Origin of the sequence: Enterococcus sp. DIV1089c (genome assembly GCF_050530965.1) — a bacterium.
Classification (GTDB): Bacteria; Bacillota; Bacilli; order Lactobacillales; family Enterococcaceae; genus Enterococcus_B; species Enterococcus_B hirae.
Genome location: NZ_CP172888.1, coordinates 1,564,559 through 1,622,229, shown reverse-complemented (window position 1 = coordinate 1,622,229; position 57,671 = coordinate 1,564,559). Strand labels below are relative to the sequence as shown.

The 57,671-nt window shown below is 37.6% G+C and carries 46 protein-coding genes and 2 pseudogenes (2 of these 48 running past the window's edge); 41 read left to right on the top strand and 7 right to left on the bottom strand.

Annotated features, from left to right (window positions below; translation table 11 throughout):
- A protein-coding gene (locus IGL30_RS07570) for a family 20 glycosylhydrolase (RefSeq protein ID WP_249509695.1) crosses the window boundary here: on the top strand, positions 1-242 show its final stretch. The gene continues 817 nt to the left of window position 1, outside the view; the window shows 242 of its 1,059 coding nt (coding positions 818-1,059); its start codon lies beyond the left edge, outside the window; its stop codon occupies positions 240-242.
- A 175-nt stretch (positions 243-417) separates the two neighbouring features.
- On the opposite strand, the pseudogene IGL30_RS07565 reads toward IGL30_RS07570, so the two are convergent.
- Positions 418-794 (bottom strand): annotated as a pseudogene (locus IGL30_RS07565) (YccF domain-containing protein).
- Positions 795-1,068: 274 nt separating this feature from the next.
- On the opposite strand from IGL30_RS07565, the gene IGL30_RS07560 reads away from it, so the two are divergent.
- The 10 genes and pseudogenes from IGL30_RS07560 (at position 1,069) to dnaJ (ending at position 11,199) form a co-directional block, all read left to right on the top strand.
- Positions 1,069-1,599, top strand: a complete 531-nt coding sequence (locus tag IGL30_RS07560) for a PadR family transcriptional regulator (protein ID WP_010718914.1) — start codon at positions 1,069-1,071, stop codon at positions 1,597-1,599.
- Between the two features lie 163 nt (positions 1,600-1,762).
- Positions 1,763-3,178 (top strand): MFS transporter, encoded by a 1,416-nt coding sequence (locus IGL30_RS07555; protein ID WP_260221382.1) that lies wholly within the window; start codon positions 1,763-1,765, stop codon positions 3,176-3,178.
- Positions 3,179-3,236: 58 nt separating this feature from the next.
- Complete coding sequence (locus IGL30_RS07550; protein WP_010718931.1) at positions 3,237-3,479, top strand: hypothetical protein; 243 nt, start codon at positions 3,237-3,239, stop codon at positions 3,477-3,479.
- On the top strand, positions 3,479-3,880 hold the full coding sequence (locus IGL30_RS07545) for a type II toxin-antitoxin system death-on-curing family toxin (protein WP_053766865.1): 402 nt from the start codon (positions 3,479-3,481) through the stop codon (positions 3,878-3,880). The genes IGL30_RS07550 and IGL30_RS07545 overlap by 1 nt, the downstream gene beginning before the upstream one ends.
- A 158-nt stretch (positions 3,881-4,038) precedes the next feature.
- Positions 4,039-4,221: pseudogene (locus IGL30_RS07540) on the top strand (tyrosine-type recombinase/integrase); the annotation flags it as partial.
- A 209-nt stretch (positions 4,222-4,430) separates the two neighbouring features.
- Positions 4,431-5,597: a radical SAM family heme chaperone HemW gene (gene hemW / locus IGL30_RS07535; protein WP_088744909.1), complete on the top strand. Its 1,167-nt coding sequence runs from the start codon at positions 4,431-4,433 to the stop codon at positions 5,595-5,597.
- A gap of 246 nt (positions 5,598-5,843) precedes the next feature.
- Positions 5,844-6,887: a heat-inducible transcriptional repressor HrcA gene (gene hrcA / locus IGL30_RS07530; protein ID WP_010718939.1), complete on the top strand. Its 1,044-nt coding sequence runs from the start codon at positions 5,844-5,846 to the stop codon at positions 6,885-6,887.
- A 45-nt stretch (positions 6,888-6,932) separates the two neighbouring features.
- Positions 6,933-7,496 carry a nucleotide exchange factor GrpE gene (gene grpE, locus IGL30_RS07525; RefSeq protein WP_088744908.1) on the top strand — a complete coding sequence of 188 codons (564 nt, stop codon included), beginning with the start codon at positions 6,933-6,935 and terminating at the stop codon, positions 7,494-7,496.
- Between the two features lie 41 nt (positions 7,497-7,537).
- Positions 7,538-9,370: a molecular chaperone DnaK gene (dnaK, locus tag IGL30_RS07520; protein ID WP_010718941.1), complete on the top strand. Its 1,833-nt coding sequence runs from the start codon at positions 7,538-7,540 to the stop codon at positions 9,368-9,370.
- Positions 9,371-10,032: 662 nt separating this feature from the next.
- Positions 10,033-11,199 carry a molecular chaperone DnaJ gene (gene dnaJ / locus IGL30_RS07515; protein ID WP_010718942.1) on the top strand — a complete coding sequence of 389 codons (1,167 nt, stop codon included), beginning with the start codon at positions 10,033-10,035 and terminating at the stop codon, positions 11,197-11,199.
- Between the two features lie 268 nt (positions 11,200-11,467).
- Here dnaJ and IGL30_RS07510 read toward each other — a convergent pair whose 3' ends face one another.
- Positions 11,468-12,205, bottom strand: coding sequence for an amino acid ABC transporter ATP-binding protein (locus IGL30_RS07510; protein WP_010718943.1), 738 nt, complete (start codon positions 12,203-12,205; stop codon positions 11,468-11,470).
- A gap of 1 nt (position 12,206) precedes the next feature.
- Positions 12,207-13,703 (bottom strand): amino acid ABC transporter substrate-binding protein/permease, encoded by a 1,497-nt coding sequence (locus tag IGL30_RS07505; RefSeq protein WP_123874710.1) that lies wholly within the window; start codon positions 13,701-13,703, stop codon positions 12,207-12,209.
- A 387-nt stretch (positions 13,704-14,090) separates the two neighbouring features.
- Between IGL30_RS07505 and uvrB the strand changes: the two genes are divergently transcribed.
- From uvrB to IGL30_RS07460, 9 genes are all read left to right on the top strand, one after another.
- A complete protein-coding gene (gene uvrB / locus IGL30_RS07500) occupies positions 14,091-16,085 on the top strand; it encodes an excinuclease ABC subunit UvrB (RefSeq protein ID WP_034698271.1) in 1,995 nt (664 codons plus the stop codon).
- A gap of 9 nt (positions 16,086-16,094) precedes the next feature.
- A complete protein-coding gene (gene uvrA, locus IGL30_RS07495) occupies positions 16,095-18,932 on the top strand; it encodes an excinuclease ABC subunit UvrA (RefSeq protein ID WP_081127457.1) in 2,838 nt (945 codons plus the stop codon).
- A gap of 237 nt (positions 18,933-19,169) precedes the next feature.
- Entirely contained in the window at positions 19,170-20,435 is a 1,266-nt protein-coding gene (locus IGL30_RS07490; protein ID WP_010718947.1) for a D-aspartate ligase, read from the top strand.
- A 3-nt stretch (positions 20,436-20,438) separates the two neighbouring features.
- On the top strand, positions 20,439-21,158 hold the full coding sequence (locus IGL30_RS07485; RefSeq protein WP_010718948.1) for an amino acid racemase: 720 nt from the start codon (positions 20,439-20,441) through the stop codon (positions 21,156-21,158).
- Between the two features lie 153 nt (positions 21,159-21,311).
- On the top strand, positions 21,312-22,196 hold the full coding sequence (gene rapZ / locus IGL30_RS07480) for an RNase adapter RapZ (protein WP_010718949.1): 885 nt from the start codon (positions 21,312-21,314) through the stop codon (positions 22,194-22,196).
- Positions 22,193-23,191, top strand: a complete 999-nt coding sequence (locus tag IGL30_RS07475; RefSeq protein WP_088744906.1) for a gluconeogenesis factor YvcK family protein — start codon at positions 22,193-22,195, stop codon at positions 23,189-23,191. Before rapZ ends, IGL30_RS07475 begins: the two co-directional genes overlap by 4 nt.
- Before the next feature lie 34 nt (positions 23,192-23,225).
- Positions 23,226-24,161: a DNA-binding protein WhiA gene (whiA, locus tag IGL30_RS07470; RefSeq protein ID WP_010718951.1), complete on the top strand. Its 936-nt coding sequence runs from the start codon at positions 23,226-23,228 to the stop codon at positions 24,159-24,161.
- Between the two features lie 179 nt (positions 24,162-24,340).
- Positions 24,341-25,741, top strand: a complete 1,401-nt coding sequence (locus IGL30_RS07465) for a hypothetical protein (protein ID WP_123874711.1) — start codon at positions 24,341-24,343, stop codon at positions 25,739-25,741.
- A complete protein-coding gene (locus tag IGL30_RS07460; protein WP_375371653.1) occupies positions 25,741-27,192 on the top strand; it encodes a hypothetical protein in 1,452 nt (483 codons plus the stop codon). The genes IGL30_RS07465 and IGL30_RS07460 overlap by 1 nt, the downstream gene beginning before the upstream one ends.
- A gap of 193 nt (positions 27,193-27,385) precedes the next feature.
- On the opposite strand, the gene IGL30_RS07455 is transcribed toward IGL30_RS07460, so the two are convergent.
- A complete protein-coding gene (locus IGL30_RS07455; RefSeq protein WP_034698266.1) occupies positions 27,386-27,904 on the bottom strand; it encodes a thioredoxin domain-containing protein in 519 nt (172 codons plus the stop codon).
- Positions 27,905-28,079: 175 nt separating this feature from the next.
- Here IGL30_RS07455 and nifJ point away from each other — a divergent pair, with 175 nt between their 5' ends.
- The 5 genes from nifJ (at position 28,080) to IGL30_RS07430 (ending at position 37,890) form a co-directional block, all read left to right on the top strand.
- A complete protein-coding gene (gene nifJ, locus IGL30_RS07450; protein ID WP_430618131.1) occupies positions 28,080-31,748 on the top strand; it encodes a pyruvate:ferredoxin (flavodoxin) oxidoreductase in 3,669 nt (1,222 codons plus the stop codon).
- 187 nt (positions 31,749-31,935) lie between these two features.
- A complete protein-coding gene (gene cdaA / locus IGL30_RS07445; protein WP_010737735.1) occupies positions 31,936-32,823 on the top strand; it encodes a diadenylate cyclase CdaA in 888 nt (295 codons plus the stop codon).
- On the top strand, positions 32,820-33,977 hold the full coding sequence (locus IGL30_RS07440; RefSeq protein WP_010718959.1) for a CdaR family protein: 1,158 nt from the start codon (positions 32,820-32,822) through the stop codon (positions 33,975-33,977). Before cdaA ends, IGL30_RS07440 begins: the two co-directional genes overlap by 4 nt.
- A 23-nt stretch (positions 33,978-34,000) precedes the next feature.
- Positions 34,001-35,359: a phosphoglucosamine mutase gene (glmM, locus tag IGL30_RS07435; protein WP_123874715.1), complete on the top strand. Its 1,359-nt coding sequence runs from the start codon at positions 34,001-34,003 to the stop codon at positions 35,357-35,359.
- Between the two features lie 293 nt (positions 35,360-35,652).
- A complete protein-coding gene (locus IGL30_RS07430) occupies positions 35,653-37,890 on the top strand; it encodes a fibronectin type III domain-containing protein (protein WP_123874716.1) in 2,238 nt (745 codons plus the stop codon).
- 166 nt (positions 37,891-38,056) lie between these two features.
- Here IGL30_RS07430 and glmS read toward each other — a convergent pair whose 3' ends face one another.
- A complete protein-coding gene (gene glmS, locus IGL30_RS07425; protein ID WP_088744897.1) occupies positions 38,057-39,865 on the bottom strand; it encodes a glutamine--fructose-6-phosphate transaminase (isomerizing) in 1,809 nt (602 codons plus the stop codon).
- A 399-nt stretch (positions 39,866-40,264) separates the two neighbouring features.
- Between glmS and IGL30_RS07420 the strand changes: the two genes are divergently transcribed.
- From IGL30_RS07420 to yihA, 7 genes are all read left to right on the top strand, one after another.
- Positions 40,265-40,555, top strand: coding sequence for a hypothetical protein (locus tag IGL30_RS07420; protein ID WP_010737730.1), 291 nt, complete (start codon positions 40,265-40,267; stop codon positions 40,553-40,555).
- 12 nt (positions 40,556-40,567) lie between these two features.
- Positions 40,568-41,596, top strand: coding sequence for a signal peptide peptidase SppA (sppA, locus tag IGL30_RS07415; protein ID WP_081127466.1), 1,029 nt, complete (start codon positions 40,568-40,570; stop codon positions 41,594-41,596).
- 2 nt (positions 41,597-41,598) lie between these two features.
- Positions 41,599-42,252 (top strand): RDD family protein, encoded by a 654-nt coding sequence (locus IGL30_RS07410; protein ID WP_034698258.1) that lies wholly within the window; start codon positions 41,599-41,601, stop codon positions 42,250-42,252.
- Between the two features lie 114 nt (positions 42,253-42,366).
- A complete protein-coding gene (locus tag IGL30_RS07405) occupies positions 42,367-43,308 on the top strand; it encodes a hypothetical protein (protein ID WP_010718966.1) in 942 nt (313 codons plus the stop codon).
- 146 nt (positions 43,309-43,454) lie between these two features.
- Positions 43,455-44,741 carry a trigger factor gene (gene tig / locus IGL30_RS07400; protein WP_010718967.1) on the top strand — a complete coding sequence of 429 codons (1,287 nt, stop codon included), beginning with the start codon at positions 43,455-43,457 and terminating at the stop codon, positions 44,739-44,741.
- A gap of 179 nt (positions 44,742-44,920) precedes the next feature.
- On the top strand, positions 44,921-46,171 hold the full coding sequence (clpX, locus tag IGL30_RS07395) for an ATP-dependent Clp protease ATP-binding subunit ClpX (RefSeq protein WP_010718968.1): 1,251 nt from the start codon (positions 44,921-44,923) through the stop codon (positions 46,169-46,171).
- 436 nt (positions 46,172-46,607) lie between these two features.
- The gene (gene yihA, locus IGL30_RS07390; RefSeq protein WP_010718969.1) at positions 46,608-47,195 is read left to right on the top strand and encodes a ribosome biogenesis GTP-binding protein YihA/YsxC; all 588 of its coding nucleotides are present in this window, start codon (positions 46,608-46,610) and stop codon (positions 47,193-47,195) included.
- 60 nt (positions 47,196-47,255) lie between these two features.
- Here the strand turns inward: yihA and IGL30_RS07385 are convergent, their stop codons facing one another.
- Positions 47,256-47,405 carry an SPJ_0845 family protein gene (locus IGL30_RS07385; protein WP_010737727.1) on the bottom strand — a complete coding sequence of 50 codons (150 nt, stop codon included), beginning with the start codon at positions 47,403-47,405 and terminating at the stop codon, positions 47,256-47,258.
- 135 nt (positions 47,406-47,540) lie between these two features.
- Between IGL30_RS07385 and IGL30_RS07380 the strand changes: the two genes are divergently transcribed.
- From IGL30_RS07380 to IGL30_RS07340, 9 genes are all read left to right on the top strand, one after another.
- Positions 47,541-48,869: a hypothetical protein gene (locus IGL30_RS07380; RefSeq protein WP_185068144.1), complete on the top strand. Its 1,329-nt coding sequence runs from the start codon at positions 47,541-47,543 to the stop codon at positions 48,867-48,869.
- Positions 48,870-49,228: 359 nt separating this feature from the next.
- Complete coding sequence (locus IGL30_RS07375) at positions 49,229-49,984, top strand: DeoR/GlpR family DNA-binding transcription regulator (protein ID WP_010718973.1); 756 nt, start codon at positions 49,229-49,231, stop codon at positions 49,982-49,984.
- The gene (gene pfkB / locus IGL30_RS07370; protein ID WP_010718974.1) at positions 49,981-50,916 is read left to right on the top strand and encodes a 1-phosphofructokinase; all 936 of its coding nucleotides are present in this window, start codon (positions 49,981-49,983) and stop codon (positions 50,914-50,916) included. The genes IGL30_RS07375 and pfkB overlap by 4 nt, the downstream gene beginning before the upstream one ends.
- On the top strand, positions 50,913-52,844 hold the full coding sequence (locus IGL30_RS07365) for a PTS fructose transporter subunit IIABC (RefSeq protein WP_010737724.1): 1,932 nt from the start codon (positions 50,913-50,915) through the stop codon (positions 52,842-52,844). Before pfkB ends, IGL30_RS07365 begins: the two co-directional genes overlap by 4 nt.
- Positions 52,845-53,109: 265 nt before the next feature.
- Positions 53,110-54,564 (top strand): hypothetical protein, encoded by a 1,455-nt coding sequence (locus tag IGL30_RS07360; protein ID WP_430618130.1) that lies wholly within the window; start codon positions 53,110-53,112, stop codon positions 54,562-54,564.
- 197 nt (positions 54,565-54,761) lie between these two features.
- Positions 54,762-55,304, top strand: coding sequence for a hypothetical protein (locus IGL30_RS07355; RefSeq protein WP_123874718.1), 543 nt, complete (start codon positions 54,762-54,764; stop codon positions 55,302-55,304).
- Between the two features lie 12 nt (positions 55,305-55,316).
- Positions 55,317-55,841 (top strand): hypothetical protein, encoded by a 525-nt coding sequence (locus IGL30_RS07350; RefSeq protein ID WP_010718977.1) that lies wholly within the window; start codon positions 55,317-55,319, stop codon positions 55,839-55,841.
- Between the two features lie 22 nt (positions 55,842-55,863).
- A complete protein-coding gene (locus IGL30_RS07345; protein ID WP_010718978.1) occupies positions 55,864-56,472 on the top strand; it encodes a hypothetical protein in 609 nt (202 codons plus the stop codon).
- A gap of 28 nt (positions 56,473-56,500) precedes the next feature.
- On the top strand, positions 56,501-56,740 hold the full coding sequence (locus tag IGL30_RS07340; RefSeq protein WP_010718979.1) for a hypothetical protein: 240 nt from the start codon (positions 56,501-56,503) through the stop codon (positions 56,738-56,740).
- Positions 56,741-56,849: 109 nt separating this feature from the next.
- Here IGL30_RS07340 and IGL30_RS07335 read toward each other — a convergent pair whose 3' ends face one another.
- Positions 56,850-57,671, bottom strand: partial view of a ClC family H(+)/Cl(-) exchange transporter gene (locus tag IGL30_RS07335; protein WP_123874719.1) — the 3' portion only. The gene runs 738 nt beyond the window's last position; the window shows 822 of its 1,560 coding nt (coding positions 739-1,560); the start codon falls outside the window, past its right edge; it ends in the stop codon at positions 56,850-56,852.

Sequence of the window (57,671 nt, the reverse complement as noted above, 5' to 3'; positions counted from 1 at the left end):
TTGTTTTAGGAGAAGGTGCCAGTTATAAATATCCTACAGCTCAAAAGATTCAAGACCACTGGACGATTAATCAATTTCCTGAAAACCAACGATTAACAAACGAACAAATGAAAAAAGTACAAGGTGCCTATTTTGCTATCTGGAGTGACTACCCTGATGCTTTGACTGAAGAGGAAGTCTTAACAATGATTAAAGAACCATTAGCTGCACAACAGCAAATCATCTGGCACGAAACAATATGAACAATCAGTGATCAAAGAGGTGAATCTATAGTTGATGTTGTCTTCAATAATTGATCCTGGTGTTTCTTAAAAGTTGTCCAAACAAAAAAGCCGAAGATTTCAAAAATTATTTCTTTTTTGACATTCTTCGGCTTTTTTAGATCTAGAAATTGTTACCAGGTTCTTAACTATCTAATCAATAATAAGATCTGGTTAGAACGATTCTCGTACCAAAAGGCATCAACGCTAATTTAGCTAATTTAAACGACTGTTTACCAAATGGAATACCAATGATCGTAATATAGAGTATAGACCACTAATCACGTGGTCAATCGCTAATGGGAGTCCACTGATAATCAACCAGATGATATTGATAATTAAAGAAGTCCCACTATCGCTATAAATGACTTCTTTACCAAATGGGAAAAAGCTAAGAGTTGCCAGCTTAAAACATTGTAACCCGATTGGAATACCAATGATCGTTATACACCAAATGACTCCTGCTAAAAACCAACCAATCCCACCGATACAGCCTCCAAAAATAAACCAAATCAAGTTTCCTAACATTCTCATTTTAACACCTACTAAATTTTTTCCCATTATACCATGTAATGGTTCTTAGATTTCCTTTATTAAAGTTATTTAATTATGTGTTTTTTGTTTTGAATAAATGTTTTTTAATATTAATTATATATATAAATAGTTATTTAATGGTGAACTAAGAACAGAAAGAATGTGAATGGCAAAGTGGGTTTGCTTAATTACCTTAATAAAGAAAAGTGATTGACTTATGCATCTTTTAGATATATCATTCTTGTATCTAAAAGATAGATAAGGAGGAAGAAACATGATGAATGAACTGTTTGTTCTAGGAGAATTGATGGAATCACCACAAAATGGTTATCACTTAAGAAATGCAATGCAGGCTTCTTTAGGCAAAAATCGCAAAGTCAGTTTTGGTGTTTTATACCCATTGTTAGACAAGTTGGCAAAAAATGGCTTAATCACTATTACTGTTAATGAAGAAGGCCGTACACAAAAGACTGCCAGTATTACTGATAAAGGACGTCAACGATTTTTTGAATTAATGAAACAAGATGTTCCCAGTGGCGCTCATACAGAAGAAATTTATTTAATCAAACTCGATTCGATGCAACATCTCTCATTAGACGAGCAAAAAGAATTATTAATGGTCTACATACGTGAAAAACAAATCACGGTTGACGAAATCAAGGGCTATTTAAAAAAATTAGACGAAGTAAAAAAAATTGATCATTGGTATGCGACTAAAAAATTAGAATTATTACTTGGAAAAGCCCAGTTAGCAATCCAGTGGGCAGAAGATTTTTTATCAGAACTACCTTATAGGGAAGAATAGACTTGATCAATAGAACAAGACGTGACAGTCCTTATCAACGGAGCGCTTTTTAAAACGTCATAAAAAAGCAACGATACTGTAACTTTTTATTAGTTACAGTCTCTTTTATACAAAAAAATATATATCTAAAAGATATATTAAGGATGATATTTGGAGGAAGAACATGTCTCAACAAATCAAAATTGCCTTAGTAATGGCAATGAGTTTATTTATGGAAATATTAGATGGTACGATTGTTACAACAGCTTTACCCAAAATGGCGACCACTTTTTCAACAAGTATGTCACAAATCTCACTTTTAATCAGTGCGTATTTAGTCACAGTGGCGATTTTTATCCCAATGAGTGGTTGGTTAGCCAATTATTTTGGTAAGAAAAAAATCTGGCTTCTGGCTGTTTTCCTATTCACCATTAGTTCATTAGGGAGCGCCCTTGCGCCTAGTTTTGGGGTTCTTTTAGGAATGCGAATGTTACAAGGTTTCTCTGGAGCGTTGATGACACCTACTGCACGATTGATCGTTTTTGAAAAAACGCCAGTCGACCAACTATTAAAAATGACGAGTTATCTTGTTTGGCCAGCATTAATCGCACCTGCGATCGCTCCTATAATGGGTGGAGCAATCATTACCTATTTAAGTTGGCATTGGATTTTTTTGATCAATTTGCCAATCGGTATGTCGATCTTGATTCTAGGATATTCATTGATTCCGTCAGACCATGACCTGATTAAAAATAAATTTGATTGGCTCGGTTTTGTGGAAATGGCAATGGCATCCACCTTACTTGTAGTCGGTGCAGAATTATCTTCACGAGACGGTCTTTCATTTGAGATAGCAGGAATTGTGTGTATCGTGAGTGGAATAATATTTCTTTTGTTCACATATCAACATTTAAATAAAGTCGAACAACCCTTATTTTCATTAAAAGCCCTATCAAAAACTTCTTTTAGAATCGGCCAAACCAGTGGGGCAATCCTTTGGTTATCTGTCGGAGCGATGCCATACTTGTTGACGATCTATTTACAAAATATTTTTCATTGGTCAGCAGTCGTTGCAGGAAGTTATGTTATTTTCATTTTTATTGGAAATATTGGGATCAAACCCTTCACGACATCGATTATTCGCTCACTTAACTACAAAGGGGCACTGATTGCGTCATTTCTCATGATTTTGAGTAGTTCTTTCTGTTTGTTTTTCATTGAATCAACCACGTTTCCAGCGACTATTATGTTACTAGCTTTTGCTTCAGGAATCGGACGCTCGCTTGCACTCACAGCGTTTATGGGATTAAGTGAGAAAGAGGCGAAAGAGGAGTTTGATGAACCACAGAATCCTGAAGAGATGGATAATCTAAATGTGACCGTGGATAACTTGGAAGAACTTGCATTAACCCAAGCAGGAAAAGCTTATTTTGATCAAGAACAAGATCAAGAATTACTAACGAAGTATGTGCTACCTATGAATCGAATGGAACAATTAGAACCAGATTTTAGAAGTTTGGAAGAATCAGAAGAACTTTTATTTAGTTCAATCGCAGAACAAGAAAATGAGAAAGAGAACACAAAAAATTCCTTCAATTGATATACGCCCTGGTTTAAGCTATACTGTATATACGGTATAACTTAAGGAGGCATTTAAGATGGAAATCAAGGAAAGAAAAATTAGAAAAAGTGGAAATTCAATCGTTTTGACTTTGTCAAAAGAAGTATTGGAAAAAATTGGTGTAAAAGAAAATGATTTTGTTTATGTAGATGAAGAAAAGTTAATTGAAGCCATCAGTAAAAAAGAGCCAAAATCTTCACACGACTTAAAAATAGACCAATTGATTAATGATTCATTTCATGACTATGAACAGATGTACAAGGAGTTGGCAAACCATTGATCAACTACCTGACAGAAAAAGATATCATTAAAATGAATGTCCACTTAATCAGCTGGCAAACACCAGGTGAAATGACCGGTGTAAGAGATGCAAGTGCATTAGCTATGGCTGTAAACCAGCCGCGTCAGGAAATATTTGGTCAAGAGTTGTACGAAACGATTGAAGAAAAAGCAGCCATCTTAGGAATCAATCTTATAAAGAAACACCCCTTTCAAAATGCAAATAAACGTACCGCTTTTATGGCGATGGATGTCTTTTTACGGTTAAATCAGGTCAAAGTATCCTTTAAACAAAACGAAGCCATTGATTTTGTTGTCAAGATAGCTACGCATGATTCAGAAGATTTTGATCAATTAAAAAGAAGTGTTGTCGACACAATTAATGATCATATGATGAACTAAAAATTTATAATTAAGTGTTTTATAAAAAAGAAAGAAGATTGATGAGGAAATCAGCCTTCTTTTTTTGCGTAACAGAGGTGAAAAATGAAAAAAATTGCGTATTTAATTATAGCTACTTCTTTTCTCATGTTATCTCCATTTCAATTATTCTAATATATGTAACTACGCATACTTTTCGCTACACACATATTTCTTTCTTGGCAGAAGCAGGCGTTCCGATTAAAGCGATCATGGAGCGAGTGGGTCACTCCAACATGAAAACAACTTTAGAAATTTATAACCAAGTAACCAATACAACCAAAGAAAAACTAGTCCAAGAAGTCGATTCTTGGATTTTTTAGTGGATTTGTTTGGAAAATACGGTTAGTATGCGTATATGAGAGGTTGTGAAAGCGATGGTATGCTTCAAGAATTAAGAGCGAAAAATCGAAAATAGCTTTCCATATTTTTGAATTTTTTGAACTTAATTCCGTAGAAGCAATCGCTTGAACACCGTTTAAAGAAGGTCGAAAACAGGTACGACTTTTCGACGTAAGGAGAATTTAGTTGAATGAATGAAACAACCAATCCCGCAGAACAAAAGGTTTCTGCGTATATCCATATCCCGTTTTGTGAGCATATCTGTTATTACTGTGACTTTAATAAAGTATTTTTAGAAGGTCAACCCGTAGATGAATATGTCGAGATGCTTCTAAAAGAAATGGAAATCACACTTGAACAACATCCTGTAAAAGAATTAGAAACGCTGTATGTTGGTGGTGGGACACCTACGTCTTTGACTGCAGTGCAATTGGATCGTTTGTTAGCAGGCGCTAGGGAAATATTGCCTTTTAAAGAAGGAAAAGAATTTACGGTTGAAGCGAATCCTGGAGATCTAACGAAAGAAAAGCTTCAGGTCATGAAAAATTATGGAGTGAATCGTTTATCAATGGGGGTGCAAACTTTTGATAATCGGTTGCTGAAAAAAATTGGGCGGAAACATACCGCAGAGGATGTTTACCAAACAATGCGTTTTTTAGAAGAAGAAAACTTTACGAATGTGAGTATTGATCTGATTTATGCGTTACCTGGACAAACGTTAGAGGGCTATCGAGAGACATTGAATCAAGCACTTGCACTTGATTTGCCCCATTATTCATTGTATTCATTGATTTTAGAAAATAAAACGATGTTTATGAATTGGGTGCGGCAAGGGCGTTTAGAACTGCCTGATCAAGAAACCGAAACGCGGATGTTTGAAGAAACCATACAAGCAATGGAAAAAAAGGGACGTCATCAATATGAGATCAGTAATTTTGGGTTGGAGGGGCATGAATCAAAACACAATTTGATGTATTGGAACAATGATCATTATTTCGGCTTTGGCGCAGGTGCAAGTGGATATCTTGGGAATAAACGATACCGTAATAAGGGACCGATTCAACATTATTTACGTCCATTAAGAGCAGGAGAACTCCCTGTTTTGGAAACTGAAGTACTTTTAAGAGAAAATCAAATCGAGGAAGAAATGTTTCTTGGGTTAAGGAAAAAGATAGGAATTTCCAAACAACATTTTTACGAACGTTATCAGCAAACAATCGAATCGCTTTATTCAAAGGTTTTGACAGATTTAGAAAAAGAAGGATTATTGGTAAATGAATCCGATCGAATTTATTTAACGCCAAAAGGAACTTTTCTAGGAAATGAAGTCTTTGAACGTTTCTTGCTTGAAAAATAGTTGTGAGAGGTCAATAAAACCTTTAAATTTCTTTATAGATCGATTAAATAATGGAAGGTATTAAGAAACCTATTTATCTTTAGTGTTGATCTATCAATGTATTTATCAGAGAATGCCGCTTTTAGCACTCGTTAAATGAGAGTGCTAAAAGTGGTGTTCTTTTTCTTGACACACTATGCGCTTCTTGCTATATTAGTAAGTGGGTTAGCACTTAGAAGATATGAGTGCTAATGAGAGGTGAAGAAGATGTTAACACAAAGACAAAGTGAGATTTTACGTCTGATCATCCAAAACTATACGAGTAGCGGTATACCCGTTGGCTCCAAAACCTTAATGGAAGATGGAGTCAAGGCAAGCTCAGCAACGATCCGTAATGACATGAAAGCCTTAGAAGATGCTGGGTTGTTACTTAAAACTCATTCTTCATCAGGAAGGATTCCTTCAGCATTAGGTTATCGGCATTATGTGGATCATTTGCTAAAACCTGCTCGTGTAACCAATGATGATCTGCAGCAGATTCGGCTGTCTTTAAGCAAAGAATTTCATGAAATTAACGAGATTATTCAACAATCTGCTGAGATTTTATCCGAGCTGACTAGTTACACAACCTTCTCGTTAGGCCCAGAAATTAAAGACCGCCGTTTGACTGGTTTTCGTATCGTTCCTTTAAATAGTCGTCAAGTGATTGCGATTGTAGTAACCGATAAAGGAAATGTAGAAAGCCAAGTTTTTACACTTCCTGAAAATCTAGGAAGCCAAGATTTAGAAAAAATTGTTCGCATTGTCAATGAACGATTGGTGGGAGATCCATTGATGACTGTCTATCATAAATTGCGGACAGAGATTCCGATGATTTTGCATAGATATTTTCAGACAACTGAAGGGATATCAAATCTTTTTGATACGATACTCGGACATGCGTTTGAAGACAAAATTTATGTAAGTGGGCAAATGAATCTACTAGATTATGAACTCCACCAAGATCTGGAGCAGTTCAAATCGATGTTTTCGTTTATGACAGATACTTATGAATTAACCCAAATGATCGTCCCAACGGATAGTAACATCCACATCAAAATTGGATCTGAATTAGGAAATGAGCTTTTACAAAATATGAGCATGATCCAAGCAAGTTACGAGATTGCTGGACACGGTCGAGGTACAATAGCCTTGTTAGGACCAACCAGTATGCCTTATTCAAAAATGCTGGGTCTGGTAGATGTCTATCGTCAAGAATTAGCGAACAAGCTTGCTGATTATTATCGATCAATTGATTTGACTGGATCTTAGCATGAAAACGAATCACTGACTGATTAACGAAAAGGAGTGTGTCTTGTGAAAGAAAAAAAAGAAGAGTTAGAAAAAGACGTAGCGGATATTCAAGAAGATACGGAAATCGATACGGAAGCGACGGAAGACTCAGGTGTCTCTGACGTAGAAGCTGAAGAATTTGAGCGTTTAAATTTAAAGGCTGAAATGGAAGAGTTGGAAGATAAATATTTACGTGCTCGAGCTGAGATTGCAAATATTGCAAATCGAAGTAAAAATGAACGTGAACAATTACAAAAATATCGTTCACAAGATCTTGCTAAAAAATTATTACCTTCAATTGATAACTTAGAGCGTGCTTTGGCTACAGATGTGGTTGATGATCAGGGTGCAAGTTTGAAAAAAGGTGTCGAAATGGTACTAGAAAGCTTGAAACAAGCACTTAAAGAAGAAGGAATCGAAAAAATCCCAGCAAAAGGAGAGGCTTTTGATCCGAACCTCCATCAAGCTGTACAAACCGTGCCAGCGACTGAGGAACTTCCAGCTGACACAATCGTCGAAGTACTACAGGAAGGTTACAAATTACATGACCGCGTATTAAGACCAACAATGGTTATTGTTGCGCAATAATGTCATGATATAAAATTAACTAAGATAAGGAGACGTTAATTATGAGTAAAATTATCGGTATTGACTTAGGTACAACCAATTCAGCAGTAGCTGTTTTAGAAGGAAACGAAGCAAAAATTATTGCAAATCCAGAAGGTAACCGTACAACTCCTTCTGTTGTCTCATTTAAAAATGGGGAAATTCAAGTGGGTGAAGTTGCTAAACGTCAAGCAGTAACTAATCCAAATACGATTTCATCGATCAAACGCCATATCGGTGAACCAGGCTATAAAGTAGAAGTAGAAGGAAAATCATATACACCACAAGAAATCTCTGCAATGATCCTTCAATATATCAAAGGATTCGCTGAAGACTATCTAGGTGAAAAAGTTGAAAAAGCAGTTATTACTGTGCCTGCTTACTTCAATGATGCACAACGTCAAGCAACAAAAGATGCTGGTAAAATTGCTGGCTTAGAAGTTGAACGTATTGTAAATGAACCAACTGCTGCAGCGCTTGCTTATGGCTTGGATAAAACAGATCGTGATGAAAAAATCCTAGTATTTGACCTTGGTGGTGGTACGTTCGACGTATCTATCCTTGAATTAGGTGATGGCGTATTTGACGTACTATCAACAGCTGGAGATAACCATCTAGGTGGGGATGACTTCGATAACAAAATCATTGATCACATGGTAGCTGAGTTCAAAAAAGAAAACGGCATTGATTTATCACAAGATAAAATGGCATTGCAACGTTTGAAAGATGCTGCAGAAAAAGCGAAAAAAGATTTATCTGGAGTATCAAGCACACAAATCAGCTTACCGTTCATCACAGCTGGCGAAGCAGGCCCTCTTCACTTAGAAATGACATTGACTCGTGCGAAATTTGATGAATTAACCGCTGATTTAGTAGAGCGTACAAAAATTCCAGTACGACAAGCCTTGAAAGATGCTGGTTTATCACAATCTGAAATTGATGAAGTTATCTTAGTTGGTGGTTCAACACGTATTCCTGCAGTTGTTGAAGCAGTAAGAAAAGAAACTGGAAAAGAACCAAACAAATCTGTAAACCCAGATGAAGTAGTAGCGATGGGTGCTGCTATCCAAGGTGGGGTTATCACAGGTGATGTTAAAGACGTTGTGTTACTTGATGTTACTCCGTTATCACTAGGTATTGAAACAATGGGTGGCGTCTTTACTAAATTAATTGATCGAAACACAACGATCCCTACAAGTAAATCACAAGTGTTCTCAACGGCTGCAGATAATCAACCTGCTGTAGATATCCATGTCTTGCAAGGTGAACGTCCGATGGCTGCTGACAACAAAACGTTAGGAAGATTCCAATTAACAGATATTCCTGCAGCACCACGTGGTGTGCCACAAATCGAAGTTACTTTTGACATTGATAAAAATGGTATCGTGAATGTTTCTGCTAAAGACCTAGGTACACAAAAAGAACAAAAAATCACGATTAAATCTTCTTCAGGTCTAACTGATGATGAAATCGAACGCATGGTAAAAGATGCAGAAGCGAATGCAGAAGCAGATAAAGCACGTAAAGAAGAAGTGGATTTACGTAACGATATTGATGCTTTACTATTCTCAGTTGACAAAACACTAAAAGAATTAGAAGGTAAAGTTGACGCAGAAGAAGTGAAAAAAGCTGAAGAAGCTCGCGATGAATTGAAAGCTGCTGTTGAAGCAAACAATATCGAAGAAATGAAAACAAAACGTGATGCATTGAATGAAATCGTGCAAAATTTGACAGTTAAATTGTATGAACAAGCTGCGCAACAACAAGCACAAGAAAATCCAGAAGCAGCGCAAACAGGTGCAGATGATGTAGTAGACGCTGACTTTGAAGAAGTCGACGGAGACGACAAAAAATAATCTCATTAAATAATCGTTAGCTGTTTAGTAGAAATGACAAGTTTCAGTAGAGAAGGTTTTCCCCTTCTCTAGCTGGGACTGTTATCATACAATACAACCTTTTGAATACGTTGTTAAACAATATTAAGCAGGATCTAAAAGACGAGTGAATCGAAGTTTATACAACAATTTACTTTACCATTCGTTTTTAGTGCCAATGCTTGAAAGAAGGTTTAGCAAAAGAGATCAGCTCTAAGAAATAATCCGAAGAATGCGAAAATAGATTCTCATATTTTCGAGATTCTTCGGATTATTTTCCGATAGTGCTACATTTAGCGAGGCCTAAAAGGTTATTGGACGTTCTTTTTCAAGAATGATGCGCAAAATAGAGACCTTATTGTTTGGAGATTTGATGTGCATGATTATGCCTGTTGAATAACAGAAGTCATAAGAACAATGGGAGAATTTCTTGGACAATAGCTGTTGCTTTGAGGTAGTTCGATCTGGTCATAAGATAAGATTTGAGGAACATTCTTTCTTCAATTTGGAAAACTTGACTTAGGTATGAGCCTTAAACTAGCTTCCTTTTTTAAATACTTGAAAGTAGCAGTTTTTGTTTTCGTAAAAGTATGATATGATAACAAGCGACGTGGAAATGATGAGAACCAATAGGAGGAAAGCCTATGGCAACAAAACGTGATTATTATGAAGTCTTAGGGCTCTCAAAAGGAGCTTCTGAAGATGAAATTAAAAAAGCTTATCGAAAGCTATCAAAAAAATATCATCCAGATATCAATAAAGAAGCTGATGCAGAAGAAAAATTCAAAGAAGTATCAGAAGCTTATGAAATTTTAAGTGACCCGCAAAAACGGGCAGCTTATGATCAATATGGACACGCAGGTACCGATCCAAACTATGGCGCTGGTGGAGCCGGTGGCGGCTTTGGTGGTTTTGGCGGCTTTTCAGGTGGCGGTTTTGGTGGCTTCGAAGATATCTTTGATTCATTCTTTGGCGGTGGCGGTCGTACGGTAGACCCTAATGCTCCAAGACAGGGTGCGGATTTACAGTATACGATCGATCTTTCTTTTGAAGAAGCGATTTTTGGCGTAGAAAAAGAAATCAAGTATAACCGAGAAGAAATTTGTCATACTTGCCATGGAAATGGTGCGAAACCTGGAACACAACCAACAACTTGTCATAAGTGTCATGGATCAGGGACAATCAATGTGGAACGTCAAACGCCACTTGGCCGTGTGATGAGTCGTCAAACTTGTGACGTTTGTCATGGTACTGGTAAAGAAATCAAAGATCCTTGTCCAACTTGTCATGGTTCTGGTCACGAAAAGAAAGCACATTCTGTTAAGGTGAATGTACCAGCGGGTGTAGAAGAAGGACAACAAATGCGTCTGGCAGGTCAAGGCGAAGCTGGAGAAAACGGCGGACCATTTGGTGATCTATATGTTGTATTCCGTGTGGAAGAAAGTGATATTTTCGATCGTGATGGTTCAGAGATCTATTACGAATTGCCATTGAGTTTTGTACAAGCTGCTTTAGGTGATGAAGTAAAAGTGCCAACCGTTCATGGAGATGTCAAACTTAAAATTCCGGCAGGTACGCAAACAGGAACGAATTTCCGTTTACGTGGCAAAGGAGCGCCTAAACTTCGTGGAGGAGCTACTGGGGATCAACATGTGAAAGTGAAGTTGATCACGCCGAAGAACTTAAATGAACAGCAACGTGAAGCATTGCGTGCTTTTGCTGAAGCTGGCGGCATCAAAGTAGAAGAACAACAAGAAGATGGCTTCTTTGATAAAGTGAAAGATGCCTTTGGCGGTAAGAAAAGAAAATAAAAGAAAAGCAAATCAATAAATTCAGCTAGCATCTCTGGCAGTTAGACCAAAACCTAATTGCTGGAGAATCGCCAGCCTCTTATTGATTTGCTTTTTTTATTTAGACAGGAGAAAGTGGCAAACAAATAATTAAAGCAGGGACGAAAGAAGAGGACAAAAAGGAATCAAGTGTTTTTTTGTCAATTTTATAAATGCCTTTAAAATAAAGACCGTTGCAAGGGATAGACATCCTTTTGCAACGGTCTTTAACAATTTCATCATTTTAAGGTTAAATATCTAGTACTTTATCTAGGAAATCTTTTGTTCGTTCATTTTGTGGATTTTCAAAGATTTGTTGTGGTGTGCCATCTTCTAGGAAATTCCCTCCATCAATAAACATGACACGATTGGCAACTTCTTTAGCAAAGCCCATTTCGTGTGTAACGATAACCATCGTCATCCCTTGCTTAGCTAATTTTTTCATGACGTTCAAGACATCTCCGACCATTTCCGGGTCTAGTGCAGAAGTTGGTTCGTCGAAGAGCATGATATCAGGATTCATCGCTAGAGCACGAGCGATAGCGACCCGTTGTTTTTGTCCACCAGAAAGCATTTCTGGATACATGTCTTTTTTATCTTCAAGGCCGACGGTTTGTAGCAATTTGATTGCTTTCTTTTCAGCGGCTTCTTTTGATTCTTTTTTCAAATCCATTGGTGCTAATGTAATGTTTTCTAGCACTGAAAGATGTGGGAATAAATTAAAATGTTGGAATACCATTCCGATGTGTTGTCTTACCAAATTGATATCGGTGTTTTTGTCCATTAAGTGGGCCCCATCAATGATGATTTCGCCGTCTGAAGGCTCTTCTAAACGGTTTAAACAACGTAGGAAGGTACTTTTTCCTGAACCGGAAGGACCGATGATACAAACAACGTCACCTTCGTTGATTGAAACATTGATATCATTTAAAACGGTATTTTCACCGTATTTTTTTACAAGATGTTCAACTAGAATTTTTTCAGCCATCTTATTTCACCTTCTTTTCTAAAACTTTTGCTAATTTTGTCAGAATAGTAATGAGGATCAAATACATGATAGCAATAATTAGATAGACGTACGTACTTTGTGTCGTACGTGCAACGATAATTTTACCAGTTTGCAGTAACTCTACCACACCGATCGCTGAGATGATTGTTGTATCTTTCAATGAAATAACGAATTGGTTCACGAAAGATGGCAACATGATCTTGATTGCTTGTGGTAAGATGATTTTTTGCATGGTTCGATTATATGAAAGTCCTAAACTGCGAGAAGCTTCCATTTGACCAACTGGCACAGCTTTGATCCCACCACGAACGATTTCTGCGATATAAGCGCTGGCGTTCAAAGTTAGTGTGATAATCCCGGCAATGAAGTCGGGAATAGTAAATCCGACGATACCTGGTAATCCAAAAAAGATGAAGAATGCAAGAACCATCATTGGAATACCGCGGATGACATCGACATAAATACTTGCAATTGTTCGTAGGGCTCTGATTGGCGCTACGCTGAATAAACCAAAGATAACACCAACAACTAATGCCAAGGCGAATGAAATTAAAGTTAATAAGATCGTTTGCCATAAACCTTTTAGTAAAACTTTGTAGTTGTTTTGTAATAGACCAGTTAGTGTAGATTCATCTTTGCTGGCTTTAGTAGGCGTATTATCTGTTGAGATATATTTGTTGATGATTTTATCGTATTCGCCAGTTCGTTTTAATTCTTTTAGACCTTCGTTGAACATTTGTAATAGTTCAGGATTTTGGCCTTTTTTCACAGCAAAAGCGTATTTACCACCAGATTCTTTAGCAATCGGTGTTTCTAATTGTTGATTGTTTTTAATTGCATAGCCGATAACAGGGTAGTCGTCCATCATGGCGTCAATTGCGCCAACTCTCAATCCGTCATATAACTGATCTGCAGAATCGAAGTACTTGATGGTATAGCCGTACTGGTCTTCGTGGGCATTTAAGAAATCAGCACTTTCAGTTCCAACTTTGGCACCTACTGTTTTTCCTTTTAGGTCTTCATAGGACTTGATTGAATTGTCTCCTTTTTTGACAGCGATTTGAATCCCGCTTTCAAAATAAGGATCTGAGAAATCATAGCTTTTTTTTCGTTCATCGGTCACAGTCATTCCTGCGATCATTCCATCTGCTTGACCAGATTCTAACGCTTGTAGCGCAGCAGAGAAACCACGATAATCCATACGTAGGTTAAATCCTTGCAGTTTGGAGATTGCCTCCATTAATCCAACATCAATTCCCTCGTATTTGCCTTCAGCGTTTTGAAACTCGAAAGGTGCAAAAGCTGAATCGCTGGCAATGATATACGTCTCTTTCTTAGGTTCTATTTTTTGCATCGTCTCGCTCGTACTTGAGTCAGCAGTAGTTTTATCGTCAGCTTGTACAGGATTGCTAAGCGCAAATGTGACAAGTCCTGTCATTATGAAAATAATCGTATGAAGCAAATGCTTTTTTTTCATAATTAACCTCCTAAAATTTCAATAACTTTTCATATTTTCCTATTATATGCGAAAACTAATAATAGATACAAGCTGAGTTGCTGAAAAAAATAAAAAAAATGTCATTTTGTAACAATCTATGTTATAAAATGTAACATAATAAATGTAGAGAGGAATCTGACGTAAGATAAATAATTACTTAAGGGACATTATTGATATATATTTTTGCTGCCTAATTTACTACTTAATACATGTATGAATTTATATAATATAGTAGAAAAGAAAAAACTCAAAAGTAGCGAAAGTATGTTCGGTGTGGTATAATAAATCAACAAGGAATGCCTTTGCTTTCCTTTTCTTTTTTGTGGTCGTAAAATGAAGAGGAAAGAATGAAAAGGAGGATGAAATATGATAGAAAGAGATACCTCCCGACACTTTGAGTTGGTGTCAAAATATCAACCAGCAGGAGATCAACCCGAAGCCATTACACAGTTAGTTGATGGGGTAGTTGGTGGAAAGAAAGCTCAGATACTTTTAGGAGCAACCGGTACAGGGAAGACGTACACCGTTTCGAATTTGATTGAAAAAGTGAATAAGCCAACATTGATTATTGCCCACAATAAAACATTAGCTGGACAATTATATGGGGAGTTCAAAGAATTTTTCCCCAATAATGCAGTTGAATATTTTGTATCTTATTACGATTATTATCAACCTGAAGCTTATGTCCCTTCAAGTGATACTTACATTGAAAAGGATTCTAGTGTCAATGATGAAATTGATAAATTACGACATTCGGCAACCAGTTCGTTATTAGAACGAAATGACGTGATCGTGATTGCTTCTGTTTCTTGCATCTTTGGTTTGGGTTCACCTTTTGAGTATCAAAAACAAGTCGTTTCAATTAGACAAGGAGCTGAGCTTGATCGTAATCAATTGATTCGTGATTTAGTTAGTATCCAATTTGAGCGCAACGATATTGATTTTCAACGTGGTCGTTTTCGAGTACGTGGGGACGTTGTGGAGATTTTCCCAGCCAGTCGGGATGAACGTGCGTTGCGTGTTGAATTTTTTGGTGATGAGGTCGAAAGGATTCGTGAAGTCAATGCGTTGACTGGTGAGGTCTTGGGAGAAACTGAGCATGTGGCGATATTTCCAGCGACTCACTTTGTTACAAATGATGAACACATGGAACATGCGGTTGCAAATATCAAAGCGGAACTGGAACAACGTTTGACAGTTTTGCGGAATGAGAATAAATTGTTAGAGGCTCAACGGCTAGAACAACGAACAAACTATGATATTGAAATGATGTTAGAGATGGGTTATACATCTGGAATCGAAAATTATTCGCGACACATGGATGGTCGAAAAGAAGGTGAGCCACCATACACATTACTTGATTTCTTTCCCGAAGATTCATTAATGATTATTGATGAATCGCATGTGACAATGCCGCAAATTCGGGGAATGTACAATGGTGACCGCGCAAGAAAACAGATGTTAGTCGATTATGGTTTTCGTTTACCATCGGCATTAGACAATCGTCCGTTACGATTAGAAGAGTTTGAAAAGCACGTGAATCAAATCGTTTATGTATCTGCTACGCCTGGTCCATATGAGTATGAACAAACGGATACAGTGATTCAACAGATCATCCGACCAACTGGGTTACTAGATCCAATCATCGAAGTGCGGCCGATCATGGGGCAAATTGATGATCTGGTAGGAGAAATCAATGAACGAGTTGAAAAAGATCAGCGCGTATTTGTAACTACATTGACAAAGAAAATGTCTGAAGATTTGACTGATTATTTTAAAGAATTAGGAATCAAAGTCAAATATCTGCATAGTGATATCAAAACATTAGAACGTACTGAAATCATTCGTGATCTTCGTTTAGGTGAATTCGATGTACTTGTAGGAATCAACTTGTTACGTGAAGGACTTGATGTACCGGAAGTTTCGCTAGTAGCGATTTTGGATGCAGATAAAGAAGGCTTTTTACGGAGCGAACGTTCTTTAGTACAGACGATTGGACGTGCAGCACGGAATGCAGAAGGAAAAGTGATTATGTATGCGGACAAAGTGACTGATTCGATGCGCAAGGCTATCGATGAAACTGCTAGACGACGTAGTATCCAAGAACAATATAATCAAGAGCATGGTATCGTGCCGAAAACGATCATCAAAGAGATCCGTGATTTGATTTCCATCACGAAAGAATCCGAAGATGATGCAAAAGAAACGGTTCAAGTATCCTATGAAGAAATGACAAGAGAAGAAAAAGCTACATTATTAATGAAATTAGAAAAAGAAATGAAAGATGCTGCTAAAGCATTAGATTTCGAGACAGCCGCAAATGTACGGGATATGATTCTTGAACTAAAGGCGTCAGAGTAGGGGGATTATATGGCAAATGATAAAATAATTATCCATGGTGCAAGAGCCCACAATTTAAAAAACATCAATGTGACAATTCCGCGAGATAAATTTGTGGTGGTCACTGGATTATCTGGTTCTGGGAAAAGTTCGTTAGCATTCGATACATTATATGCAGAAGGACAAAGAAGATATGTCGAAAGTCTTTCTGCTTATGCACGGCAATTTTTAGGGCAAATGGATAAACCGGATGTTGATAGTATTGATGGGCTAAGTCCAGCAATTTCAATTGATCAAAAAACAACTAGTAAAAACCCTCGTTCAACAGTAGGAACTGTCACAGAAATCAATGATTATCTCCGATTGCTGTTTGCACGTGTAGGGCATCCTATCTGTCCGAATGATCACATTGAGATCACCAGCCAATCTATTGATCAAATGGCTGATAAAGTTTTAGAATTACCTGAACGAACTAAAATTCAAGTTCTTGCGCCGATCATTGTCAAGAAAAAAGGCCAACATAAAAAAGTTTTTGAACGTATTCAAAAAGAAGGATACGTACGTGTTCGAGTGGATGGAGAAATCTATGATTTAAGTGAAGTACCAGAATTAGAAAAAAATAAAAAGCATGATATCGCAATTGTCATAGACCGTGTCATCATAAAAGAAGGAATCCGTTCACGTTTGTTTGATTCAATCGAAGCTGCCTTGCGTTTAGCAGAAGGCTATGTTTTGATTGATGTCATCGGAGAAGAGGAAATGCTGTTTAGCGAGCATTACGCTTGTCCTTATTGTGGCTTTACTGTTGGTGAATTGGAACCAAGACTGTTTTCTTTCAATGCGCCATTTGGTGCTTGTCCTGATTGTGATGGTCTTGGTGTCAAATTAGAAGTGGACCAAGATTTAGTGATACCTGATCGTACGAAGACGTTGAGTCAAGGAGCGATCGTCCCTTGGAATCCAATCAGTTCACAATACTATCCACAGATGCTGGCTCAAGCCTGTGAAAGTTATGGGATTGATATGGAGACGCCTTTTGAAGAGTTGCCACTTGAACATCAAGAAATCGTGCTCAATGGGACAGACGAGCTGTTCCATTTCCACTATGAGAATGATTTCGGTGGTGTTCGTGATGTTGAAACAACTTTTGAAGGGGTATTGAAAAACATTAAGCGTCGGTACCATGATACAAACAGTGATTTCACAAGAGAGCAAATGAGACAATATATGACTGAATTGACTTGTCAAACTTGTCATGGGTATCGTTTGAATCCTCAAGCTTTATCCGTTCAAATCAATGGGACGAATATTGGACAAACGAACGAGTTGTCTATCCAAAAAGCGGTCAACTTCTTTTCAAATTTGACCCTTTCAGACCAAGAAAAAGTAATAGCTAAACCGATTTTAAAAGAAGTGAATGATCGACTTTCATTTTTAGAAAATGTTGGTCTCGATTATTTAACGCTGAGTCGTGCATCAGGAACTCTTTCAGGAGGAGAAGCACAGCGGATCCGTTTGGCCACTCAAATTGGCTCGAATCTCTCAGGAGTTCTTTATATTTTAGATGAGCCTTCTATCGGACTCCATCAAAGAGATAACGACCGTTTGATCGGTTCATTGAAGAAAATGCGTGATCTAGGGAACACCCTGGTTGTGGTCGAGCATGATGAAGATACGATGCGTGCGGCAGATTATTTGATTGATGTAGGCCCTGGTGCCGGACATCAAGGAGGAGAAATCGTTTCAGCTGGCACGCCTGCGGAAGTGGCTGCTGATGAAGACTCTTTGACTGGACAATATCTATCCGGTAAAAAGAGTATCCCAGTTCCAACTGAACGCCGAAAAGGGAATGGAAAAGCCATCAAAATCACTGGGGCAACGGAAAATAATTTGAAAAATATTTCAGTGGAATTTCCTTTAGGAGAATTTGTTGCGGTGACTGGTGTGTCTGGTTCAGGTAAGAGTACATTGGTCAATAGTATCCTAAAACGAGCTCTTGCACAAAAAATCAACCGTAATTCAGCAAAACCTGGTAAATTCAAATCAATTTCCGGTTATGAAAGTATTGAAAAAATCATTGATATCGATCAAAGTCCGATTGGGCGCACACCACGAAGCAATCCTGCGACATATACTAGTGTATTTGATGATATCAGAGATTTATTTGCACAAACAAATGAAGCTAAAATGCGTGGGTATAAAAAAGGCCGTTTTAGTTTCAACGTTAAAGGTGGACGTTGTGAAGCCTGCCGAGGCGATGGAATTATTAAGATTGAAATGCACTTTCTACCTGACGTTTACGTTCCTTGTGAAGTTTGTCATGGGAAGCGATATAATTCTGAAACGCTAGAAGTTCATTATAAAGGAAAAAGTATTGCAGATATTTTAGAAATGACGGTTGAAGATGCCGTTGAATTTTTCCAACCAATCCCTAAGATTCATCGAAAACTTCAAACCATTGTCGATGTTGGTCTAGGCTACGTTACGATGGGGCAACCAGCTACAACATTATCTGGTGGGGAAGCACAGCGGATGAAACTCGCTAGTGAATTACACAAAATAGCGAATGGTAAGAACTTTTATATTTTGGATGAACCAACGACTGGTTTGCATACAGATGATATTGCCCGGCTACTTGATGTCTTGCAACGTTTAGTAGATGCAGGGAATACGGTATTAGTGATTGAGCATAACCTTGATGTTATTAAAACCGCTGATCATATTATTGATCTTGGACCAGAAGGCGGGGAAGGTGGCGGTACGATTTTAGCCACTGGTACACCTGAAGAAATCATTGAGGTGAAAGAGAGTTATACTGGTCGATACTTAAAAAAAATCATGAATGGTGAAAACCAACTGGATAGTTAAAAAAAAATTAAAATCAAGTATCTATTCTTGTTTTATTGACTAGTATAGACTAAAATACGAAACATGGTAGTTCTTTCTACACTAATTGGTATAGATAAAAACTTCCTATAAGTTCAATCCGTTCAAAAAAGAATTGAGCAATCGGAGGAGATTCCTTTGATTGCTTTTTTCTTTATGGTATGATATTCCTTGTGTAGTTGAAAAAGAAAACTAGAGATTATGAGTAAGTGAGAGATAATGATGAACAGTAATGTAAACGAAGAATTTATTCCTATTTTATTGGGTAGCGACATGAATGTCTATGGAATGGCACGTTCATTTCATGAAGCGTATGGCAAAGTTTGCCAGGCGTATGCATCAAATCAGTTGGCACCAACTCGCTATAGCAAAATCGTCAAAGTTGACGTAATTCCTGGCTTTGATAAAGATCCGGTCTTTATTGAGTCCATGTTACGTTTAGCAAGAGAGAAATATTCAGATCAAACGAAGAAGTATCTCTTGATCGCATGTGGAGATGGCTATGCAGAACTGATTTCACAGCATAAAGAAGAACTCTCAAAGTATTTTATTTGTCCTTACATCGATTATTCGTTATTTAAACGTCTGATTAATAAGGTTAGTTTTTATGAAGTTTGCGAGGAATACCAGTTACCTTATCCTAAAACGTTGATTGTTAGAAAAGAAATGTTAGTTGATGGGCATTTGAATCAAGAGTTACCATTTGACTTTCCAGTGGCATTAAAGCCGGCAAACAGCGTGGAATACTTATCTGTCCAATTTGAAGGTCGAAAAAAAGCGTTTATTATCGATAATCGTGAAGAATTTGACTTGATCTTAGGTCGTATTTACGAAGCAGGTTATACAAGTGAAATGATCGTCCAAGATTTCATTCCTGGGGATGATAGTAATATGCGTGTGTTAAATGCTTATGTCGATGAAAACCATCAAGTAAGAATGATGTGTTTAGGTCACCCATTACTAGAAGATCCAACACCAGCTTCGATTGGTAATTATGTGGTGATCATGCCAGATTATAATGAAAAGATCTATCAAACGATTAAACGATTTTTAGAAGATATTTCCTATACTGGTTTTGCGAATTTTGATATGAAATACGATCCAAGAGATGGTGAATACAAACTTTTTGAAATCAACCTTCGTCAGGGAAGAAGCAGTTTCTTTGTCACTCTTAATGGCTTGAATTTAGCAAAATTTGTGACAGAAGACCGTGTATTTGAAGTTCCATTCACAGGGACTACCTATGGGACGAGCCAATCGGATCAAGCAAAATTATGGATGGGTGTACCTAACAAGGTCTTTTTAACTTATGCAAAAGCAAATGAAGACAAAAAAGTTGCAGAAAAAATGATTAAAGAAAATCGTTATGGAACGACTGTTTTTTATGAGAAAGATCGTTCGCTCAAACGCTGGTTATTGATGAAGTATATGTTTAGAAATTACATTCCTCGATTTAAAAAATACTTTCATGTGAAAGAAGGTTGATTCATGGAAAACTTTTTTAGTATTTTGGGCGGAATGGGAACGATGGCCACAGAGAGTTTTGTCCGTCTAATCAATCATCGAACCAAAGCCTCAAAAGATCAGGAATATTTAAATTATGTATTATTTAATCATGCGACAGTTCCTGATCGAACGGCTTATATTTTAGATAGGGAACAAGAAAGTCCAATGCCTTACCTACTAGATGATGTTGAAAAACAAAATTTACTCAAACCAAATTTTATCGTTTTAACGTGTAATACAGCTCATTATTTCTTTGATGAACTTCAAGCAGCCACTGAGATTCCGATTCTTCATATGCCACGAGAAGCGGCAAATGAGCTTGTCAGACAAAATACAACTGGTAAAGTAGCCATCCTAGGTACGGAAGGTAGCATGAAAGCTGGAATTTATGAAAAGGAAGTGAGACAGCTAGGCTTTGAGGCTGTCATTCCTGATGCTCAACTTCAGGCGAAAATCAACCATTTGATTTATCATGATATCAAAGAATCAGATTATTTAAACAAAGAACTATACTACGAAATTTTGGCAGAAGCGGTGGCGCGATTTGATTGCGAAAAAATTATTTTAGGCTGTACAGAATTATCGTTGATGCAAGAGTATGTAGGGGAAAATGAATATCCCGTCATTGACGCACAGTCAATCTTAGCTGATCAAACGATCGCCCGTGCCTTACAACACCGACAAGCTACCATATCAAGTTGAAAACTTTTATGAGCAAAGATTAGGGGCGGATACCTACAGTGGTATTTGTCCCTATTTTTATCGACAACTTCATTTTTAAGAATGTTTAACTGGTAATGATACGCCCGGAAGTGATATAATTTTAGGAAGAGATATGAGAGGGGGCCGTTTGATATGGCTGATAATTTACAACTAGTAATCATCACAGGGATGAGTGGCGCTGGGAAGACGGTCGCTATTCAAAGTTTTGAAGATATGGGGTATTTTTGTATTGATAATATGCCACCAAATCTAATTCCAAAGTTTTGGGAATTGATCAAAGAATCGGGTAAAGTGACGAAAATGGCATTAGTGGTAGACTTGCGTTCACGCTCGTTTTTTGAAGAAATCCAAAATATGTTAGTCGAAATTGAGAATACGGATTTTATCGATACGTCGATTTTATTTTTAGATGCATCCGATGAAGAATTAGTCGCACGATACAAGGAAACAAGACGTACCCATCCAATGGCAATGAACGGTTTAGTCACGGAAGGAATTCGTAAAGAACGTGCGATATTGAATGATCTAAAGATGCAGGCCTCGGTCATTATAGACACGACGACTTTAACGCCACGTCAGTTAAGGGAAAAAATCAATCAAACGTTTAAGACCAAAGGCGATCAAGGCTTTCGAATCGAATTTGTTTCCTTTGGATTCAAATATGGCTTGCCAATTGATTCAGATATCGTGATGGATGTACGCTTTTTACCAAATCCCCACTATATCCCTGAATTAAGACCTTTGACAGGAAAAGATCAACCAGTTTATGACTATGTGATGTCATTTGATGAAACTGAGCTGTTTTATAATAAGTTTTTAGATTTATTACAGACGGTTTTACCAGGATATATCAAAGAAGGTAAAAGCAGCTTGACGATTGCTATTGGCTGTACCGGAGGGCAACACCGTTCAGTTGCGTTAACAGAACGTTTATCAGGTGCTTTGAAAGAAAATTATAAAGTCAATGTGACTCACCGTGACAAAGATAAACGGAAAGAGACGGTGAATCGCTCGTGAAGATGAAAACTTACCGTATAAGAAAGCCCAAAATCGTTGTCGTTGGGGGTGGCACAGGCTTACCGGTTATTTTAAAAAGCTTGCGTAACCAAGGGGCTGATATTACAGCGATCGTAACTGTCGCAGATGACGGGGGCAGTAGCGGTGCAATCAGAGAATCAATTGCGATGGCGCCCCCTGGCGATTTGAGGAATGTGTTGGTTTCATTGTCGGATATGCCACAATTTTATGAAGATATCTTTCAGTATCGTTTTAAAAAAGAAGATCAATTTTTAGCCAATCATACGATCGGTAATTTGATCATTGCCGCTGTCGCAGAAATGAGAGGAAGTACATACGAAGCAGTACAACTCCTATCTAAGATGATGCATGTGGACGGTCATATCTATCCTTCTTCTGAAACACCATTAACACTCCATGCAGTTTTTAAAGATGGTACTACTGCGGTGGGGGAATCAAAAATTGCGGTCGATCGAAAAACGATTGACCATGTCTATGTGCGAAATACCACGGATGATAGCGAAGCCAAACCAGCACGAAAAGTTGTTTCTGCCATTATGGAGGCAGATATGGTCGTTTTAGGACCGGGTAGTTTATTTACTAGCATTTTACCTAATTTGGTCATCCAAGAAATTGGAGAAGCAGTAGCTAAAACAGAAGCCCAAGTGGTGTATATTTGTAATATCATGACACAAAAAGGTGAAACAGAACATTTTACAGATGCTGATCATATTCGGGTGTTGCATGAACATTTGAAACGACCATTTATTGATACTGTTTTAGTTAACACAGAAAAAGTACCAGCAGGTTATATGGATCCTGAAATTTACGATGAATACCTCGTACAAGTAACCCATGATTTTCATGGATTACGGAATGAAGGATGTCGAGTAATTTCGACTGACTTTTTAGAATTAAAAAATGGTGGTGTCTTCCATGATGGTGAAAAAGTTGTGGAAGAGCTATTTCGTTTGGTTTTTGGTTCCAAATATTAAACGATAGGTCACTAAGAGAAAGGAGGAGAATAGGGTGTCATTTGCGGCAGATGTCAAAAAAGAACTTACTGGACTTGAAGTTCACCGCGAACATGCAAAGGCGGAATTAGCTGCACTTTTGCGAATGAATGGATCTTTAGGGATTGTGAATCAACAATTTATCCTAAACGTTCAAACAGAAAATGCAGCTATCGCTAGACGGATCTATTCTCTTTTAAAAGATCATTATAATGTCCGAAGCGAGTTACTCGTTCGAAAAAAAATGAAATTGAAAAAGAATAATGTCTATATCGTTCGTTTGAAACAAGGAACGAAAAATGTACTGATGGATCTAGATATCATGGACGGAATGATGTTCAATGGGCATGTATCTGATGAAATTTTAGGAAATGCACAAAAAATGCGATCCTATCTAAGAGGAGCATTCATGGCGTCTGGTTCAGTCAATAACCCTGAAACTAGTCGTTACCATTTAGAAATTTTCTCCATTTATGAACAACATAATCAAGACATTTGTGATATGTTAAATTATTATGGTCTTCATGCTCGAACATTGGAACGTCGAAACGGCTATATTTCATATTTAAAAGGCGCAGAGAAAATTGCTGACTTTTTAACCTTAATTGGTGCGACGAATTCGATGTTGCGCTTTGAAGATGTCCGTATCGTACGTGATATGCGAAACTCAGTCAACCGACTTGTCAATTGTGAGACAGCCAATCTGAATAAAACGATTGATGCTGCAGCAAAACAAATCGAAAATATTGAATTGATTGAAAGTAGAGTTGGATTAACTGCACTACCAGAAAAATTGCAAGAAATTGCAGAATTGAGATTAAAGCACCCAGAAGTCAGTTTAAAAGAGCTAGGAGAAATGATTCCATCAGGAGCGATCTCTAAATCCGGAATCAATCATCGAATCAGAAAGATTAATGAATTTGCAGAAAAGTTGCGCGAAGAAGCAAGTTAAGTGAAAAAATTTTTAATTTTTTAATTAATGAAGATTTTGGGACAAGTATTTGTCTCAGAATCTTTTTTTATTATATTTCCAAAAAAAGTTCTAATCAGTGTCCTTTAATATGTTAAAAAGTAAGTAGCAAGTCCCATTGATAACGGTTATTGCTACTAAAAACAAAGGAGAATAGTGTCATGAAATATCTGAATAAAATACTGAGAGCCAAGGTTGTTCAAGGTTATGAACAAGGAAAAACAGATGAAGAAATTGCAGATAGCTTGAAGATATCCCGTAAAACAGTGGTTGAAATCAAATTGCTTGAAATCGCATGTAAACTAAGTCAAGGATTTACGGAACTTGAAATAGCTGAACGATTTCACAAGCCCGTTGAGGAAATTCACAGAAACAAACACAACTATATTCTAAGACGTTTTTCGGATTCCTCTAGTAATAATTCCATTTCTGAGATTCCACCTTCCTCTAGGATTGACTCCATTTCTCAGCAGATAGGTGGTACGAAGGCGTATGTTCTTGAAAAAATAATTATTCAAAAGCTGAAAAAAATGGAAAATATCGAGGATATTACTAAGAGTGTTTCTATTTCATTAGGAGAAACTAAAAAGATAATAGAAAATTATGCAATACGAAAAATCTGTGAGGAAGGATACACACTGGAAGAATTGAATAAAATGTTGTATCTTAATTTGGCTGAGAATCCACGAGTCCATAATATCTACCTTGAAGTTAAAAAGGAAAACGAATCAGCAGAAAAAGGAGTAGAAAGTAGGAGACAAAATGAAATAATTAATTTTTACAAAGAAAATAGAAAAGACAAGTTAGAAGAAATAACATCAAATGAATTAAATAAATATCTAATTAATTATATTGCTATCCAAAGAAAGAAAGGTAAAAATATTGAGGAAATTGCACAAGAGTTGAATAGAAGTCATAAAACAATTCGAATGATAATAGCGCAATTTATTATCAGTGAATCGAGTAAGGGAACCCCTAAACAACACATTTCTACCTATCTTTGGTTAACAACAGCTCAAATGAAAAAAAATGTATACAACTATCTTACAGTAGAGTTAAAGGCTAATACAATGCAACATATTGCTTGGTTAAACAGTTCTACGTTCGATCAGATTCAATTAATGTATATCGAAGGCGCACTTGAAATGAAAAAATCCATTCATAAGATGCGCCCCAATAAAGATAGTTCAAAAAAATTAGCGTTTCTAAAACGCCACAATAAGGAGGAAATGAAGAAAATACGAGTAGAGTTCATTCAAGGACTTGAAAATAAAATAAGTCATGAAGAACTTATCGAGCAACTAAAGATTAGTAGAACAACTGCTTATAGGATACTTAATTTAGAAATCGCACGTAGCATATACCAAGGTTTTTCGGTACCTCAGATAGCTGAAAGACTACATAAAAGTTCAAATAGTATAATGGGAAGAAAACATGCATTCATCATAAATAATTTTCGAAGGAATGGTAATATCCGACTCATTCCTGAGATGATTGGTTGTTCAGAAGATTACGTGATAGAAAAATTAGTCGTTCACAAGCTTAAAAAAAGGAAAATATAATGAAGATCTCTGAAAGCTTGGATATTTCTGTAGAAAAAACTAAAACGATAATAGAAGATTATGCAATAAGAAAAATTCATGATCAAGGGTATACAAGGGAAGAATTAAATAGAATATTACCTGTGAGTTTAGATGGATATCCAAGGATACTTGAGGTTTTCCAAAAAGTTGAAAAAAATAACAAATTAGTGGGAGATGCAAAAAAAAGCATTAAAAAAACAAATACCGTGTTGTTAAGAAAAAAAACAAAAAAGAGGGAAAGATTAAGTTTCGATGATCTTGTCAAGAAAAGAAAAATAGGTATGAAAATTGGGAAGATTGCAACCGAATTGGACAGGACTCCGGGAATGGTGAAACATCGAATGGCTAAATTTATTATAGATCATTCAATTAGGGGAATATCTAGACAAGAAATAAGTAACCAGCTTTGTTTAACTCAAACTGAAATAAAAACATTTCCATATCAGTATATTAAAAACAATATATTAAAGAACCAAAAAATTCAAGGAATTGCGGAAAGAAATGGCTGCACGTTGGCTCAAATTTATAAGATATATGTAGAGGGAGCAATTGAAAAAAATGTATCCATTAATGAAATTGCACGTACGCTAAAGATAAACGAAGAAGCTGTTCAAGAGATAGTGAATAAAATTCAGAACGAATCTCAACCAGAATTAAACACCCCAGAACCACCTATCATTGAGAAAGCAATCTCTGAAGTTAAGAAAAATCTGATACAAGAAGGTACGATCCAACCACCAAAACCAATATCTATGGCTGAATCAACAAACCAGTTTCATCAAATCTACACTAAAACGAATAGATTAGATCCATTGCGTGAAATCATTGTTAGTGAGTATAAGGAGAATCAAAATATAGGAGTAATTTCATATCAATATAATTTATCACCAGAAGAGGTCAAAGAAATAATATATGATTACATCCAAAATGAAGAAAAGAAAGAGAGGACAGTTAACGAGATTGCGGAAGAATTTTCTTTTTATTCCGTTCCTAATTCCGATGGAAAACTGCGGTTTATCCATAAAGATGAAGCGTTCTCTCTAGTTAAAAACAATCCGTTGTACCAAAGCACGAGTCACCAACCACTACAACCAATATCTATGGATGAATTAACCAGCCGTTTTGATCAAATCGAGCTTAGATCAAATAGCTCAGATCAAGTGAAAGGAAAATATGAAAAGAGTCAAGAAATGAGATCAGAAGGAGAGAGAAAGAGAAGGAATTCAGAATCGGATCCTGGCGCCCTGGACCTAAGTCTGAAAAAAGCACGGGTAGACTCACCCATATTGTCACAGCCAAAAAGTTTTTCATCGACTACAACTCGTGCCGTTGAAAAAGTACAAAATGTCATCGAACAGAAATGGCAACAGCATCTAAATAACCCACGTGTCCAAGCTAGTTTACGAAGCTTTGTCAACGAAAGGTCTTAGGATAGATGGTGTATCAATCCGTTTTTTTATCTTTTTCTAAATTAAGATCTGGATAGTCGCTCAATCAAAAATGACCCAAGGACCTTAAAAATAGGCTAGGCTATTTTGAGGTTCTTTGGGTCTTGTTAGGGTCGGAACGATAGTGTCAATCCTGATCAATAATGATTACAAGTACATGTGATAGTCAGGATTATTACTCGTTAATGTAGTCAATTAGCTCTTCTTTTTTGATCGATTCATCAAAAATATGCTCTTCCAAAATAACAGTTGGAACAAAACGGATATTGGCAGCATTCGCCTCAGCTATAATTGCTTGAGAGGCAGGAGATTCTTCTTGGTAAGTTAGACCTAACTTATTTTGAGCATAATCTGCTACTTCTGCTAGACTAAGATTTTTCCAATCATCCTGCGAATCAAATACTTTTTTGATTTCTCGTAAAGCTACTTGACCGTCTGACGTATCAATATGATGATGCATCACATTCCCACGTTGCAAACTTTCTTTTTCTTTATCAAAAAGTTTGATCACCCGTTGCAAACGACCTTTACTTACAGCTTCTTCGAGTAATTCATAAGATTCGTTGAACCATTGACGGCAATAAGGGCAAGCCAAATTGATAAACTCTGCCATTTTCTTAGGAGCATCTAAGTTTCCATAATGAATGCCAGTTTCGGTATTTGTTTTATCTGCTTTAATGATAGATATATCCATGTATAATCACCTCTTAGATTCATTTTAAGCATTTTTCAGGAAAAAGACTAGTTTTTTGTTTAATAAAGCATGTATCTTCTCATGTGAGTACTTTTACAGAATAGGTAGGTTTTCAGGAGCTTTTGCGTTATAATAGGTGGGATATTTGAGAGAATTTGAACAAGGATGATGACAAATGCGAAAAATGAAAACAGTGGACGGAAATACAGCTGCCGCTTATATTTCTTATGCTTTTACAGAATTAGCTGCAATCTATCCCATTACGCCCAGCTCAACGATGGCAGAATTAGTGGATCAATGGTCTGCTAGTGGGAAGAAAAATCTTTTTGGACAACCAGTTAAAGTGGTTGAAATGCAATCTGAAGCAGGAGCGGCTGGTGTTGTGCATGGTTCGCTCAAAACAGGAGCGCTGACAACGACTTATACAGCTTCTCAAGGATTGTTGTTGATGATACCCAATATGTATAAAATCGCTGGTGAATTACTACCAAGCGTATTTCATGTCGCAAGTCGTGCAGTAACGACGAATGCGTTAAATATCTTTGGGGATCATGGGGATGTCATGGCTGCTCGATCGACTGGATTTGCGATGCTTGCAGAAAGTAGTGTGCAAGAAGTTATGGACTTAGCACCCGTAGCACATTTGGCTTCGATTGAAGCAGAGCTGCCATTCTTGAATTTTTTTGATGGTTTTCGTACGAGCCATGAAATTCAAAAAATTGAAGTACTAGAATATGACGAGTTAGCATCGTTAATCAATCAAGAGAAACTTGCTGCGTTTAGAAACAGAGCGATGAACCCTAACCACCCAACTGTTAGTGGAACGAATCAAAATCCAGATATTCATTTTCAGCAAAGAGAAACGATCAATTCGTATTACGAACAATTACCTCGCATCGTACAAAAATACATGCAAGCAATCAATGAATTACGTGGAACTTCCTATGATTTAGTCACTTATCATGGTGCTGCCGACGCGACAGAAGTCATCATTTCGATGGGGTCGGTAGCGCAAACGATTGAGCAGACAGTCGATTATTTGAATAAAAATGGCCGGAAAGTCGGTTTCTTGAATATCCATCTTTATCGCCCATTCCCAATTGAAACATTGTTGCAAAAACTTCCTAAAACTACACAGTCAATTGCCGTATTAGATCGAAGCAAAGAACCAGGAGCTGGTGGGGAACCATTACTGCTAGATGTTCAAAGTGCACTTTATGATGCAACAATCTGTCCTAAAATAATTGGTGGGCGGTATGGATTAGGATCAAAAGATGTGACACCAGATCAAATCATCAGCGTTTTTGACGAGTTGCAAAAAGATGAACAAATGAAAAAACGATTTACAATCGGGATAGTGGATGATGTTACCTATCATTCTTTGGCACCAAGACCAACATTGGATTTAACGGATGCTGAAACTTACCAAGCTAAGTTTTGGGGTTTTGGTTCTGACGGGACTGTCGGTGCAAATAAATCTGCTATTAAAATCATTGGTGATCATACAGACAAATACGCCCAAGGCTATTTTTACTATGATTCAAAAAAATCAAGTGGATTGACGATTTCCCATCTCCGTTTTGGAAACACGCCAATTCGTTCTACTTATTTAGTTGAACATGCTGATTTTGTCGCTTGTCATACGCCTGCTTACTTGCACAGCTATGATTTAGTTAAAGGGTTGAAAAAAGGTGGCACATTTTTATTGAATACTTTATGGACAGATGAGCAGTTAGAAACGCATCTGCCTATTCGTCTAAAAAAATATTTGGCAGAAAATGAGATTCAATTTTATACGATCAATGCGATGAAAATTGCTCAAGAAGTTGGATTAGGTCGTCGTATTAACACTGCCATGCAAACGGCTTTTTTCAAATTAGCAAGCATTATTCCTATTGAAGAAGTGATTCCGCTCTTGAAAGAAGAAGTGCTTAAAAGCTATGGTCATAAATCAATGAAAATCGTAGAAAAAAATAACCAAGCGATTGATCATACCCTTGAACTTCTCCATAGAGTTGAAATCCCCAATCATTGGCGATCATTAGAACTACCTAGCAAAAAAGAAGAGACAACATCACGTTACGTAAAAGAGATTTTTACGCCGATCAATGCTCAAGAAGGAAATCAACTGTCAGTAGGTACTTTAGTAGCCAACCAGATGACAACTGGCGAGATGCCATTAGGAACAGCAGCGCTGGAAAAACGAGGTGTAGCCCTAGAAGTCCCTGAATGGATCAGTGACCGTTGTACGATGTGCAATGAGTGCGCATTTGTATGTCCGCACGCAGCCATCCGCCCATTCTTAGCTGATGAAGAAGAGCTGACTGAAGCGCCTGAAGGATTTATCGTTCGTGATATGAGAGGACCTGACGGGTTAAAATATCGTATCCAAGTTTCCGTGGAGGACTGTACAGGATGTGGATTATGTGTGGAGGCTTGTCCAGCCAAAGGAAAAGCGTTAGTGATGAAACCTTACGAGGAACAAAAAGAACAAGCGGTCAATTGGGCGTTTGCAATGACATTGAGACAGAAAGAAAACCCTATGAAAGGAAAAAATACGGTAATGGCTACCCAATTTAACCAACCGTTGCTTGAATTTTCAGGTGCTTGCTCTGGTTGCGGTGAAACGCCATATGTGAAACTTTTGACCCAAATGTTCGGAGACCGAATGATGATCGCTAATGCAACCGGCTGTTCTTCAATATGGGGAGGAGCTTCGCCAGCATCACCGTTCACAACGAATGCTTGTGGGCAAGGTCCAGCTTGGTCTAATTCCTTATTAGAAGATAATGCTGAATTTGGCTATGGTATGTTACTAGCTGCTCAAACCCGTCGTGAAGCTTTAGCGCAATCTGTTCGTGAAATCATGCCAAAAGTATCGAGTGCGCTTCGACTGTTGATGGAGGATTGGCTCAACCATTTATTCGATAGCGAAGGAACACAACAACGAGCAGCTAAACTTCAGGCTGCGATGGTAGCGGAAGTACAGCGAGTCCCAGAATTGGAATCCATTCTTGAGCACAAAGATATTTTTGTCAAAAACAGTCAATGGATTATTGGCGGAGATGGTTGGGCTTATGATATTGGCTTTGGTGGTATCGATCATGTATTGGCTAGTGGGGCAGATGTGAATATCCTAGTATTGGATAATGAAGTTTATTCTAATACTGGGGGGCAAACCTCTAAAGCAACGCCAACGTCAGCTATTGCAAAATTCTCCGCAAGTGGGAAATATGCGTCGAAGAAAGATTTAGGAATGATGGCAATGACTTATGGGAACGTCTATGTCGCTCAAATTGCTTCTGGTGCCAATCAAATGCAAACAATCAAGGCGTTTGAAGAAGCAGAGAAATACCCAGGGCCATCACTAATCATTGCGTATACGCCTTGTATCACCCATGGTCTGTTGGGGGGCATGAAAGAATCGATTAAAGAAGCCAAAGAAGCTGTTTCATCAGGCTATTGGTCCCTCTATCGTTATAATCCAAGTTTAATTGAAAAAGGGAAGGTTCCGATGATTTTGGATTACAAAAAACCAGACTTTTCAACAATGGGCGATTTTATGCGTAAGCAAGTCCGGTTTTCTTCACTAGAAAGTGCCAACCCTCAATTAGCTGAAAAATTGTTTGAAAAAACGGTTCTAGATGCAAAAACTCGTTTTTACAATTATGCTTCACTCACTGGACAGCTTGATAAAATTAAAGAAAAACTAGAACCGTCTGATCCAATTGTAAAAGAAGAGGAAGTCGAAACGAAAAAGAGAAAAAAAGAACGTAAGATCGATGATGAAGCAGCAGCCAGAAGAGCTGCTAAAAGAGCAGAACGCGCAGCACGTCGAAAATGATGTTTTGATGTTTTGTTCATTGATCCAACTATCTCATTCGGTAAATGATAAGCAAACAATTTAAAGGGCGGAAAAATCGATCGAATAATTTATGTAATTTTCTTGAAAAAAGTAGCCAGAATCGTCTCATATTTCCAAACATATGATATACTTAAAGGGAAATCTCAAAAGAGAAGAGAGGCTTTTTATGTCATTTCAAATCGGGGAACTTTTTAATTTAGAGTATTGGCAACAAATGTTTTCCGGTGACTTATTTTCTCTGAATTTTTTGGTAAACATACTGGATATTTTAGTCGTATGGTATTTGGTTTACAAACTGATCCAGCTACTAAGAGGGACGAAAGCGATCCAATTGCTCAAAGGCGTTGCCATCTTTATCGTGATTCGAATTGCGGCTGAGTTGATTGGGCTACACACGCTGTCATGGCTGATGAACCAAGTCATAACTTATGGTGTGATTGCAGCAATCGTCATCTTCCAACCAGAGATTCGTCGTGGGTTAGAACATCTGGGAAGAAGTTCGTTATTCAAACAAACGAAAAGCGAACAGCAAGAAGACGAGAAGATGATCCTATCCTTTGATAAAGCTATTCAATATATGTCGAAACGAAAGATTGGTGCTCTGATTACGATCGAGCGTCATACTGGTTTGGATGAGTATATTGAGACAGGCATTGCATTGGATGCAGATATTACTGGTGAGTTACTCATTAATATCTTTATCCCCAATACGCCGCTGCATGACGGGGCAGTTATTGTCAAAAATGGAAAAATTGCAGTTGCCAGTGCCTATTTACCTTTATCAGAAAGTATGTTGATTCCAAAAGAATTTGGAACACGTCACCGAGCTGCTGTCGGTATCAGTGAGGTCAGCGATGCAATAACTATCGTGGTCTCGGAAGAAACAGGAGATGTAAGTATCACTTTAGACAATCAATTGATACCAGGGTTATCGCAAGAAGAGTATTTATCGATCTTACGAAAACAACTAATTGTAGAAGAAAAAAATAAAAACAAAAAGAATGGGCTTCAATCTTTCTTGGACGCAATGACTAAGGGAGGGGATCGGAAATGATCTCAAAAGAAAAGCGTACGAGTATTTTGTACGGGTTTGTTGCGTTATTGTTTAGTATCATTCTTTATTTCAATGCGAATGGTCAAACGATGCAAAACACATTATCTGGAAACGAGTCCTATTCGCAGACAGCTTCTGATGTTTCGATCCAGCTTTTATATGATACCGATAAGTATTATATCCATGGTTACGAAAACACTACTACTGTCAAATTGGCTAGTGCGAATCGTATCCAGTTGATGGCTGAGGCAAATGAAGACACCCGTACCTTTAGGGTCACCGCAGACTTAGCACATCTAGGTGAAGGAACCCACGAAGTGCCATTGAAAATCAAAAATCTAAGCAGCGCTGTCACCGCTAAGTTGCAACCGGAAACGATCACGGTTACAATTGAAAAGAAAGTGACCAAAGACTTTGAAGTTAAAGCTATTCTGCCAACAGAGACGACGCCTTCTGGTTATAATTTAACTGAAACAACTGTCGATCCAACGAAGGTCACGATCACCACTGGAGATAAGACTTTAGCGGAAATTCATCAAGTGGTTGCAAAAGTCAACCCGTCAATGATAACGGACGATGGTGTGAATAGCAATGTATCTGTACAAGCGTTAAATTCAGCTGGTGAGCCGTTGAGTATTGTTTCTGATCCAGTGCAAGTCAACGTCACGTCAGATGCAATCAAACCGAAAAAAACGGTTAGCCTATATGGTATTCAACAAGGGACAAAAGGCGAAGGAATTAAGAACTATAATTTCAAGTTTTCCGAATTAGAGGCTGAAGTCACAGGGACGACGGAACAACTTGCTCAAATAGGGGATAGTATCGCTGTGCCTATCGACATATCAGGAATTACTCATCGAACGACTAGGACGATTCAGATTCCTGTTGAACAAGGAATGAGCGTCTCGCCTAAATCGGTTAAAGTTGAGATAACACCAGTGCTGGAATCGACAACTAGTGATTCTTCAGTCGATAAAAATCAAAGTTCGACTAAAAGGAATGACTCAACAACGTCAACGACAAAGTCGACTACATCGAGCACGTCACTTTCTAGTGTCCAGACAGAAAGCAAGCAAACTTCTGAAAGTACAGATTCGAGTGAATCCACTATGCAAAGTACACAAGAGAGTCAAACGTATTCTTCGGAAAATTAAGTTAAAGGAGCAAATTTACAATTATGGGTAAATATTTTGGAACGGATGGTGTCCGTGGCGAAGCCAATAAAGAATTGACACCAGAATTAGCGTTTAAGTTAGGTAGATGTGGCGGATATGTATTAAGCCAACATGAAACAGAAGGGAAACGTCCACGGGTTTTAGTTGGGCGTGATACCAGAATCTCTGGGCAAATGCTAGAAGAAGCCTTAATTTCTGGTTTGTTATCAGTTGGTATTGAAGTATTTCAACTTGGCGTCATTTCCACACCAGGAGTTGCTTATTTAACAAGATTGCAAAAAGCCAATGCCGGCGTGATGATTTCTGCTTCACATAATCCTGCACAAGATAATGGAATCAAATTTTTTGGTGCTGATGGGTTTAAATTAGTGGATGAACAAGAATTAGAAATTGAAGCATTGCTTGATGCCGAAGTGGACGAATTGCCACGTCCTTCAGCAGAGGGATTAGGAACAGTAGAAGAATTTCCAGAAGGCTTATTAAAATATTCTCAATTCTTAGTGCAAACGATCAATGGGGATCTATCAGGCCTAACCGTTTGTGTCGATGCGGCAAATGGGGCGACAGCAACTTCTGTCAACCGTTTATTCGCAGACTTAGAAACAGATTTTTATACGATGGGTACCAGCCCTAATGGCTTAAATATTAACGATGGTGTTGGTTCAACACACCCTGAAAAGTTAGCTGAAATGGTTGTTGAAAAAGGCGCGGATGCCGGTTTAGCATTTGATGGTGATGGGGATCGAATTATTGCAGTGGATGAACTTGGGAACATCGTTGATGGTGATAAAATCATGTTCATTTGTGCGAAATACCTTTCAAAGAAAAATCGTTTGAAAAAAGATACGATCGTTACAACGGTCATGAGTAATTTAGGATTCCATAAAGCGGTGGAAGAAATTGGCTTGAAGGACGTAGTTACTCAGGTTGGTGACCGCTACGTTGTAGAAGAAATGCGAAAAAATGATTATAATTTTGGTGGAGAACAATCTGGTCATATGGTCTTCCTTGACTTTAATACTACAGGTGATGGAATGCTATCAGGAATCCAATTACTGAATATCATGAAGCAAACCGGGAAGAAATTATCCGAGTTAGCGAGCGAAGTGACGATCTACCCACAAAAATTAGTAAATATCCGAGTAAGTAACAAAAATGGTGCAATGGAAGTTCCAGCGATCAAAAAAGTGATTGAAGAAACTGAGGCTGAGATGGCTGGTGAAGGAAGAATTTTAGTTCGTCCTTCTGGAACTGAACCATTATTACGTGTCATGGCTGAAGCGCCAACGGATGAAAAAGTAGCATATTACGTGAATAAGATTGCTGCAGTTGTTCGAGAAGAGATCGGACTTGAAGAATAAGAACTAAAATTTTTCTCATTTTAATAGTAATCGACTGTTATTTACAAAAATGTTTTCTTGTTTTTGTGAATAACAGTTTTTTTGTCTGTAGGAAAACAAATTTGGGTTGCTGTCAAATGATTGTTCCAAGATAACTACTCTTTTGTATAAAATTAGCGTTGGGTTTAGAATATTCTCCGTTAAAAGTTGTTATGATAGAACTTTAATTTCTAATTATACGAAAAAAAAGGGCTTTTTTTATCTCTGAATAGATTAAACTAACTTGCGAAACAACTAATTTAGAGGAGGTAAATATGAAAATTTTCAAAAAACTGATTCGATTGATGATGATTGTTTTTCTATTTGTAAAACCGGTCATTGTAGTAGCGGTTGATCCATCTTATGCACCCTCTTATCAACTAGCAGAAGAGGTGATTATAAAAAATGGTGAATTTAATGATGGGTTGAATCACTGGATCGTTTCCAATCCTGGAAGTAACAATCCTGCACTTGTGACAGATGAAAGTGGCAATCATTATGTAATGGCATCAAATGGAGAGAATATCCTGCAATATGTTCAGTTAAAACCGAAAACGACCTATCAATTCACTTATTATGTGATCGGAGACCCTTCGTTTCCAGCAATTGTGGAATTTGGCACGCTTAATCATGGGGAAGGGTTTATTTCGTTGAAGGATGAGAGACATTATAATGATGCTTGGAAACAACATGAATTTAGCTTTACGACTCCGGAAGGTGAAAATACATATATTATCCGTTTTGCGTCTAGTGGAAACGGGACAGCATATTTTGATAATGTTCAAGCCACTGCATTAGATTTGGAAGCTCCTACCAATCCTAAAAATCTGAAAGTCAACGACGTTTCAAGTGATAGTGTTAGCTTGTCTTGGGAAGCTGCAACAGACAACGTAGGCGTAATGGGTTATTTGGTTTATCGAGACAACCAACTGATTCAAACAGTCACCGGTGCAGACCTCGCCTATACCGACAATGGATTAACGGAAGATACTACCTATACGTATGAAGTGAGAGCAGTTGATCAAGCGGGGAATGTATCAGTAGCGAGTAATGCAGTGACGGCTAGGACAAAACTGGCGAGTAGCAGCCCACCTGCAGTGCCTTTGAATTTAAAAGTCACTAGTGTAACAACTGATAGTGTCAGCTTATCGTGGGAATCAGCGACAGATAGCATTGACGTAATCGGTTATATCATTTATCGAGACAATCAGTTAATTCAAGGGGTTATTGGTGCGGAGGAAGTAGCATACACGGATATAGGATTAATGGAAGATACGATGTATACATATCAAGTAAGAGCAGTTGATCAGGCAGGAAACATATCAGAAATGAGTAATACAGTAACGGATAGGACAAAACCAACAGAAGAAATTCTTCCTCCTGCAGCTCCTTTGAACTTGCGAATCGATGATGTAACAACTAACAGTGTCAGCTTGTCATGGCAAGAAGCAATCGATAATGTTGATGTAGCTAGTTATAACGTTTATCGAGATGATCAGTTGGTTCAAACGCTAACTAATACGGATTTAACCTACATAGATACAGGCTTGATGGAAGATACCACCTATACCTATATAGTCAAAGCTGTTGATCCATCAGGGGATCTATCAGAAGCAAGTAATGCGGTAACGGCTAGGACAAAATCAGCAGAAGATCTGACTCCTCCTACGGCTCCTTTGAATTTACGAATCGATGATGTAACAACTAACAGTGTCAGCTTGTCATGGGAAGCAGCAATCGATGATGTGGGTGTCACTGGCTATCACGTCTATCGAGACGATCAGTTAGTCCAAACACTTTCTGGTACGGACTTAACTTACATAGACACAGGATTGATGGAGGCTACCACTTATACCTATAAAATCAGAGCGGTTGATCAAGCTGGTAATCTATCAGAAGCGAGTAATGCAGTGAAAGCAAGAACGAAAATGACAATTGAGGTGAGTCGCCCGTTTCCCCCTACTAAACTGAGATCAGCCCGTGTCACAGAACATGAAGTGGCTTTAATGTGGGACGCACCTAATGAATCGAAGGAAATCATGAGCTATCAAGTTTATCGAAACAATGTATTGGTAGGAGAAGTAGCGGGGGAAACCTCACTATATACTGATAAAGATTTACAGGAAAATACGAAATATTCTTATGTAGTTAAATCGAAAAACAAAGAAGGGAATCTCTCGGAAGAAAGTAATAAAATTATCGTGCAGACAAGCAAAAAACATGAGACGGTTCCTCCTTTAGAGGAAGAGATAGTAAAAGAATCAACGGAAAAACCACCTGTGGCAAAAGAAACCGAAACAAAAAATAATGGAGCGATTAATAAAGGAAAAGAGGAAGCAAAAGTGAATAAGAATACTGCTAAAAAGGTGAGTAAACAGTTACCAACTACGGGTAATAAAGTTAGTCCATTGCTACAACTACTGGGGCTAACCATAGTGAGTGTAACAATCCTGTTATCTTACAGGAGACAAAAAAAGAGCCATCAAGCAAAACAGCCCGGAACTAATGCTTAGCTCCTTTAGATGGGGGACTCGATGCAAAATAGGTTAAAACAATAAAAAGTCATTTTCGAACTGATTGATGACTACACAAAAAAGCCAAAAAAACAATGAAAACTAAATTTCATTGTTTTTTGGCTTTTTTCATGGTGATTTATACTAGTTTTTTTAATCGTTTATCCTATTCAACAGTCACAGACTTTGCCAGATTTCTCGGTTTATCAACATCAAGACCTCTTAGCAAGGTCGCATAGTAGGCAATCAATTGTGTAGGGATCACTGTGATTAATGAAGTGAGTAAAGGATGAACAACAGGCAATACTAATTGGTCATCTGATCGATCTAAGCCTTTTGTAGCCATGACCAATGTTTTTGCTCCACGACTTTCCACTTCTTTTAGATTTCCTCTCGTGTGTGCCCCTGTTATCTCTTCGCTGATCATCCCGATAACCGGTGTGTTCGTTTCAATCAGCGCGATCGTACCATGTTTTAATTCCCCAGCTGCGAAACCTTCTGCTTGGATATAACTGATTTCTTTTAACTTCAATGCAGCCTCTAAAGAGACAGCATAATCTGTTCCACGTCCAATATAAAAAGCGTTTCTTGCATCCATTAGATAGTCAGCTGCTAACTCCTGTAAGTAGTCCTTTTGAGAAATTAGTTCTTCCATGCCATTCGCTACGATACTAAGCTCGTGCGTTAGATCGAATTCTCTAGCTGAAGAAAGATTTTTTTCATGACCAATTCCTTTAGCAAGTGCAGCTAAAACAGCGATTTGAGCAGTATAAGCTTTTGTTGAAGCCACGGCGATTTCAGGTCCAGCATGTAGTAAAAGAGTGTAAGAAGCTTCCCTTGATAAAGTAGAGCCGGGTACATTAGTGATTGTCAATGATGGGTAATTCAATTCATTCATTTTCACGAGTACTTGTCGACTGTCTGCTGTTTCTCCACTTTGGCTTAAGAAAATAAAAAATGGTTTCTCTGAAAGTAAAGGCAAATTATAACCAAATTCACTTGCAAGGTGGACTTCCACAGGAATACGGGTTAATTGTTCTAAAATAGGTTTTCCAACTAAGCCAGCATGGTAACTCGTTCCACAAGCAACAATGTAGATACGGTCACTGTTTTTAGCTGTTTCTAAAAGTTGTTTGTCCATCAGTACTTCATTCTCATGGCTCACGTAAGTTTGGGCAATCTTTCGCATAACGATCGGTTGTTCATCGATTTCTTTCAACATGTAGTAAGGATAAGTGCCCTTTTCAATATCAGCTGCATCAATTTGTGCTTCAAAAGAAGTTCGTTCAACTGGTTGACCTGAGATCGTTTCGATTGAAATCTCATTTTTAGTGACGATCACTAATTCGCCATCTTCAATTTCAACAAATTCTTTCGTATAAGCCAGCATAGCCATTGCGTCGCTGGCGATAACATTGAATCCGTCTCCCAGACCAATTAAGAGAGGGCTTTTGTTTTTAGCGACAAAAATTTGATCTGGCAGAGTACGATCAATTAATGCGAAAGCATAAGAACCTTTGATTAATTGAAGTGTTTTGACAAAGGCAGATTTTGTATCCAGTCCTTCATTTGCAAAAAATTCAATAAGATGAGCAATGATCTCAGTATCCGTTTCCCCTGAAAATTGATCCGTTTCTAAATAATCATTTTTTAGTTCAGCAAAGTTTTCAATTACACCGTTATGGACAAGAACAAAACGTCCGCTTTGAGAAGTGTGAGGGTGCGCATTTTTTTGAGAAGGTTCGCCATGAGTTGCCCAACGAGTGTGACCGATTCCGATTGTTCCCGCTGTTTCGTTTGTTAGCTTATCCTTTAGGTTCTGAATTCTACCTTGTGCTTTGACCAAAAAATCATTTTCGTCATTCGCAACAAAGATTCCAGCCGAATCGTATCCCCGATATTCTAATTTTTCTAAACCATTGATCAATCCTGGTGTTACGTTTTCTAATCCAATCATTCCGACAATTCCACACATAAAAAACATCCTACTTTCTATAATATAATCATTATGAAAGTTTCCAGCTGCTGGAATCGATTTTTGTTCTATCTTCACAGATAGGTTTTGATCGATCCTATAGAGTGCAGTCCCTAGGGTCATCCGCCGAATATTTCGATAAACCCTTTCCTCGTCATCTGTAACTACAGACCAGGCGCTATTCCTTAAAATGAGAATGGTATATCTAAACTCCTTTTTTGTATTTTTCTGGAAACTTCTTAAATGATAACGTTGTTGTGTGATGTTTGTCAATAAAAAAGAGAAAAAATAAAATTGGTCTATATGGTTGTGGCGGGAGGGTCGAAATGAAGTTTTGACTATCATCTTTTTGCAGACTTCGGTACAATATGAGAGTAAGTAAAAGAAGGAGGATGAAAAATGGCATCAAATATCGCAGTCTTGACATTAGGCATGCTAAAAAAACAGTTGGCCGAACTTGAAAAAGTAAATACAGTGGATGATGAAACCAAAATCTTTTTAGATACTGGTTGGGATAGTATCCAAGAAATTGCGCCTGATGCGTTGACTATTGGAGAAGCGCAACAATTCGTAGTAGAAGATGAGTGGACAAAAGAGAAGTTTAATGGATTTACATTAGTCGAAAAAGCAGAAAAAATGAATGCAACTGGAGAAAAAGAAACAGTGATCGTTATCAAAAATTTATATTAAGCGAGGGAGAGTATGAATAAAAAGCGTTGGATAGCAGTGTTGATTGCGACAGGCTTATTGGTTGTTTCGTTGGTATCATCTAGCCTGACGTCAAATTCAAAAGAAGAAAAGCAAATGAGTGGTTTGAATAGCTTATTATATGGCACTAATGAATTATCGCCCACGGTTCTGGAAGAAGGAGATAGTTCAGAAAAAATCGTAAAATTGACTGTTGATGGGACGATCACTAGTGATGGAACATCAGGTTTGTTTGCAACAGAAGGATACAATCACGCTAAGTTTATGGAGCAATTAAATGCTATAAAAGAAGATAAAACGATCAAAGGGATGATGTTAGAAGTCAATTCTCCTGGTGGTGGTGTTTATGAAAGTGCAGAAATAGCTAAGACAATCAGTGATATCCGAAATGAACGAAATATTCCAATGTATGTCAGTATGAAAAATACAGCTGCTAGTGGCGGATATTATATCTCAGCGCAAGCAGATAAAATCTATGCAACAGAGGAAACAGTCACTGGGTCCATTGGTGTCATCATGTCAGGGCTTAATTATTCTGGACTTTTAGAAAAATTAGGGATCGAGGATACGACGGTAAAAAGTGGTGCATTGAAAGATATGGGTTCAAGTACTAGACCACAAACGCCAGAAGATCAAAAAGTCTTACAAACTTATATCGATAATGCCTACAATCGATTTGTCAAAGTAGTCAGTACTGGACGAAATCAATCAGAAGAAGAAGTCCGAAAAATTGCGGATGGTCGTATTTATGATGGAGAACAGGCGAAAGCAGTCGGATTAGTGGATGAAATTGGGTATCCACAAGACGCATTAAAAGCGATGAGAAGTGAGCAACATTTAGAAAACGCTCAGTTAGTAGAATATGAAACGAATACTACTGGTTTTGCAAACACATGGTTCGGTTCGAAACTTGCTCAGCTTCAAGGCCTAAAAGCTTCTGAAACAAGTCAAATCTTGTCTTTCTTAGAAAATCAAGGAACCGTTCAATCACCAAAGGCAATGTATTATTACGGAGGTGAGTAAGCATGACGAAGCAACCAGAAGATTTAACTTCACATAACAAGGCAGATCGTCCTGCTGTGGGTCCAGATCCAGGCTTTTCTCAAAAAGTACTGCAATCTTTTAAAGAAAAACCATTATCTGAAAGTGAAATCAAAGTAAAGCAACAACAATGGCAACAGTATACCGAAGATAAAGAGGAAAAAATCAATGTAAATGACTTTCCTAAATATTTTTATGCAGGATTTTGGATAAGATTTTTCGCTTTTATTGTGGATCTGATTTGTATTGGCTCAATCACACGGTTGACCATTGGCTTAGCGGCTAATTTAGACTGGTTAAAAGTATCCGATTCTTATTTAAGTATTTATGGTTTTGTTGCTTTGCTGATTTACCTTGGTTATTTTATTTTATTCACGAAATTAAACCATGGACAAACAATAGGAAAAATGATTTTTGGGATTCGCGTGATTTGCTTTAATGAATCAGATTTGAGTTGGACAACAGTGCTGGTGAGAGAAGGCGCTTGTCGGTTCATTTTGAAATTCCCATTACTTTTTGTTGGCTATTTACCGACAATCTTTAATCAAAGAAAACAGCATATTGGTGATTATTTTTCAAATACGAGTGTAGTCACGCTAAATCTAGTCAAAGCCTTTAATCAAGAAATTAATGCTTGATTCATTTTATTTTTTCAACATGGCAATCTAAAAAAGATTGTCATGTTTTTTTATGTTTGATACTATAGTTTTATTCATGATTTTACTGGCAAAGAGTCGAAGGGAGAACGAACATTGGAGCCGATTGATTTTCCTGATAAATACGAAAATCTTATGCGTCTAGCGCAACAAGCATTAGCTGATCATCAATATTTACAAGCAAAGACATTTTTACAACGAGCATTGGAGCTTAAAGGAACATTTGAGGCGAATCGTCTACTTGTCCTTTGCTTAGTTGAGCTAGATGAAAAAAAAGAAGCGCTGAATCAGGCGTTTCCTTATGAAAATGACTACCTGACAGATGAAAAAGTGGCAGCTTTTTATTTTGATCTGCTGATCCAAACAAAAGATTATCTTTATGCTCGCAAGTTAATTGCCAGCTATGATTTTTCTGATTTATTTGAGCAACTCATGGTAGAGAAGATCCAACAAGCAGAAAATTTCACGAGTCAAAATGACCGTCAAAAAATACGTAAGATTCATCTTAGTGTTGAAAAAATGCCGACAATGCCACCTGCAGAACAACTTTTGGTTGTTTCTGAGATTGAAGAGTTGCCTTATCATGAATTGGTACAAACAATCAAAAAAATGATTATCTTACCAGAGATCCACTTATTAGTGCGAGCAAAAATGTTAGAGTCACTCGTGCAAGTGAAGAAACACCAGCCAGTTGTTTATTTAACGATGGATCAGACGTTTATAGAAGTCATACCTGCAACATTACCAAAACCAGAAAAGCAGAAGGCTTATGAACAGTTAATGCGATTAGCAGAAGCTTATGAAGATCAAGATGCCTATCTTAGTACAGTGCTAAAAGAAGAATTTATGATGCAATCCGCTCTTCTTTATCCTGTTTATGATACATATGTCGGTGATCCCAAAAAATGGTTTGCTGATACACTTAGCATGTATGATCCAAACTATAATAATAGACAAACAGAAGCAGAGGAAGCAGATTTCCTAGAAAAAAGGGGAAATATTTTAAGGGAAATGCTGCTCTTTCAAAGTGACCGTTGACACTTATCAGATAAAAAAGTCATGAAAAACGTGGATTCTAACCATTCAATATGTTTACAATTTGAAAGGGTTAGTGTACTATTTAAGGGTATGCATGAAACGTTTTTGATGTATAAAATGAATTTTCTAAACTCGGAGGGAACTAAATGACTGCAACATTTGAAAAAAAAGGCACAAACGATGGTGTTTTAAAATTTACGATTGCGCAAGATGAAATTCAAAAAGGATTGACAGCTGCGTTTAATAAAGTTAAAGGAAACTTGAACGTACCAGGGTTCCGTAAAGGGAAAGTTTCACGCCAAGTATTCAACCGTATGTACGGAGAAGAAGCTCTTTATGAAGACGCATTGAATGCTGTCTTACCTGAAAGCTATGAAGCAGCAGTTAAAGAAGCAGGTATCGAACCTGTATCACAACCTCAAATCGATGTTGAAAGCATGGAAAAAGGGCAAGATTGGGTGATTACTGCTGAAGTAACAGTTAAACCTGAAGTGAAATTAGGTCAATATAAAGATTTAGTTGTTGAAAAACAAGACCGTGAAGTTACTGAAGCGGATGTGGAAGAACGTATCAAACGTGAACAAGAAGCTCAAGCAGAATTAGTAATCAAAGAAGATGCTCCAGCAGAAAATGGCGATACTGTAGTGATTGACTTTGAAGGCTTTGTTGATGGCGAAGCATTCGATGGCGGAAAAGGTGAAAACTATTCACTAGAACTAGGCTCTGGTTCATTCATTCCTGGCTTTGAAGATCAATTGATCGGTAAAAAATCAGGTGAAAGCTTAGATGTAACAGTTACTTTCCCAGAAGACTATCAAGCAGAAGACCTTGCTGGTAAAGAAGCAGTGTTCAAAGTAACGGTTCATGAAGTAAAAGCTAAAGAAGTACCTGAATTAGATGACGAATTTGCAAAAGATGTAGATGATGAAGTTTCTACATTAGCAGAATTGAAAGAAAAATATCTAAAAGAATTGACAGAAGCAAAAGAAAAAGAAGCAGAAGACGCAAAAGATGAAGCTGCAATCCGCTTAGCTGTTGAAAATGCAGAAATCGTTGATCTACCACACGTGATGGTTCACGATGAAGTACACCGTTCAATGGATGAATTTTTGAACAACATGCAACGTCAAGGAATCTCTCCTGACATGTACTACCAATTAACTGGTTCTACAGAAGAAGACTTGCACAAACAATTTGAAGGCGAAGCAGAAGTACGCACAAAAACAAATCTTGTAATCGAAGCTATCGCTAAAGCAGAAGGACTAGCAGCAACAGAAGAAGAAATCAACGCTGAAATCCAAGAATTATCTGAGACATACAACATGCCAATCGAACAAATCAAACGAGTGTTAACAGAAGATATGTTGGAACATGATGTGACAATGAAAAAAGCAATCGATTTGATTACTGGAACTGCTACTGAAGCAAAATAATCATCTTTTATTGCATTTTATCAAAGAGGAAACTGAAAGGTTTCCTCTTTTTGCATATTTTCGATTTTTGGTTCTGGTTTAGTGCTTTTGCTTTTTTTTGAATTATGGTATGATAGTAAAAGACTGTAAAGTCTGTGATAGTTTCTTGCATTTATGATGCAAGTTAAGGGGTGAAGACCATGTATGATAATCCAAGTGGCAATGAGACCGTACGTTGTTCTTTTTGCGGGAAAACACAAGAAGAAGTAAAAAAAATCGTGGCTGGTCCAGGGGTCTACATCTGTAATGAATGTATTGACCTATGCAAAGAAATCATTGATGAAGAATTTTATGAAGAAGCGGTACGTGAATTCACAGAAGTACCAAAACCATTAGAAATTTTGGAAGTCTTAAATAATTATGTGATTGGTCAAGATCGTGCAAAACGTTCATTAGCTGTAGCAGTATACAATCACTATAAGCGTGTTAATCAACAATCCCAAGAAGATGCAGATGATGTTGAACTGCAAAAAAGTAATATCTGCCTGATCGGTCCTACTGGATCAGGGAAAACTTTCTTGGCACAAACATTAGCTAAAACGTTAAATGTACCTTTTGCGATCGCTGATGCAACCAGTTTAACTGAAGCTGGTTATGTTGGGGAAGACGTCGAAAACATCCTATTGAAATTATTGCAATCAGCTGATTACAATGTGGAACGAGCTGAAAAAGGGATCATCTACATTGACGAAATCGATAAAATTGCTCGTAAAAGCGAGAATGTTTCAATTACTCGAGATGTTTCAGGTGAAGGTGTCCAACAAGCCTTATTGAAGATTTTGGAAGGAACAGTTGCCAGCGTTCCCCCTCAAGGCGGTCGGAAACATCCTCATCAAGAATTTATCCAAATCGATACAACAAATGTTTTGTTTATCGTAGGTGGTGCGTTTGATGGGATTGAAACAATTGTTAAAAATCGTCTAGGAGAAAAGACAATCGGTTTCGGGACTAAAAATCAAAAATTAGCAGATGGCGAAAGTGTCATGCAAGAAATCATTCCAGAAGATCTATTGAAATTTGGTTTGATTCCTGAATTTATTGGTCGTTTACCAGTAATGGCAGCACTTGAAAAATTAACGACAGAAGATCTTGTGCGTATCTTGACAGAGCCAAAGAATGCTTTGGTCAAACAATACCAAAAATTACTTGCTTTGGATAATACGGAATTAGAATTTGAACCAGAGGCATTAACAGCAATCGCTGAAAAAGCAATTGCCCGAAATACTGGGGCACGTGGACTACGTTCGATCATCGAAGAAATCATGATGGATATTATGTTTGACATCCCATCTAATGAGAATATCGAAAAAGTGATCATTACGAAAGAAGCTGCTGAATTAACAGGAGAACCGACTGTCGTTTATAAAGATTCTGAGAAAAAAGCGGGATAAAAGCAGATAGAAGTTGGAGTGCTGTCGTGAAAGTTAGTTATTGCTTTTGCGGCAGCTTTGTCTTTTTATCGAAACTATTGATTAATGATTAAGGCATTCTATTGACAGCAGGCGATTCAACGTTGTGATTACTCAAAATTGGCAAATAGGGAAGATGGCTTTCGTTTATGTAAAAACGTACTTTCCGCAATCAACTGCAGTTTTTCGATCGTTGAATCTTAGAATGAAATCAAAAAAACTCAAAACATGAGAAGCTGTTTCGAGATTTTTTTCTTTAAGGAACGAATCAATTCATGCTTCTCGCAACCTGTTACACGGCGTTTAAGAAGCGACTCTTCGTTTATCAGAGATTGTTTAATAAAGTGATATTAAACAATCTTCTCTCATCTTGATAGAGTTCCTTTCTTCTTCAACGACCTTTTTTAGGAGAGATTTTATGAAAGTACATCAAGCAGAAATAGTGATTAGTGCAGTTGCACCAAAACAATACCCAGAATCTGATTTACCTGAAATTGCTTTGGCAGGGCGTTCAAATGTCGGGAAGTCTTCTTTTATCAATACGTTGATTGACCGAAAGAATTTAGCTCGCACTTCGGGAAAACCAGGTAAGACCCAAACATTGAATTTTTATTTGATTGAAAATGCGTTACACTTTGTCGATGTCCCTGGTTATGGTTATGCCAAAGTATCAAAGACTGAACGTGCAAAATGGGGTAAAATGATCGAAACATATATTACGACCAGAGAGCAGTTGCGAGCAGTCGTTTCTTTAGTCGATTTACGTCACAAACCTTCCCAAGAGGATATCCAGATGTATGAATTTTTGAAATATTACGATATTCCAGTGATTGTCGTAGCGACTAAAGCGGATAAGATACCACGAGGAAAATGGAACAAGCATGAAAGTGAAATCAAAAAAGCGTTGGATTTTGATAATAATGATCAGTTTATTTTATTTTCTTCTGTCACAAAGCAAGGAAAAGAAGAAGCTTGGCAGGCAATTGAAGAAGCAATTTCAGAATAAAAAACTAGTAGCAGACGAAGGACTCAAAGAGGAGAACATTCGCTTGCTACTAGTTTTTTTCTATTTTTTTGTCTGTTCTTTTTTTTCGTCATTTTTTGGTTTCAAAAAGCGATCGATTTCTTCTTTTGAAGCAACTGTTTTTTCTGGATCAACAGCAAAGGATTCAAATAATTTATCAAGATTATCTGTACGTTCAAATTTAAGCCCCAAATTATTCACCTCTTTGATTATTTGTTTCTATTCTACCATGGATAGTTACTAAAATAATTGGAAGTCGTTAAATTTTAGTTTTTTCTTATGCTTGGTTATAATTTAATTATAAAATACTTTGAAAGGAGTGAGATTATAGTGGAAGAACAACAATTATTAATGACGATTCAATTAACCGATTTGAATCAAAGTCAAAGAGAAAATGAATTGGAAGATTGGTTCTTTTTTATTCGGATGATGTTTAGTCCCTCATTTTTTCAGACTTCTCGTCAGACAGCACGAATATTTGAATGGACAACCTTTAAAAAGGAAGCAATGCAGGAATCTCAGTTCGTATTTGGTTGGCTGACTGTAAAAAATGAAAGGAATGAGTGTCGTTTTCATTTTGATGGTCAACAATTGATCATTAAGAATATTTTGGAGAAGAATATTTTCTTACAACATGAATCGGTGATCAGAGATTATATCCAGCTTAAAATGGATAAAAATGGCGTATTTGCTTACTTACGTTCATACAATGAATTTAAGTATCATAATATTAAAGAAATTGAAGAACGGTTGAAGTTTGAAACGCAGGAAGCTATTGATAAGTTGCCAAAGATGAGAGAACGATCGGGAGCGGTTGTGATTGATTGTAATCAATTGCCTGGTTACGATCTATCTCATGAGGGATTATGCTTTACTTCTTGTTGGGAAATGTATTACAGCTCTTACTACTATCGCATCATTCCGAAACAAGTATTTTTAGATGTCCAACAAGTGGAATTTGTAAAAGAGAAACAAAATGGTGTGATCTGTATTCAATTATATCGTGACCCTTTCAAATGGGCCGAGGAAACGAATCGACATTTTCAGACCTATTATCGCGACCAATTGGGATTTGATCATCTTTCTTGGGACAATGGTGTTGGGCTTTTGAAAGCCCCGTACATTGAGTATGCTTATACCGATCAAAGTATTCAATCTGTTCAATACCAAAATGAAAGAATGCAACCGACTCAGAAAAAGGATGCGACGTTCTTCGTTACTCGAAGTTATAATTTTGTCAATGATGAATACCACGAAAAGCGAGTAAGAGGGCGGTTGAATACACAAGCTTATTTTCCTTGGGTAGATGAGCAGCGGGCGCAGATGATGTTTTACAAAGTGATTGATCCCCGTATTTCTTTGGATGATGGGATTGAAGCTTATTGCTACTATATAAGAGAATACTTAGAGATCGCAGTTGACGATGAAAAATATCAAGAATATTTAGTTACTTTACGATTATACGTACCTACTGAAAATTTGACACAGCTCCCATTGAATGAAATTCGCGAAAAACTATCAGATATTCAGTTTAAGCGAATAAGAAAAAGACGAGGACGTTTAAGCTTTGACGTGAAAAAAGGTGTAAATCATCTTAGAGTAGAAATCTATGATTATCCAAAGTTAAACAAATTTGCGACATTACAAAAAATTTGAGGTGATCACATGGATAAACACTTATATTATCGGGTCATGTTACCTACAGCATTTGTAGCTTTTTTGATGTTCTTTCTTCCCAACATCCCTGTACGATCAATTTTGGGCTTTATCATTATGTTCATTGGATTAGGAAGGTACTATTATTTAGTGCATAGAAAATAAAGCATATAAAAGGTTGTGGAAGAATCGTACAGCGAATACCGTTCGTACTTCTTTACAACCAATCAAGAGTCTGGACCAGTTGAAAGTTCAGACTCTTTTTTGAATGTTTTAGATTGTCTGTGAATGTTTTTGAATGATTTTTATTGATTAATAAAAAGAATTATGCTACTATATGACGTGAGGTGATCGTGGAAATGCTTACAGAAGAGCGCAGACAAAAAATACTACACTTGTTAGAACAAAATAAAATAGTGAAATCTCAAGATTTAGTAACACTTCTAAACGCTTCTGAATCAACGATTAGACGTGATTTGCAAGAGTTGGAGAATGATGGTCTGTTAGAAAGAATCCATGGTGGCGCGAAAAAAGGGCAACTTTTAGGGTTTGAACAGAATATGAGTGAAAAAACGCTCAAAAACGTTCAAGAAAAACAAACAATCGCTCGATTAGCAGCTCAATTAATCAATGACGATGACGTTATTTATTTAGATGCTGGGTCCACGACGTTAGAAATGATCCCATATTTGCAAGAGAAAAAGGTAACGGTAGTAACTAATTCAGTGAAACATGCAGCTAGTTTGGTTGATTTGCAACTTCCCACCATCATATTAGGTGGACAAGTTAAATTATCAACAAATGCTGTACTAGGAAATAGTACAATCAGCCAGTTAAAAAATTTCTATTTTAATAAAGTGTTTATGGGAATGAACGGTGTTGACTTGAACCGTGGATTTACAACGCCAGATCCGGAAGAAGCAGCCGTGAAACGTCTAGCAATGGCAAATGCGGAAGAAAGTTTCGTCCTGATTGATCATTCTAAGTTCAACAAGCTTAGTTTCACTTCTGTGGCACCTTTAGAAGCAGCCACGATCGTAACCGAACGTTGTCCATTGGAATTTGTTACCGATTATCGGGAACGGACAACTATCAAGGAGGCAGCTATACAATGATTTATACAGTAACATTAAATCCGTCGATTGACTTTATCGTACGTGTCGATGGGTTAAAAATCGGGGAATTGAATCGAATGAAAGAAGACTTTAAAGTTCCTGGCGGAAAAGGGATCAATGTTTCTCGAATTTTGAAAAGAATTGACTCTGATTCGACAGCTCTTGGTTTTTTAGGAGGCTTTACAGGAAACTTTATCGCAGAGTGGTTGGAAAAAGAAACAATCCAAACTTCTTTTACAACAGTTCAATCAGATACTCGGATCAATATCAAATTAAAATCTGATTCTGAAACGGAGATCAATGGTTTAGGCCCAACGATCTCAGATGAAGAAATCCAATCATTCAAGCAAGCGCTAAGTGTTGTGAACAAAGGGGACATCGTTGTCTTATCTGGTAGTACTCCTGCCAGCTTAAGAAAAGGGTTCTATCAAGAATTGATTGAGATCATTCGTGAAAAAGAAGCAGACTTTGTGATTGATACAACTGGGGATGATCTAAAAAATTCTCTTGCTAAAAGACCATTGTTGATCAAACCTAATAACCATGAATTAGCCGAATTATATCAGACACACTTTGATCGTGTGGAAGAGATTTTGCCATATGGTAAGAAACTATTGGCTGAAGGGGCACAAAATGTCTTGATATCAATGGCGGGAGATGGTGCCTTGTTATTTACTAATGAAGGTGCTTACCGATCAAACGTATTAGTTCGCCCGTTAAAAAACTCGGTTGGTGCAGGAGATTCAATGATTGCTGGATTTATTGGTGCTTATAGCAAAAATCAAGATCCAGTGGAAGCATTTAAATGGGGAGTCGCTTGTGGAAGTGCGACAGCATTTTCTGATGATTTAGCTTCTAGAGCATTGATTGATGAACTGTTACCAGAAGTTGAGATAACAAAAATAGATTCGTTTTCAGGAGGATTATCATGAATATCAAAGATTTAATGATCAAAGATGCAATGATCATGGACCTACAAGCAACTGATAAAAAAGGCGCAATTGATGAAATGGTCCAAAAAATGTTTGCTGCCGGAAGAATCTCAGATATTGAAACCTATAAAGAGGGGATTTTAGCACGAGAAGCGCAAACTTCTACCGGACTAGGTGACGGCATTGCGATGCCTCATGCAAAAAATGCAGCAGTAAAAGAAGCAACCGTACTATTTGCTAAAAGTAACAAAGGGGTCGATTATGAGGCATTAGATGGTCAGCCGACTTACCTATTCTTTATGATCGCAGCTCCAGAAGGCGCAAATGATACACACTTACAAGCGTTAGCTGCTTTATCCCGCCTTTTAGTGGATCCAGATTTTGTTGCAAAATTAAAAGAAGCAGATTCACCAGAAGCTGTACAAGAATTATTCCAAACAGCGGAAGATCAAAAAGCTGCGGAAGAAAAAGCAGAACAGGCAAAACAAGCTGAAGCTGCAACCGTTGATCCTAAGAGCAAGTTTGTTATTGCAGTAACCGCTTGTCCAACAGGAATCGCCCACACTTATATGGCGGAAGATGCTTTGAAGAAAAAAGCGAAAGAAATGGGCGTAGAGATCAAAGTTGAAACAAACGGATCAGAAGGCGTTAAAAACTTATTAACAGCTGAAGACATCGCTCGTGCGGATGGTGTAATCGTAGCTGCAGATAAAAAAGTTGCCATGGATCGTTTTGACGGGAAAGAACTTGTCAATCGTCCGGTTAGCGACGGGATTCGTAAGCCAGAAGAACTGATCAATCTTGCTTTAAGCGGTACTGCACCAGTTTATCATGGACAAGGGAAAGATACTGGTTCTGATGAAGGAAATGCAGAAGGAACCGTCGGTCAACGAATCTATAAAGATTTGATGAATGGTGTTTCTCATATGCTACCGTTTGTTATTGGCGGTGGGATTGCAATTGCTCTTTCTTTCATGGTAGACCAATTTATGGGTGTACCACAAGATCAGCTTGCAAACCTTGGGAATTATAATCAAATTGCCAGCTGGTTCAACCAAATCGGTCAAGCTGCTTTTGGTTTCATGTTACCAGTTCTTGCTGGATTTATTGCTTCAAGTATCGGGGATCGCCCTGGTTTGATTGTTGGTTTTGCTGCTGGTGCATTAGCTAATACTGGCGGTGCAGGCTTCTTAGGGGCTTTGATCGGCGGTTTCTTAGCTGGATATGTCATTGTGTTCTTGCGTAAACTCTTCAAGAAATTACCTAAATCATTAGACGGAATCAAAACGATTCTCTTTTATCCTGTGTTTGGGTTGTTGATTACCGGGTTCTTGATGTTGTTGGTTAATGTACCGATGAAAGCAATCAATGATGCATTAAACGGATTTTTAACAAGTATGAGCGGTTCAAACGCTGCGTTACTTGGTGCTTTACTTGCAGGAATGATGGCTGCTGACTTAGGTGGACCAATTAATAAAGCGGCTTATGTTTTCGGTACAGCTACGCTAGCAACAACTGTTGCGACTGGCGGTAGTGTCGTGATGGCTTCTGTTATGGCTGGTGGGATGGTTCCACCATTAGCAATTTTTGTTGCTACTCGTTTATTCAAAAATAAATTTAGTAAAACAGATCAAGATGCTGGTCTAACGAATATTGTGATGGGCTTGTCCTTTGTAACAGAAGGATCGATCCCATTTGCAGCAGCTGATCCGATCCGCGCCATTCCAAGTTTCATTATTGGCTCTGCTTTAACAGGTGGTTTAGTTGGTGCTTTCGGTATCAAATTACTTGCTCCTCATGGTGGGATTTTCGTTGTATTCTTGTTAAGTCATCCAGTCTTGTACTTAGCATTCATCGCTATTGGTGCAATCGTTTCTGGTGTGATTTATGGTTTACTAAGAAAATCACCAACAGTAACAACAGCATAATTTTCAATTTATAAATATGAGACCTTCTTACGGAATTTAACAATAATTTTCGTAAGAAGGTTTTTTTGTGAGATTAAATGCAAATTTTTTGAAAATTAAAAAATGGAAAGCGAAATTGATCAATAGATGCATAAATATAGGATTTGTGATTAGAAATTAGTTATTTATTGACGGATATAAATGTGTATAGTATCATTTTTTTGTAATCTAATGTTAATCAAAAGCGCTTTTATATAAAAAAAGAATGGTTATAGAGGAGGGGAATATGAAAAAAAGTACAAAATGGGTTGTTTTATCGCTCTTTATTCTTTGTGCTAGTATTGTCCCAGTCAATGACTTAGATGCACAAGAAAATTCTGAGAATAGTGTAAATCTCCATGACAATGTGCAAACGAGCACAAGTGATGAGTACTCCGTTTCCTTTGAGACAACTACGGAAGAATCCCATGAAGATGTCAATAATCAAGTCACCGAAGCATCAACAAGCAGCGAAGAAACAAAACAAGTGTTAGCAGAAAACGCTGAACTGTCCGACGAAATTGGTGCAATTAGTCCTTTGGTTGGAGAAGGAACATTAGAAAGTCCTTATACTGCAGCAACAGCAGATGAATTAATTAGGGTAATGAGTGAGATCAATAATGATTCAGGTTCGGGAACCTATTATGTTGCTTTGACAGCAGACATCGTGTATACAGATGCGGATGTTTTTGAGTTTTATAAAAATGTCGAGATCGATGGTCAAAATCATCATATGCTATATACCAACGCTTCCAACTCAACTGCTTCGAATACTGGCTATCGAGTGAAGATTAGTGGATTAAGAATCAAATTGAAAAACATGAATTTTGGAAGCGCGACACTAACTGATGAAAATGGCGTTATCTATGGCAACCAATCTTACTACGGGATCTTAGGGGCTGGAAGTTTATCTGTCCTCTCATTTGACGCGGTTTTTGAAAACGTCAATTATTATGGCAAGACCGGGGCGCAACCACTTCTAGCTTGGCATACAGAATCCACCTTCACCTTTGAGGGGAAAAATGAATTTGTCAGTGAAGCAGGAGCAAACAGCGAAGAGTTCATGGAAGGAAACAACATTACATTTGCGAAAGATTCGACGACGATTATCAACCACCAAACGAGTACGAATCTCGCTTTGTTTTATGGTTCAGCTTCTGGCAGATCGGGTGATCGGAAAATACGAGTCACTCTTGAAGAAAATGCGAATGTGCAATTGACATCAAGCAAAGATTATTTTTCTTATGATGGGACAGGATTAATTTTTACGATTGGTCAAAATGCTAAATTTTTGTATGAACAAACAGGTAACAAGCCAATGAATTTTACGAATGGTCAAGCAGCAGAAATCAATTTTGGCGCTAATTCACAAACTTCAATGATCAGCCAAGGCAGATTCAATTCAAATGGAAATGTTGTAATGAATGCGGATGAGCCCGATTTTGTTCGTTTTCAAAATACTTCTAATACCAACGGCTTGTTTGCTAGAAATATGACATTTAACCGGATCGATGGAGTAGCAGGAGAAATAGGAGGCTATCAATTTAGCTATTTAGCAACTGATCAAAGTTTACAAAAAAAGGAAGTAGTAGGAACTGGCACAGCTACATTAAATGACAGTTACTTTACAAATACAGCTCTAAAACAAGCAATCTATCAAAAAAAATCAATATTACCGATTGGAAAGCACAGCCGAGTGTAGCGGTCGGACAAAGTCAATTAGACACTACGATCAATGCTTATGAGCCAGCCAGTCGGATAGGAAAGGCAACGACGTTTAAATTAAGTACGAAACAACTTTGGAGTGAAACCGATTTAACGACTGAGGAAGCACAACAACAAGTTGAGCTTGCTGATGAAAATACAGATGGGATGATCGCAGTCGAAGAAACCGCGGGAATGACATGGACAAAAGAAAAACTACCAGCTGGAACTTATTTTGTCTATACAAAAATAGCTGGTGCCGTCAACGATGATCCCGAACTTCAAGCCTATTTAACTGAAAGCCTTTGGGTAGAACAACAGGTAGAAGTAGTCAAAAGTCCATTAAGTGTGGAAGTACCTTTAGAAATGATATTTGAATCGAAAACAGAAGGTGCATTCGACACGGCATCTTCGACCAAACCAATCATTAGTTCGAGTAACTATCCCATTGATTTTACGATTGGCACGGTTCAAGATCTTACAGCTGATTCATCAGTTGTGCTAGTCAATCAATTTTCTGGCGGAAATCATAACGAGTTGATTCTTAATCTTGTTGCCACTGATGGGACAACGATGGGACCGTTGGTTGTCGGGCAAAATAATGTGGACAGATTGGAAATTGCCCCTTTTTTAACAGAACCAATTGAACTTTATTTAGCTGGAGAATTTTCAGGAAACATTTTACAAAAATATTATCCTAGTTATGCCTTTACTTATCAACTATCAGCTAAAGAATAAAGGAGAAAAGCAATGGAAGAAACAAAACGGAAAAAACAAAAACAGGTACTACTCATTCTACTAGGATTATTGTTGTTGCTAAGTGGCTGGCTAGTGTACCGCTATTATCTTCAAGCAAAACCAGAGCCCGTTACTATTGTTAGTGGCGAATTTTTACCCGCTGGGAAAGATGCCCAAAAAATCTCTGACTCTGAAAAGAAAAAAATTGCGCAGGTTGCAGTAGATAAAAGCAAATTCAATTTAGTTATCTCACCTGAAGCGAAAATTGATCGACAAACAGGGAGCGGTGAATTGATGATAAAAAATCCCAGTGAAAATGGCTATCCGATCAATGTAGAAATTAGAGAAAAAAAGAACAATCAACTTGTTTATACTTCCGGTGCGATTCAGCCCGGGTATGAAATAAAAAATGTCACGTTGGAACAGGCATTAGAAAAGGGGGAGTATCCATCAGTTGCTTTATTTAGTTTGTATGACCCAGACACCAACGAAAAAAAAGGTCAAGTGGCTGCAGGAGTTACATTAACAGTTGAATAAAAAATAAAAGGGGTTTATTGATATGATGAAAAAAGTACTTGTAAGTATGTTGTTTAGTGGGAGTTTTGTTGGATTTGTTGCGCCCGCAATGGTTCAAGCGGAAGACGTGATTGGTGTTGACCAAGCCGATATTCAAATCAATGGTACGATTGGATTAGATAACACAGATCCAGAAGAAGCGATTGAGGAAAGTCATGACAATTGGATCAATGTGACATTAGATACAGCGACCATATTCTATAACGTAAGCGGGCGAAATGATATTGAATCTCCGACCTATAATATTGAAAATAAATCGGGACGTCCAGTTGATGTATCCATTGCAGATTTCGCGCAAACAAATGCCGAAAGTATCACAGAAATTTCTAGTCTAAATCTTGTTTCTCCAGCAGCAACGAACACTTCCTTGATCGCCGCAGGAACACTCACAGATTTTGCGACGACACCAGTCAAACTCTTTACGTTAGCAAACAATGAAGGAAAACTAACTGCAAATGGTACCGCAAATAATGCTTTTTCGACCACCTTCAACTATGCTGGAACAGTATCTTCTACCACAGCAACCAAGAGTACACCAACGTTCAATTTGACGTTGCAATTAGATGCTGTATCTTGGACAGCAGCGCCTTAAACTGATTAAAAAAGTTAGAAGGGATAATATGAAGGCAACACTTGACGTAAAAGGATCACTTGGAATTGATGCCGAACTGCCAAATGACCAGCAAGAAAGTGCAGGGGCTCAAAAACCAGGTTATGTGATTAAAACAGAAGTAAAAACGATGAGTACCTTCCCCAAAACAACGGACACAGACAGTTTAATGATTAGTTTCTTGGGAATATTCCTTGTAGGAGTAACAATTACAGTGAAGTATTTTTGGGGGAATAAAGAAAGAGAATAAAATGAAAAGTTTTTTTTAAGATAAAGATACTGGTTGTATTTCCCTATAAAATAAAAATTTGCTCTTACCACTAGCATACTGGCTAATCGTAAGAGCAAATTTTTATTGTCTAAAAGGCTTGTTTCGTCGTTAAAATCGAAGAGCGAGCAACAATCGTTTTCCGTACGCTTGAAAGATGACGTTCATCGGTTAAGATGACTAAAATGTCGCCAACATTCATGATTGTATCCCCATGAGTCAAAATCTCTTTATTTCCTCTAATAATGGAAACGAGTAACATATGTTTTGGCCAATTGAAATCTCTGACCATTTGTCCATCCAATGTACTTTCCGCAGTGATTGGAAAATCAAAGGTTGTTTTGCCGACTAATATTGGTTGTTTTTCTTGTTGAATCAATCGCTCGAGTAAAGATTCGTAAATCGGATTGCCTCCTAATAAATCATTGCTAACGTAAGCGAAGAGTGAAACGACACCTAAAGGCATCAAATGATTCAAAGAACCGACCATCTCCGTTACTAAGATAATTGCAGTCAACGGGGCTTTTCCGATTGCTGTAAAGTAACCTGCCATCGCAATCACGAGAAAGTCTTTGACATAAATCGGATTCATACCAACTAAGTTCACTAAAGCCCCTCCATAAAATGCTCCAATCAGCGAACCTAAAGTTAGGATTGGTAAAAAAATCCCGCCCGGTAAACTGGCGCCATATGAAACCATAGAAAAGAAAAACCGTAAGATAAACAGACCTGCAATCAATGTTAATGGGTAAAAGGCATGTCCTGAAGTGATGATGATCTGGTTTCCGCCCCCTAGGATTGTTGGCCAAAAATAGCCAATCGGCAAAACTAAAAGAAAAGGAACGATTCCGTGAAAGTGTGCAGGAATTGGCAGCTTTCGATAAAATTTTGGTAAGCTTAGCAAAACGATTTG

Bases quoted from the DNA above. Each gene is read 5' to 3' on its own strand.
- dnaK (WP_010718941.1), top strand. From the start codon at position 7,538: ATGAGTAAAATTATCGGTATTGACTTAGGTACAACCAATTCAGCAGTA.
- IGL30_RS07460 (WP_375371653.1), top strand. From the start codon at position 25,741: ATGAAGATCTCTGAAAGCTTGGATATTTCTGTAGAAAAAACTAAAACG.
- IGL30_RS07510 (WP_010718943.1), bottom strand. From the start codon at position 12,205: ATGGCTGAAAAAATTCTAGTTGAACATCTTGTAAAAAAATACGGTGAA.
- glmM (WP_123874715.1), top strand. From the start codon at position 34,001: ATGGGTAAATATTTTGGAACGGATGGTGTCCGTGGCGAAGCCAATAAA.
- cdaA (WP_010737735.1), top strand. From the start codon at position 31,936: ATGTCATTTCAAATCGGGGAACTTTTTAATTTAGAGTATTGGCAACAA.
- tig (WP_010718967.1), top strand. From the start codon at position 43,455: ATGACTGCAACATTTGAAAAAAAAGGCACAAACGATGGTGTTTTAAAA.
- rapZ (WP_010718949.1), top strand. From the start codon at position 21,312: ATGGCTGATAATTTACAACTAGTAATCATCACAGGGATGAGTGGCGCT.
- uvrB (WP_034698271.1), top strand. From the start codon at position 14,091: ATGATAGAAAGAGATACCTCCCGACACTTTGAGTTGGTGTCAAAATAT.
- pfkB (WP_010718974.1), top strand. From the start codon at position 49,981: ATGATTTATACAGTAACATTAAATCCGTCGATTGACTTTATCGTACGT.
- IGL30_RS07550 (WP_010718931.1), top strand. From the start codon at position 3,237: ATGGAAATCAAGGAAAGAAAAATTAGAAAAAGTGGAAATTCAATCGTT.
- IGL30_RS07455 (WP_034698266.1), bottom strand. From the start codon at position 27,904: ATGGATATATCTATCATTAAAGCAGATAAAACAAATACCGAAACTGGC.
- IGL30_RS07485 (WP_010718948.1), top strand. From the start codon at position 20,439: ATGGAAAACTTTTTTAGTATTTTGGGCGGAATGGGAACGATGGCCACA.
- IGL30_RS07350 (WP_010718977.1), top strand. From the start codon at position 55,317: ATGGAAGAAACAAAACGGAAAAAACAAAAACAGGTACTACTCATTCTA.
- IGL30_RS07440 (WP_010718959.1), top strand. From the start codon at position 32,820: ATGATCTCAAAAGAAAAGCGTACGAGTATTTTGTACGGGTTTGTTGCG.
- glmS (WP_088744897.1), bottom strand. From the start codon at position 39,865: ATGTGTGGAATTGTCGGAATGATTGGATTAGAAAACGTAACACCAGGA.
- IGL30_RS07505 (WP_123874710.1), bottom strand. From the start codon at position 13,703: ATGAAAAAAAAGCATTTGCTTCATACGATTATTTTCATAATGACAGGA.
- IGL30_RS07490 (WP_010718947.1), top strand. From the start codon at position 19,170: ATGATGAACAGTAATGTAAACGAAGAATTTATTCCTATTTTATTGGGT.
- IGL30_RS07555 (WP_260221382.1), top strand. From the start codon at position 1,763: ATGTCTCAACAAATCAAAATTGCCTTAGTAATGGCAATGAGTTTATTT.
- IGL30_RS07420 (WP_010737730.1), top strand. From the start codon at position 40,265: ATGGCATCAAATATCGCAGTCTTGACATTAGGCATGCTAAAAAAACAG.
- IGL30_RS07340 (WP_010718979.1), top strand. From the start codon at position 56,501: ATGAAGGCAACACTTGACGTAAAAGGATCACTTGGAATTGATGCCGAA.
- IGL30_RS07375 (WP_010718973.1), top strand. From the start codon at position 49,229: ATGCTTACAGAAGAGCGCAGACAAAAAATACTACACTTGTTAGAACAA.
- IGL30_RS07430 (WP_123874716.1), top strand. From the start codon at position 35,653: ATGAAAATTTTCAAAAAACTGATTCGATTGATGATGATTGTTTTTCTA.
- IGL30_RS07465 (WP_123874711.1), top strand. From the start codon at position 24,341: ATGAAATATCTGAATAAAATACTGAGAGCCAAGGTTGTTCAAGGTTAT.
- IGL30_RS07345 (WP_010718978.1), top strand. From the start codon at position 55,864: ATGATGAAAAAAGTACTTGTAAGTATGTTGTTTAGTGGGAGTTTTGTT.
- IGL30_RS07560 (WP_010718914.1), top strand. From the start codon at position 1,069: ATGATGAATGAACTGTTTGTTCTAGGAGAATTGATGGAATCACCACAA.
- IGL30_RS07365 (WP_010737724.1), top strand. From the start codon at position 50,913: ATGAATATCAAAGATTTAATGATCAAAGATGCAATGATCATGGACCTA.
- IGL30_RS07410 (WP_034698258.1), top strand. From the start codon at position 41,599: ATGACGAAGCAACCAGAAGATTTAACTTCACATAACAAGGCAGATCGT.
- hrcA (WP_010718939.1), top strand. From the start codon at position 5,844: ATGTTAACACAAAGACAAAGTGAGATTTTACGTCTGATCATCCAAAAC.
- yihA (WP_010718969.1), top strand. From the start codon at position 46,608: ATGAAAGTACATCAAGCAGAAATAGTGATTAGTGCAGTTGCACCAAAA.
- hemW (WP_088744909.1), top strand. From the start codon at position 4,431: ATGAATGAAACAACCAATCCCGCAGAACAAAAGGTTTCTGCGTATATC.
- clpX (WP_010718968.1), top strand. From the start codon at position 44,921: ATGTATGATAATCCAAGTGGCAATGAGACCGTACGTTGTTCTTTTTGC.
- IGL30_RS07355 (WP_123874718.1), top strand. From the start codon at position 54,762: ATGACATGGACAAAAGAAAAACTACCAGCTGGAACTTATTTTGTCTAT.
- dnaJ (WP_010718942.1), top strand. From the start codon at position 10,033: ATGGCAACAAAACGTGATTATTATGAAGTCTTAGGGCTCTCAAAAGGA.
- nifJ (WP_430618131.1), top strand. From the start codon at position 28,080: ATGCGAAAAATGAAAACAGTGGACGGAAATACAGCTGCCGCTTATATT.
- sppA (WP_081127466.1), top strand. From the start codon at position 40,568: ATGAATAAAAAGCGTTGGATAGCAGTGTTGATTGCGACAGGCTTATTG.
- IGL30_RS07360 (WP_430618130.1), top strand. From the start codon at position 53,110: ATGAAAAAAAGTACAAAATGGGTTGTTTTATCGCTCTTTATTCTTTGT.
- uvrA (WP_081127457.1), top strand. From the start codon at position 16,095: ATGGCAAATGATAAAATAATTATCCATGGTGCAAGAGCCCACAATTTA.